Annotated in this window: 56 protein-coding genes and 1 tRNA gene (2 of these 57 running past the window's edge); 23 read left to right on the top strand and 34 right to left on the bottom strand. The window is 62.2% G+C overall.

The window, feature by feature from the left end; translation table 11 throughout:
- From ACFSM5_RS01115 to ACFSM5_RS01100, 4 genes are all read right to left on the bottom strand, one after another.
- Positions 1-469, bottom strand: the 5' portion of a protein-coding gene (locus ACFSM5_RS01115) for a ferritin-like domain-containing protein (RefSeq protein WP_379874289.1). It extends 341 nt beyond the left edge of the window; the window shows 469 of its 810 coding nt (coding positions 1-469); it begins with the start codon at positions 467-469; the stop codon falls past the left edge of the window.
- Complete coding sequence (locus tag ACFSM5_RS01110; protein ID WP_379874286.1) at positions 466-1,227, bottom strand: Hpt domain-containing protein; 762 nt, start codon at positions 1,225-1,227, stop codon at positions 466-468. Before ACFSM5_RS01110 ends, ACFSM5_RS01115 begins: the two co-directional genes overlap by 4 nt.
- A 94-nt stretch (positions 1,228-1,321) precedes the next feature.
- On the bottom strand, positions 1,322-1,789 hold the full coding sequence (bcp, locus tag ACFSM5_RS01105; protein WP_379874283.1) for a thioredoxin-dependent thiol peroxidase: 468 nt from the start codon (positions 1,787-1,789) through the stop codon (positions 1,322-1,324).
- Between the two features lies 1 nt (position 1,790).
- Positions 1,791-4,754 (bottom strand): bifunctional [glutamine synthetase] adenylyltransferase/[glutamine synthetase]-adenylyl-L-tyrosine phosphorylase, encoded by a 2,964-nt coding sequence (locus ACFSM5_RS01100; protein WP_379874280.1) that lies wholly within the window; start codon positions 4,752-4,754, stop codon positions 1,791-1,793.
- A 107-nt stretch (positions 4,755-4,861) separates the two neighbouring features.
- Here ACFSM5_RS01100 and ACFSM5_RS01095 point away from each other — a divergent pair, with 107 nt between their 5' ends.
- Positions 4,862-8,014 (top strand): YhdP family protein, encoded by a 3,153-nt coding sequence (locus ACFSM5_RS01095; protein WP_379874278.1) that lies wholly within the window; start codon positions 4,862-4,864, stop codon positions 8,012-8,014.
- 16 nt (positions 8,015-8,030) lie between these two features.
- On the opposite strand, the gene ACFSM5_RS01090 is transcribed toward ACFSM5_RS01095, so the two are convergent.
- The gene (locus tag ACFSM5_RS01090; RefSeq protein WP_379874276.1) at positions 8,031-8,690 is read right to left on the bottom strand and encodes an alpha/beta hydrolase; all 660 of its coding nucleotides are present in this window, start codon (positions 8,688-8,690) and stop codon (positions 8,031-8,033) included.
- 196 nt (positions 8,691-8,886) lie between these two features.
- On the opposite strand from ACFSM5_RS01090, the gene cysE reads away from it, so the two are divergent.
- The 6 genes from cysE (at position 8,887) to mnmA (ending at position 13,121) form a co-directional block, all read left to right on the top strand.
- Positions 8,887-9,618: a serine O-acetyltransferase gene (gene cysE, locus ACFSM5_RS01085; RefSeq protein WP_379874274.1), complete on the top strand. Its 732-nt coding sequence runs from the start codon at positions 8,887-8,889 to the stop codon at positions 9,616-9,618.
- Positions 9,615-10,076, top strand: coding sequence for an Rrf2 family transcriptional regulator (locus tag ACFSM5_RS01080; protein WP_379874272.1), 462 nt, complete (start codon positions 9,615-9,617; stop codon positions 10,074-10,076). Before cysE ends, ACFSM5_RS01080 begins: the two co-directional genes overlap by 4 nt.
- Positions 10,076-11,152: a cysteine desulfurase family protein gene (locus ACFSM5_RS01075; protein ID WP_379874269.1), complete on the top strand. Its 1,077-nt coding sequence runs from the start codon at positions 10,076-10,078 to the stop codon at positions 11,150-11,152. Before ACFSM5_RS01080 ends, ACFSM5_RS01075 begins: the two co-directional genes overlap by 1 nt.
- Positions 11,153-11,184: 32 nt before the next feature.
- Positions 11,185-11,556, top strand: coding sequence for a HesB/IscA family protein (locus tag ACFSM5_RS01070; protein WP_379874266.1), 372 nt, complete (start codon positions 11,185-11,187; stop codon positions 11,554-11,556).
- A 96-nt stretch (positions 11,557-11,652) separates the two neighbouring features.
- Positions 11,653-11,982: a ferredoxin family 2Fe-2S iron-sulfur cluster binding protein gene (locus ACFSM5_RS01065; protein WP_379874263.1), complete on the top strand. Its 330-nt coding sequence runs from the start codon at positions 11,653-11,655 to the stop codon at positions 11,980-11,982.
- Between the two features lie 14 nt (positions 11,983-11,996).
- On the top strand, positions 11,997-13,121 hold the full coding sequence (gene mnmA, locus ACFSM5_RS01060) for a tRNA 2-thiouridine(34) synthase MnmA (protein ID WP_379874260.1): 1,125 nt from the start codon (positions 11,997-11,999) through the stop codon (positions 13,119-13,121).
- On the opposite strand, the gene ACFSM5_RS01055 is transcribed toward mnmA, so the two are convergent.
- The 3 genes from ACFSM5_RS01055 to ACFSM5_RS01045 all read right to left on the bottom strand — a co-directional run bounded on the left by ACFSM5_RS01055 (position 13,118) and on the right by ACFSM5_RS01045 (position 16,021).
- Positions 13,118-13,534: a hypothetical protein gene (locus tag ACFSM5_RS01055; protein WP_379874257.1), complete on the bottom strand. Its 417-nt coding sequence runs from the start codon at positions 13,532-13,534 to the stop codon at positions 13,118-13,120. The two genes, mnmA and ACFSM5_RS01055, sit on opposite strands and share 4 nt — an antisense overlap.
- A 195-nt stretch (positions 13,535-13,729) precedes the next feature.
- Entirely contained in the window at positions 13,730-15,406 is a 1,677-nt protein-coding gene (locus ACFSM5_RS01050; RefSeq protein WP_379874254.1) for a methyl-accepting chemotaxis protein, read from the bottom strand.
- A gap of 111 nt (positions 15,407-15,517) precedes the next feature.
- Positions 15,518-16,021 (bottom strand): Lrp/AsnC family transcriptional regulator, encoded by a 504-nt coding sequence (locus ACFSM5_RS01045; protein ID WP_379874251.1) that lies wholly within the window; start codon positions 16,019-16,021, stop codon positions 15,518-15,520.
- A gap of 139 nt (positions 16,022-16,160) precedes the next feature.
- Between ACFSM5_RS01045 and ACFSM5_RS01040 the strand changes: the two genes are divergently transcribed.
- Both ACFSM5_RS01040 and ACFSM5_RS01035 read left to right on the top strand, forming a co-directional pair.
- A complete protein-coding gene (locus ACFSM5_RS01040) occupies positions 16,161-17,099 on the top strand; it encodes a DMT family transporter (protein ID WP_379874248.1) in 939 nt (312 codons plus the stop codon).
- Between the two features lie 16 nt (positions 17,100-17,115).
- Positions 17,116-17,192 (top strand) — tRNA-Met (locus ACFSM5_RS01035).
- A gap of 72 nt (positions 17,193-17,264) precedes the next feature.
- Here ACFSM5_RS01035 and ACFSM5_RS01030 read toward each other — a convergent pair.
- A complete protein-coding gene (locus ACFSM5_RS01030; protein WP_379874245.1) occupies positions 17,265-17,801 on the bottom strand; it encodes a hypothetical protein in 537 nt (178 codons plus the stop codon).
- A gap of 181 nt (positions 17,802-17,982) precedes the next feature.
- Positions 17,983-18,258 (bottom strand): hypothetical protein, encoded by a 276-nt coding sequence (locus tag ACFSM5_RS01025; RefSeq protein ID WP_379874242.1) that lies wholly within the window; start codon positions 18,256-18,258, stop codon positions 17,983-17,985.
- Positions 18,259-18,578: 320 nt separating this feature from the next.
- Here ACFSM5_RS01025 and ACFSM5_RS01020 point away from each other — a divergent pair, with 320 nt between their 5' ends.
- From ACFSM5_RS01020 to ACFSM5_RS00990, 7 genes are all read left to right on the top strand, one after another.
- Positions 18,579-19,508, top strand: coding sequence for an aldose 1-epimerase (locus ACFSM5_RS01020; protein ID WP_379874239.1), 930 nt, complete (start codon positions 18,579-18,581; stop codon positions 19,506-19,508).
- A gap of 71 nt (positions 19,509-19,579) precedes the next feature.
- Positions 19,580-21,541 (top strand): ABC transporter substrate-binding protein, encoded by a 1,962-nt coding sequence (locus ACFSM5_RS01015; RefSeq protein ID WP_379874236.1) that lies wholly within the window; start codon positions 19,580-19,582, stop codon positions 21,539-21,541.
- 67 nt (positions 21,542-21,608) lie between these two features.
- Positions 21,609-22,595: an ABC transporter permease gene (locus ACFSM5_RS01010; protein WP_379874233.1), complete on the top strand. Its 987-nt coding sequence runs from the start codon at positions 21,609-21,611 to the stop codon at positions 22,593-22,595.
- A 6-nt stretch (positions 22,596-22,601) separates the two neighbouring features.
- Positions 22,602-23,726, top strand: coding sequence for an ABC transporter permease (locus ACFSM5_RS01005; RefSeq protein ID WP_379874230.1), 1,125 nt, complete (start codon positions 22,602-22,604; stop codon positions 23,724-23,726).
- A 14-nt stretch (positions 23,727-23,740) separates the two neighbouring features.
- Complete coding sequence (locus ACFSM5_RS01000; RefSeq protein WP_379874227.1) at positions 23,741-25,444, top strand: ABC transporter ATP-binding protein; 1,704 nt, start codon at positions 23,741-23,743, stop codon at positions 25,442-25,444.
- A gap of 17 nt (positions 25,445-25,461) precedes the next feature.
- Positions 25,462-26,664 (top strand): mandelate racemase/muconate lactonizing enzyme family protein, encoded by a 1,203-nt coding sequence (locus ACFSM5_RS00995; protein ID WP_379874224.1) that lies wholly within the window; start codon positions 25,462-25,464, stop codon positions 26,662-26,664.
- A gap of 119 nt (positions 26,665-26,783) precedes the next feature.
- Positions 26,784-27,644, top strand: a complete 861-nt coding sequence (locus tag ACFSM5_RS00990; protein ID WP_379874221.1) for a CatB-related O-acetyltransferase — start codon at positions 26,784-26,786, stop codon at positions 27,642-27,644.
- An 88-nt stretch (positions 27,645-27,732) separates the two neighbouring features.
- Here the strand turns inward: ACFSM5_RS00990 and ACFSM5_RS00985 are convergent, their stop codons facing one another.
- Both ACFSM5_RS00985 and ACFSM5_RS00980 read right to left on the bottom strand, forming a co-directional pair.
- Complete coding sequence (locus ACFSM5_RS00985) at positions 27,733-28,731, bottom strand: mannonate dehydratase (RefSeq protein ID WP_379874218.1); 999 nt, start codon at positions 28,729-28,731, stop codon at positions 27,733-27,735.
- Between the two features lie 138 nt (positions 28,732-28,869).
- Entirely contained in the window at positions 28,870-29,760 is an 891-nt protein-coding gene (locus ACFSM5_RS00980; RefSeq protein WP_379874215.1) for a hypothetical protein, read from the bottom strand.
- Between the two features lie 227 nt (positions 29,761-29,987).
- Between ACFSM5_RS00980 and ACFSM5_RS00975 the strand changes: the two genes are divergently transcribed.
- Positions 29,988-31,697: a methyl-accepting chemotaxis protein gene (locus ACFSM5_RS00975; protein ID WP_379874212.1), complete on the top strand. Its 1,710-nt coding sequence runs from the start codon at positions 29,988-29,990 to the stop codon at positions 31,695-31,697.
- A 29-nt stretch (positions 31,698-31,726) separates the two neighbouring features.
- Here the strand turns inward: ACFSM5_RS00975 and ACFSM5_RS00970 are convergent, their stop codons facing one another.
- The 16 genes from ACFSM5_RS00970 to ACFSM5_RS00895 form a co-directional block, all read right to left on the bottom strand.
- Positions 31,727-32,683, bottom strand: a complete 957-nt coding sequence (locus ACFSM5_RS00970) for an alpha/beta hydrolase (RefSeq protein ID WP_379874209.1) — start codon at positions 32,681-32,683, stop codon at positions 31,727-31,729.
- A 91-nt stretch (positions 32,684-32,774) separates the two neighbouring features.
- Positions 32,775-33,971 (bottom strand): 4-hydroxybenzoate 3-monooxygenase, encoded by a 1,197-nt coding sequence (locus ACFSM5_RS00965; protein ID WP_379874206.1) that lies wholly within the window; start codon positions 33,969-33,971, stop codon positions 32,775-32,777.
- Positions 33,972-34,326: 355 nt separating this feature from the next.
- Positions 34,327-35,028, bottom strand: coding sequence for an ABC transporter ATP-binding protein (locus ACFSM5_RS00960; protein ID WP_379874203.1), 702 nt, complete (start codon positions 35,026-35,028; stop codon positions 34,327-34,329).
- On the bottom strand, positions 35,021-35,770 hold the full coding sequence (locus tag ACFSM5_RS00955; RefSeq protein WP_379874199.1) for an ABC transporter ATP-binding protein: 750 nt from the start codon (positions 35,768-35,770) through the stop codon (positions 35,021-35,023). The genes ACFSM5_RS00960 and ACFSM5_RS00955 overlap by 8 nt, the downstream gene beginning before the upstream one ends.
- Positions 35,767-36,783: a branched-chain amino acid ABC transporter permease gene (locus ACFSM5_RS00950; RefSeq protein WP_379874196.1), complete on the bottom strand. Its 1,017-nt coding sequence runs from the start codon at positions 36,781-36,783 to the stop codon at positions 35,767-35,769. The genes ACFSM5_RS00955 and ACFSM5_RS00950 overlap by 4 nt, the downstream gene beginning before the upstream one ends.
- The gene (locus tag ACFSM5_RS00945; protein WP_379874193.1) at positions 36,780-37,640 is read right to left on the bottom strand and encodes a branched-chain amino acid ABC transporter permease; all 861 of its coding nucleotides are present in this window, start codon (positions 37,638-37,640) and stop codon (positions 36,780-36,782) included. The genes ACFSM5_RS00950 and ACFSM5_RS00945 overlap by 4 nt, the downstream gene beginning before the upstream one ends.
- Before the next feature lie 157 nt (positions 37,641-37,797).
- On the bottom strand, positions 37,798-38,958 hold the full coding sequence (locus tag ACFSM5_RS00940; RefSeq protein WP_379874190.1) for an ABC transporter substrate-binding protein: 1,161 nt from the start codon (positions 38,956-38,958) through the stop codon (positions 37,798-37,800).
- A gap of 147 nt (positions 38,959-39,105) precedes the next feature.
- A complete protein-coding gene (locus ACFSM5_RS00935) occupies positions 39,106-39,966 on the bottom strand; it encodes a helix-turn-helix domain-containing protein (RefSeq protein WP_379874187.1) in 861 nt (286 codons plus the stop codon).
- Positions 39,967-39,968: 2 nt separating this feature from the next.
- Positions 39,969-40,361 carry a 4-carboxymuconolactone decarboxylase gene (pcaC, locus tag ACFSM5_RS00930; protein ID WP_379874184.1) on the bottom strand — a complete coding sequence of 131 codons (393 nt, stop codon included), beginning with the start codon at positions 40,359-40,361 and terminating at the stop codon, positions 39,969-39,971.
- Complete coding sequence (gene pcaD / locus ACFSM5_RS00925; protein ID WP_379874181.1) at positions 40,362-41,144, bottom strand: 3-oxoadipate enol-lactonase; 783 nt, start codon at positions 41,142-41,144, stop codon at positions 40,362-40,364.
- Positions 41,137-42,450, bottom strand: a complete 1,314-nt coding sequence (gene pcaB / locus ACFSM5_RS00920; RefSeq protein WP_379874178.1) for a 3-carboxy-cis,cis-muconate cycloisomerase — start codon at positions 42,448-42,450, stop codon at positions 41,137-41,139. Before pcaB ends, pcaD begins: the two co-directional genes overlap by 8 nt.
- Positions 42,447-43,010, bottom strand: coding sequence for a protocatechuate 3,4-dioxygenase subunit alpha (gene pcaG, locus ACFSM5_RS00915; protein ID WP_379874176.1), 564 nt, complete (start codon positions 43,008-43,010; stop codon positions 42,447-42,449). Before pcaG ends, pcaB begins: the two co-directional genes overlap by 4 nt.
- Positions 43,011-43,016: 6 nt before the next feature.
- Positions 43,017-43,712, bottom strand: coding sequence for a protocatechuate 3,4-dioxygenase subunit beta (gene pcaH, locus ACFSM5_RS00910; RefSeq protein ID WP_379874173.1), 696 nt, complete (start codon positions 43,710-43,712; stop codon positions 43,017-43,019).
- A 52-nt stretch (positions 43,713-43,764) separates the two neighbouring features.
- Positions 43,765-44,967 (bottom strand): 3-oxoadipyl-CoA thiolase, encoded by a 1,203-nt coding sequence (pcaF, locus tag ACFSM5_RS00905; RefSeq protein ID WP_379874170.1) that lies wholly within the window; start codon positions 44,965-44,967, stop codon positions 43,765-43,767.
- The gene (locus tag ACFSM5_RS00900) at positions 44,964-45,758 is read right to left on the bottom strand and encodes a CoA-transferase subunit beta (RefSeq protein WP_465261222.1); all 795 of its coding nucleotides are present in this window, start codon (positions 45,756-45,758) and stop codon (positions 44,964-44,966) included. The genes pcaF and ACFSM5_RS00900 overlap by 4 nt, the downstream gene beginning before the upstream one ends.
- A 3-nt stretch (positions 45,759-45,761) precedes the next feature.
- Positions 45,762-46,610 (bottom strand): CoA transferase subunit A, encoded by an 849-nt coding sequence (locus ACFSM5_RS00895; RefSeq protein ID WP_379874167.1) that lies wholly within the window; start codon positions 46,608-46,610, stop codon positions 45,762-45,764.
- 166 nt (positions 46,611-46,776) lie between these two features.
- Here ACFSM5_RS00895 and ACFSM5_RS00890 point away from each other — a divergent pair, with 166 nt between their 5' ends.
- Positions 46,777-47,547, top strand: a complete 771-nt coding sequence (locus ACFSM5_RS00890) for an IclR family transcriptional regulator domain-containing protein (protein ID WP_379874164.1) — start codon at positions 46,777-46,779, stop codon at positions 47,545-47,547.
- Here ACFSM5_RS00890 and ACFSM5_RS00885 read toward each other — a convergent pair.
- From ACFSM5_RS00885 to ACFSM5_RS00870, 4 genes are read right to left on the bottom strand one after another with little or no spacing between them, the layout of a single operon-like run.
- A complete protein-coding gene (locus ACFSM5_RS00885) occupies positions 47,544-47,927 on the bottom strand; it encodes a DUF7831 domain-containing protein (protein WP_379874161.1) in 384 nt (127 codons plus the stop codon). The two genes, ACFSM5_RS00890 and ACFSM5_RS00885, sit on opposite strands and share 4 nt — an antisense overlap.
- A 22-nt stretch (positions 47,928-47,949) precedes the next feature.
- A complete protein-coding gene (locus ACFSM5_RS00880) occupies positions 47,950-48,417 on the bottom strand; it encodes a DUF2310 family Zn-ribbon-containing protein (protein WP_379874158.1) in 468 nt (155 codons plus the stop codon).
- Positions 48,418-48,470: 53 nt separating this feature from the next.
- Complete coding sequence (locus ACFSM5_RS00875) at positions 48,471-48,986, bottom strand: RNA polymerase sigma factor (protein ID WP_379874155.1); 516 nt, start codon at positions 48,984-48,986, stop codon at positions 48,471-48,473.
- Between the two features lie 2 nt (positions 48,987-48,988).
- The gene (locus ACFSM5_RS00870; RefSeq protein WP_379874152.1) at positions 48,989-49,213 is read right to left on the bottom strand and encodes a YgaP family membrane protein; all 225 of its coding nucleotides are present in this window, start codon (positions 49,211-49,213) and stop codon (positions 48,989-48,991) included.
- A gap of 305 nt (positions 49,214-49,518) precedes the next feature.
- On the opposite strand from ACFSM5_RS00870, the gene ACFSM5_RS00865 reads away from it, so the two are divergent.
- Positions 49,519-50,718 (top strand): RNA ligase RtcB family protein, encoded by a 1,200-nt coding sequence (locus ACFSM5_RS00865; protein ID WP_379874149.1) that lies wholly within the window; start codon positions 49,519-49,521, stop codon positions 50,716-50,718.
- Complete coding sequence (gene prfH / locus ACFSM5_RS00860; protein WP_379874146.1) at positions 50,715-51,332, top strand: peptide chain release factor H; 618 nt, start codon at positions 50,715-50,717, stop codon at positions 51,330-51,332. The genes ACFSM5_RS00865 and prfH overlap by 4 nt, the downstream gene beginning before the upstream one ends.
- On the opposite strand, the gene ACFSM5_RS00855 is transcribed toward prfH, so the two are convergent.
- Complete coding sequence (locus ACFSM5_RS00855; RefSeq protein ID WP_379874143.1) at positions 51,329-52,036, bottom strand: glutathione S-transferase family protein; 708 nt, start codon at positions 52,034-52,036, stop codon at positions 51,329-51,331. The two genes, prfH and ACFSM5_RS00855, sit on opposite strands and share 4 nt — an antisense overlap.
- Before the next feature lie 121 nt (positions 52,037-52,157).
- Between ACFSM5_RS00855 and ACFSM5_RS00850 the strand changes: the two genes are divergently transcribed.
- Together ACFSM5_RS00850 and ACFSM5_RS00845 are read left to right on the top strand one after the other, a co-directional pair.
- Positions 52,158-53,045, top strand: a complete 888-nt coding sequence (locus ACFSM5_RS00850) for a LysR substrate-binding domain-containing protein (RefSeq protein WP_379874140.1) — start codon at positions 52,158-52,160, stop codon at positions 53,043-53,045.
- Between the two features lie 39 nt (positions 53,046-53,084).
- Entirely contained in the window at positions 53,085-53,477 is a 393-nt protein-coding gene (locus ACFSM5_RS00845; RefSeq protein WP_379874138.1) for a GFA family protein, read from the top strand.
- On the opposite strand, the gene ACFSM5_RS00840 is transcribed toward ACFSM5_RS00845, so the two are convergent.
- Positions 53,474-54,184 (bottom strand): TetR/AcrR family transcriptional regulator, encoded by a 711-nt coding sequence (locus ACFSM5_RS00840; RefSeq protein ID WP_379874136.1) that lies wholly within the window; start codon positions 54,182-54,184, stop codon positions 53,474-53,476. The genes ACFSM5_RS00845 and ACFSM5_RS00840 overlap by 4 nt on opposite strands.
- Before the next feature lie 142 nt (positions 54,185-54,326).
- Between ACFSM5_RS00840 and ACFSM5_RS00835 the strand changes: the two genes are divergently transcribed.
- Positions 54,327-55,154: the 5' portion of an HlyD family secretion protein gene (locus ACFSM5_RS00835; RefSeq protein ID WP_379874134.1), read on the top strand. The gene runs 318 nt beyond the window's last position; the window shows 828 of its 1,146 coding nt (coding positions 1-828); the start codon lies at positions 54,327-54,329; its stop codon lies off the right edge, out of view.

The raw sequence follows: 55,154 nt of genomic DNA, 5'->3' as shown, positions 1-55,154 counted from the left end.
CGTCGCTGGTACGCTCAGCCGCTTGCCACAGCCCATCGTGGGCAGCCAGATCTCCGTAAGCGGCGCCTAATTCAGCCAGACGGTCGGCGAGCAGCAGAAAATGAATCGCCTCTTCGTCCGCCACCGTCAGCCAGTCGGCATAGAAGCCCTCGGGCATGGGAACGGCGGTGAAGCGGGCCAGAATGTCCCAGGCCAGATCGATGGCATTGAGTTCGATATGGGCCAGGGCATGCAGCAACGCCACGCGCCCCTGCGTTCCGCGCGACAGGCGTCGACGGGGCACTGCATTGGGCGGCAGGAGTTCCGGGCGGTCGGGCCGTGCCGGGCGAGGGCCCGGCAGGCTATCCCCGAGGGGCGGCTTTTCAGCGCGGGCCCAGGAAACGACAACCCGCGAGAGATTGGCTTTCTCGCGGGCGTCGGATGTAGCCAGGACGGCGCAGGCGCCAGCGCTGAGGCTGGCCCAGCTCACGTGATCTGGAAGCGCGACAGCGCGTCGGCCAGATCGTCACCGAACTGTGCGCCCTTGCGGATCAAGGCCGCGCGCGGCGGCAGCCCGTCGAGGGAACTGTCACCCCAGCCAAAGGAGGTCAGCAGGGCAAAGGGGATCGCCTGGGTGGCGGGCATGGCGTTGATCGCGCAGGCCAGATCGATGCCCGACAGATCGTCCAGCACGGCGCTGGCGATGATCAGATCCGGCTTGATGCGCACGGCAAGCTCGATGGCTTCGAAGCTCTTGCTGGCGTTCATCACGCGATAGCCGCAGGCGCGCAGCTCACGCTCGACGAACATGGCGGCGGCCCGCTGCGGGCTGACCAGCAGCACGACGATATCCAGCAGCTGGATGTCATTGACGTCGAAGTTCGAATGAATCGGAAGCTGGCGGACGACCTGGCGGATTTCATTGACGCTGACTTCGCCATCCAGGGCGCCGCGCAGCTTGTCGGTGAAGGCCTGCAGATCGTCGAGCTGCTTATCGCCCAGCTTCTCGATCTGGGTGCAGTAATCAACCATCTGATGGGCAATGACGTCGACGGCGGGCAGGCCGGCGGCCCTGGCGCCCAGACGCAGATTATGGAAGTGGCGGCGCATCGCGCTCAACGCTTCTGCCGCATCGATCGACCGCGAACGCAGATTGCCGATCATGACGTCGATTTCGTTGCAGGTATCGTGGGATTCTTCCTGGAATTCAGTTACCAGGCGGTCTTCATTCAGATCGACGTCGCTCATGTTCTTTGGCGTTTCTTGACTACAAGGATGAGGATTTGAGGGCGACTATATCAGCCACCCTGTCGTTATACCACGACCCTAGGGCTGTGGATGCTCACAGTCCTTTCGCGGCGGCGAGCACGGCTTCGACGTGGCCCGCCACCTTCACCTTGCGCCAGACCTGCCGCATGATGCCGTCCTTGTCGATCAGGAAAGTGGCGCGCTCGATCCCCATATAGGTCCGGCCATACATGCTTTTTTCAACCCAGGTGCCGTATGCGGCGCAGACGCCGGTCTCGTCGGTGTCGCCGGCCAAAGTAAAGGGCAGGCTGTATTTGGCCTTGAACTTATCGTGGCTCTTGATGCTGTCGCGGGAGATGCCGATCACTGTCGCATTGACGCCGGAGAAGTCGGGCATGGCGTCGCGGAAGCCGCAAGCCTCGGCTGTGCAGCCGGTGGTGTCATCCTTGGGATAGAAATAGAGCACGACCGCTTTGCCCTTCAGGGCCGAAAGCGTGACCGTGCCGCCGCCATCGGTCGGCAGGGTGAAGTCGGGAGCGGGGCTGCCGGTTTCGATGCTCATGTCAGTCCTCTTTGGCTTCGGCGGCCAGGAAGGCAGCCGGCTGTTCGATGAGATGGTCCCAGATCGCCCGCACGGTGGCGGCGGTATCGGCCATATCCTTTTGCAGGGCGGCAAAGTCGCTGTGCTGGGCGCCCCTGGCAAGTGCTCTTTTCAGATCCGCCGGGGCGGTGTCGGGATCGAAGCGGCCGGGCAGGGACATGAGGCGCAGCATCGACTGGACCGCCTGCCACAGGCGCGAGCCTCTGGCCAGCCGTTCCGCCTTGTCGAGCGGCAGAATACCCGCCGCGCCCAGCTTCTCGAAGGCCTCCGACGTATGGCCGCTCAGCAAGCCGGGGTGTTTGCGGGCGTGGGAGAGCATCAGGAACTGGGCGATGAACTCCACATCCACCAGCCCGCCGGGGCGATCCTTGATGTCGAAAGGATCGTTGCCGGGGCGCTCCCTTGCTACCCGTCGCCGCATGTCGGCAATATCCAGCAGCAATTTGGAGGTATCGCGCGGGGCGGTCAGCAGGGACTGACGTACCGTTTCGATCTCGCTCTGAAGGTCCGCATCGCCCGCCACTGGCCGGGCGCGGGTGAGGGCCATATGTTCCCAGGTCCAGGCTTCCTCGCGCTGATAGCGGATGAAGCCCGCGAATTCGGACGCGACCGGACCTTTGTTGCCGGACGGGCGCAGCCGCATATCGACCTGATAAAGCTCGCCTTCCGCCGTCAGGGCGGTCAGGGCGGAGATCAGCCGCTGGCCCAGGCGCTGGAAATAGAGCGAGGGCGGTAGCGGCTTGGTGCCGTTCGACTGTTCCGCGCCCTCTGCGAAGTCATAGAGGAAGACAAGGTCGAGGTCGGAGGTGGGGGATAGCTCCCGCGCGCCCAGCTTGCCATAGGCAATGACGGCAAAGCGCCCGCCCGGCACTTCGCCATGCACCTGCTGGAAGGCAGCCTCGACGGGGGCCAGCAGGGCCGCGATGACCACTTCGGCGACATTGGAAAGGTGAATGCCCCCAGCCTCGGGCGTCATGGTGCCGCGCAGGAGCGCGAGTCCGGCCTGGAAACGCCGGTCACCGGTCCAGCGCCGCACGAGATCCAGCGCTTCCTCATAGCTGTTGGCTTCATCGAGCTGGCGGGTGAGATCATTGGCCAAGCCATCGCGTCCAACGGCGGTGGTATCGGCCAACAACCCATCCAGCAGGCGCGGGTGGCGGCCCAGATAATCGGCGAGCGCGGGCGCTGCGCCCATCACCTCAGCCAGGGTGTCGAGCAGCTGGGGGTTGCTGTAGAGCAGCGAGAAAAGCTGCACCCCCGCCGGCAGATTGCTCAGAAACGTATCGAAGCGACCGAAGGCACCATCGGGGTCCGGGGTCTTGCCGAAGGCCGCGAGCAGGGCGGGCATCAGTTCGGTCAGCAGTTCGCGCGCCCGGGTGGAGCGGGTGGCGCGGATACGGCCATGGTGCCAGCCGCGCACGGTTTCGGAGACGCGCGGCCCATCCCTGTAGCCCATGCCGGAGAGGGTCGCGATGGTGTCGGGATCGTTTTCGATACCCGTGAAGACGAGACTGCCGGAAGCGGACAGGGTGGGCGCTTCCTCGAACAGGTCGGCATAGATGTCCTGCACCCGGCCGAAGGTCTTCATGAGATGCGCCTCGAACGCCTCCGCGGAGCCCTCATCCAGGAAAGCTGCGATCCTCTCCAGCCCGTCGCGGTCGTTCGGCAGGCTATGGGTCTGCTGATCCTCCACCATCTGCAGGCGATGCTCGACCTTGCGCAGGTAGCGGTAGATCGCCGCCAGCTCGTCGGCGGTGGCCTTCTGCACCCGTCCGGCATTCACCAGGGCATAGAGGGCCGGGATGGTGCCGGAGACGCGCACGGCGGGATCACGCCCGCCCCAGATCAGCTGCTGGGTCTGGGCGAAGAATTCGATCTCGCGGATGCCGCCGCGCCCGACCTTGACGTTATGGCCATAGACCGCGATATCGCCGCCGCCCTTATGGGCGTGGATCTGGCGCTTGATCGAATGGATATCCTGGATGGCTGCGAAATCTAGGTGCTTGCGCCAGATGTAGGGGCGCAGGTTTTTCAGGAACAATAAGCCCGCATCGATGTCGCCCGCCACCGGCCGCGCCTTGATCATGGCGGCGCGTTCCCAGTTTTGGCCGACGGTCTCGTAATAGGTTTCGGCGGACAGCACACTCATGGCCAGCGGGGTGGAGGCGGGGTCCGGGCGCAGGCGCAGGTCGGTGCGGAAGACATAGCCGTCGGCGTCACGCTCATGCAGCAGCTTCACCAGCGTCCGCGTCGCCTTCACATAGACTTCGGTCAGGGAATATTCCATCAGCGCCATGATCTGCGGAACCACGCGATCCGCGTCATAGAGCACGATGATATCGATGTCGGAGGAATAGTTGAGCTCGCGGGCGCCAAGCTTGCCCATGCCCAGGATCACCAACCCCCGGCGGCTGGTCTCGATCAACTCAGGCGACATCTCCTCGCCTTTGCGGACCCGCAGCAGGGCGAGCGCATGACCCGCCGCGCAATCGAGGGCGCGGGAGGCCAGATCGGACAGGATTTCCGTCACCTGTTCCAGCGACCAGACGCCGCCGATATCGGCAATCGCGGTGACCAGCGCCGCCTGCCGTTTGGCCCGGCGCAGCTCGCGCGCGACAATCATGGTGTCCTGAGCCGCAAGCCCGTCATTGATGGCGCCGAGAATCTCCGCCATGGTGCGGTCAGGACCGGTGTCGATCAGCCGGAAGATGGTTTCGCTTTCCGCCAGCCAACTTTCGGTCAGATAGGGGCTGTTCCCGAAAATAGCCGTTATTAGGGCATAACCCGTTGGATCGGCGATAAGGCTCGCGGCGCGTTCGGCCCAGGGCGTGTCGGCGATACGATCCTGCCAGCGTTCGATGGCGACGGCGACCCGGTCGGGGCGCCCGGCAGGGGGCAGCGAAGAAAGTGACGCAAGGAATGACAAGGCTGTTTACCCCGGAACCACACGAAGACGTACGACACGAAGACCAGAGCCTTGCGTATCGGATCATCTGAGGTCAAGCGGTGCGGTTGACACGATCTGTCAGGTGGTTGCTGCAAACGGTCTTCGCCCTTACGATTCTCGTGGTCGTGGGCGTTGGTGCCGCCGTTTGGCGTCTTGCCCAGGGGCCCTGGGCGCTGGACCAGTTCCTGCCGGTTATCGAAAACGCTCTTTCCAGCGCGGCAGCGGGTCAGAAGGTGCAGCTGACGGGTGTTGAGCTGATCTGGGACGCCGAAACGCGCGCCATCGGTCTGCATGCCCGCGGGCTGCGAGTCCTGGAGGGCGAAAAGGTCATCCTGGCCGCCCCGCGTCTCGCGCTGTTTGTCGATGCAGCCAAGCTTGCCGCTGGACGTCTATCGCCTACCGAAGTGCGGATCGACGATCTCTCTCTGCGGGTGCAGCGCAATGCCGATGGCAATTATTCCATGGCCTTCCTGGGGGCTACTCAGAACCAGCCGGGTGACACCTCGGCGGTGGCGCCTCCGCCGCAGGCGGGTGTCGATCACGGACCGCGCGAATTCATCCTGCGAACCCTGGGGCCGAAACGCAAAGGCGGCGCGACGAGCGATCTGTCCGGTATCCGGCTGCGGAATGCCTCCCTGATCCTCGACGATCAGGTCGAGGGTTTGAATCTCAAGGTCCCCGATGTCGACCTGTGGCTGCACCGGGATGCCGAGGGACTCGTAACGGGGCGCATCGGTGCGCAGGTCGAGGTGGCGCCTCATACGCTCGCCCCGATTTCCGCAAATTTCCGCCTGCTGTTCAACGATCCCGATAAGCCCGATGACGATCTCCTGACGCTCGATGCGACCGCCGGACCTGTGAAACCTGCGCAGCTCGCCCGCCTCTGGCCATCCCTGAACGCCGTGTCCGGCCTCGATGTGCCCGCCCAGATCCGGGTGACGGCTGAAGTTGGCGGGTTGGAAAAACTGAATAAGGCAACCGTCGAAGCCAAGCTTGAGGCGGGGCCGGTTCATCATGCCCTGCTGCCGCAAGGGTTTTTGCCGGTCGAAAGCGGGATCATCCGCGCCCAGTTCGACAAGGCCGCCGATGCCGTGCGCATCGAAGAGGCACGCCTGCTGCTGACCGATGGCATCGAAGCCCAGGTCACGGGGCAGGCCAGTGTCTCGGAGCCTCAGAAGGGTAATCTGACCGCCCGGCTGTTGAATGTTCCTGTCGACAGTCTGCCCACCTATTGGCCCGCCAGCGTCGGGCCGAACGCGCGTAAATGGGTTCTGACCAACCTGACCAAAGGCAAGGTGCCGATGGCCGAGGCCAAGCTCGGTTTCTCCCATGGCGGGGATGGGGCGCTGGTGATCGACAGCCTTACCGCGGCCTTGGGGGTTGAGGGGCTGCAGGTCGCCTATCTCGGCAAGCTGCCGCCGGTCCAGGGCGTGGCGGGGGCCGTTACCTACGATCACGCCTCGGGCAAACTGGGGGTAACCACCACCGGCGGTACGGTTACCGGCACCAAGATCACGGCGGGTGCAGGCCAGATCGAGATTGGGGGCCTCAATCAACCCGATCAGACCATCAAGATCGATCTGCCGCTTAAGGGGCCAGTGTCGGATATTTTGGCAGCCATCGACCAGCAGCCATTGGGGTTTGCCAAGAAGCTGGGTGTCCTGCCGTCCAGTGCGGCCGGGGAGGCCGATGGGCGCCTCAAGATCTCCTTCCCGCTGTTCAATGATGTCAAAATCGAACAAATCGCCTTAAGCGTCGAAGCGGTCGCGCGAGATGGGGCATTGCCCGGCATCTCGAAAGGGTTCGATCTGTCCGAGGCGGATCTGAAGCTTAAGATTGACACCAAATCGCTGGTGGCGAGCGGAACCGGCAAGGTCAATGGCGTGCCGATGACTTTGGCGGTGACCGAACCCTTCCAGGCCAGAACCTATCGCAGCCTGAAGGCAACCGGCATCATCGACGATGCCGGGCGCACGGCCCTGCGTCTGCCGGGTGAGGGGCGGGTTTTCGGCCCGGTCGGCGCTACGCTGGATTATCAGGAAGCGCCCGGGGGCATTGCCCGCCTGACCGGCACGCTCGATTTCGCGGCTGCCCGTGCGACGGTCGATGAGTTTCAGTGGGAGAAACCTGCGGGCAGCATCGCCACAGGTCGTTATGACCTGACACTACAGAATGGCGATCTCAAGGATCTCAGCCTGTTCGAAGTGAATGGCGACAAGCTGACAGCCAAGCTGTCCGCACGCTTTAATGCGAGTGGCGACTTGAGCCAGGTGGATATCTCCCAGCTTAAGGTTCCGGGGAACGATGTCGGCGGGTTGTTCATCCGCCAGGGCAAGGGTTGGAATGCCACGGTGCGCGGCACGCGTCTCAGCCTTATCGGCTATCAGGCGCAAAGTAAGATCGAGGCAAAAAAGAACGCGGGCCAGCCTAAGACCGACCCAATGCCGCTGACCCTTAATGCCACCCTGGGCGCGGTGGAACTGGTGCCGGGGCGCGAGATCCGCAATCTGTCCCTCAAGCTGCGGACTGAAGGCCATGTCTGGCGCGAGTTTGACGCCCGGGGACTCGTCGGGGAGAAGGCCTTCTTTGCCGCCATCGGCACGAGCCCGGCTGGCAACCGCGCAGTGCAGGCCCAGGTGGCTGACCTGGGTGGGCTGCTGATGGCTGTCGATATGACGGACAAGGTCATCGGCGGCAGCGCGACCTTCGAGGGAGAGTTCAAGCCGGGCACCAGCGGCGTCACCGGCTCCCTCCAAGTATCTACCTATCGGCTACGTGATGTCCCGGTTCTGGCCCGTCTGCTGGCAATCGTGTCGATCACCGGCATCCCTGAAATGCTCGGCGGCGAGGGGCTGCCTTTCAACTCCACCGAAGCCAAACTTCGCATCGATGAAAAGACGATCGAGATTTCAGAGGCTTACAGCTCGGGTCTCTCGATCGGCCTGACGGTCAAAGGCAGCGTTAACCGCGATGCCGAGACGCTGGACCTGATGGGCGAAGTCGTACCGCTGGCCGGTGTTAACCGGGTCATAGGGTCAATTCCGATCCTGGGGGATATTCTGACCGGCGGCAAAGGCGGGGGTATTTTCGCCTGGACGTGGCGGGGGACCGGGACCATCGAAAATCCTGATGTCTCGGTCAATCCGATCAGCTTCCTTGCCCCCGGCATCCTGCGACGCCTGTTCCAGGGCGGCGGCGAAGCGGCTCCTCCGCCCGAACAGACGCCGTCCAACAAATAGGACGGCGTCTTCTTTCCTAGCGGGGCTTGGCGGCGTCGGCGGCCAAACCGGCGGCGATATAACCGTCGACAGCCGAAGCCAGCTGAGGGATCTGCTCGGCAAAGAAATGCCCGGCACCCGGAACCAGCTGATAGTCAATCTTGATATCGCGCTGGTTGGAGAGTTTGGTTACCAGTTTCTGGACCGAAGCCTCCGGCACGATCTCGTCCGAATCGCCCTGGATGACCTGGCCCGAAACCGGGCAGGGGGCAAGGAAGCTGAAATCATACATGTTGGCGGGCGGCGAGACCGAGATGAAGCTTGCCAGTTCCGGACGACGCATCAGCAATTGCATGCCGATCCAGGCCCCGAAGGAAAAGCCCGCGACCCAGGATGCCGAGGCATTCGGGTTGTAGGTCTGTAACCAATCGAGCGCCGACGCGGCATCGGCAAGCTCGCCTTCGCCCCGATCGAAGACGCCCTGGCTGCGACCGACACCACGGAAATTGAACCGCAGGACTGAAAAGCCGCGCTGAACGAACGTCTGATAGAGGGTATAGACGACCTTGTTGTTCATCGTGCCACCACCCCGAGGGTCGGGGTGAAGGACGAGCGCGATGGGCGCGTTAGGCACCTTGGAATGGAGATATCGGCCTTCCAGACGCCCATCTGGGCCGTTTATGAGCACTTCTGGCATGGGGGCTTCTGGACCTCGGTCGTGACCTGATGGGGTGTAGGCAAACGTTTATGCACCATGCTTGGCCCGAAGGCCAACTTCCGTCTACCCTATACTTGACCAGCGCGGTCGGACTTTTTATATCCCGTATGGGGTAAAGGTAGAAGCTTTCCCGACTTTCGCCGACAAGGCGCGCCATTGTTACATAGTGGACCTCATGTTCTTCAAGCAGTTCCGAGATGATATCGACGGTATCTTAGCGCGAGACCCCGCTGCGCGGTCGGCTTTGGAGGTCGCGCTCTGTTATCCGGGGCTGCATGCGGTGGTGATTTATCGGGCCTCGCACTTCCTCTGGCGACATGATCTGAAGCTTATCGCGCGCTTCATCTCCAACATCGGCCGCACCCTTACCGGCATCGAAATCCACCCCGGCGCCCGCGTCGGACGGCGGCTTTTCATTGATCACGGCATGGGCGTGGTGATCGGCGAGACGGCGGAGATTGGCGATAACGTCACGCTCTACCAGGGAGTGACCTTGGGCGGCACGGCGCTAGAGCAGGTGAAACGCCATCCGACACTGGAAGACGATGTCATCGTTGGGGCCGGTGCGCAGGTGCTTGGCCCCTTTACGGTGGGTAAGGGCGCGCGTGTCGGCGCCAATGCCGTTGTCGTGAAGCCGGTTCCTGCCGGGGCAACCGTTACCGGCATCCCGGCCAAGGTGGTGGGCGAGGTCAGTCTGGATCAGCGCAGCTTCTGCGCCTATGGCATCGGGCCGGGTGAATTGCCGGATCCGGTTGCCCGTGGCCTTGGCGGGTTGCTGGACGATCTGGAAGCCCTGCGAGACCGTGTGGCCGCGATGGAAGAGGCCCAGCAGGCGGACGAAAAGATCGTGAAGCTGCCGGTCGGCGACGTTGCAAAGGATGATCGCCGGATCGGGGGCGCAGCATGAGGCTCTCGACCAAAGGGCGCTATGCCGTGATGGCGATGGTGGATCTGGCCCATCATTCGCGCGGCAATCCGGTTGCCCTGGCGGAAATCGCCGAGCGTCAGGAAATCTCGCTCTCCTACTTGGAGCAGCTGTTTGCCAAGCTGCGGCGCCAACTGCTGGTCAAGAGCGTACGTGGCCCCGGCGGTGGTTATCTGCTGGCCCGCAGTGCGCGCGACACCTTGATCTCGGACATCGTGGTCGCGGTGGACGAGCCTTTGCGCGCCACCCGCTGCGCGCCGGGCTCGCCCCATGGCTGTACCCTGTCCAAGAGTCGCTGCCTCACCCATGACCTCTGGGAAGCCCTGTCCGATCAGATCGCGCTCTATCTCGAAAGCGTCAGTCTGGAGGATGTCTGCGAGCGTCGCGTTATCCCGCAATCGCGCCTGAAGGCGACCATCGCCAATTTCGCGGCCGAGTGATGATCTACCTCGATCATAACGCCACGACGCCGGTCAATCCCGCCGTCGCCAAGCTGGTTGGCGACGTGCTGATCGAAGGTGGCAATCCCTCGTCCGTCCATGGGGCGGGGCGGCTGGCCCGCCGTCGCCTGGAGGTCGCGCGCGAACAGGTGGCCCTGCTGGTCGGTGCCGATCCGCGCCATGTGCTGTTCACGGCGTCGGGGACCGAGGCGAATAATCAGGCGCTGCGCGGCTTTCCCGGCCATACGATCCTCACCAGCGCCATCGAACATGATGCGGTGCTGAAATCCAGCGAGGGGGCAGGGCGCATTCCGGTCGATAGCCTGGGGCGGATCGATCTTGAGGCGCTGGAAAAGCTGCTGGATGGTCTCAGCGGTCCGGTGCTGGTGTCGGTCATGCTGGCGAATAATGAAACCGGCGTGGTGCAGCCGGTGCGGGCCGTGGCGAATTTAGTCCATGCGCGGGGCGGTCTGCTCCATTGCGACGCCGTGCAGGGACCCGGGCGTCTGCCGATGGATATCCGCGTGCTGGGGGCCGATCTGCTGACCCTGTCGGCCCATAAGATGGGCGGCGCGCCGGGGGCGGCGGCCTTGATCTTCCGGGAAGGCGCCGAACCTGCGGCTCTGCTGCGTGGTGGCGGTCAGGAGCGGTCGCGCCGGGCGGGGACGGAGAATGTCCCTGCCATCGCGGGCTTCGGGCTGGCGGCGTCACTGGCGGGCGAAAGCCTGATCCTGATGACCCATGTGGAAGCCTTGCGCGATCAACTGGCCGAGGATCTGAAAGCCAGAGGCGGGGTGATCATCGCCGAGGAAGCCGAGCGGCTGCCGAATACCCTCTGTGTCGCGCTGCCGGGGAAACCAGCGGAAACCCAGGTGATGACGCTGGATCTCGCCGGGTTTGCGGTCAGCGCCGGGTCGGCCTGTTCGTCGGGCAAGGTCAAGCGCAGTCACGTGCTGGTGGCAATGGGATTGCCGGACGAGATCGCGGGGAGTGCGATCCGCCTGTCCTTGAGCCCCGCGACCAGCGCAGACGAGCTTGCCCGTTTCGTCGCAGCTTGGGCGCGTATGACGGGTTGAGGGACGGGGCGTTCATCCCCATAATAAAGGAAATGCCGTCTGTAGGGCGGCGGAGTAGGAGAGACAGAGTGGCCAAACAGGCGATTACAATCACTGCGGCAGCGGTTGACCGGGTGAAGTATCTTCTGGCGCAACGCAGCGAACCCGCCGTCGGGCTTCGTATCGGCGTAAAAGCGCGCGGCTGTTCAGGTTATTCCTATAATGTCGAATATGCTGACAAGAAGATGCAGTTCGACGAGGAAATTCAAGCGGACGGTGCGACGGTCTTCATCGATCCGGCGGCGGTCATGTTCTTGATCGGGTCCGAGATGGACTATGTTGAAAGCAAGTTCGAGACTGGCTTTACCTTCAAGAACCCGAACGAAAAGGGTCGCTGCGGTTGCGGCGAAAGCTTTACGGTCTAATTCACAGGCTAAAAGGACTGGTCTTGCCGCTGATGTTCCGGTAAACGAGGCCGGTTCAAAAGTTTGGCAGACAATAAAAGAGTAGGGTTCTAGCGAATGCCCAAGATGACCTTTATCGACCGTGATGGCTCCCGCAAGGAAGTCGAAGCTCCGGTCGGCCTGTCATTGCTGGAGATTGCCCACCGCAATTCCATCGACCTGGAAGGCGCCTGCGAAGGCTCGCTTGCCTGCTCCACTTGTCATGTGATCGTCGATCCCGAGGATCTCGACCGGCTGAATGACCCGACCGAAGATGAAGAGGATATGCTGGATCTGGCGTTCGGCCTGACCGCGACCTCGCGTCTCGGCTGCCAGATCATCATGACCGAAGAGCTGGACGGCCTGACCGTTTCTGTCCCCGGCGCCTCGCGCAATATGATGGGCTGAGGCCCGCGCATGGCATGAACTCGCTCGGCTTCGATAAGGCACCTTCGGCTACCCGCGTGGTGGTGGCGATGTCGGGCGGGGTGGACAGTTCGGTTGTCGCCGCGATGCTGGCCGAGCAGGGTTACGACGTTATCGGCGTAACGCTTCAGCTGTACGATCAGGGTGAAGTCGCGGCGCGCAAGGGCGCCTGCTGCGCGGGACAGGATATCTACGACGCCCGGACGGTCGCCGATAAGGTCGGCATTCCCCATTATGTGCTGGATTACGAAAGCAAGTTCCGCGACGCGGTGGTCGAGGAATTTGCCGACAGCTATGCCCGTGGCGAAACGCCGATCCCTTGCGTGATGTGCAACAAAACCGTGAAGTTCCGCGATCTGTTGGCGACGGCGCGGGAGCTTGGCGCCGATTGCCTAGCTACCGGCCACTATGTCCAGCGCGCGATGGGAACCGAAGGGGCCGAACTGCTGCGCGGTCGCGATCCGGGCCGCGATCAGAGCTATTTCCTCTTCTCCACCACCCGCGATCAGCTCGACTATCTGCGGTTTCCGCTGGGTCATCTGGACAAGGCCGCGACCCGGCGCGAGGCCGAGCGCCTGGGGCTGATCGTCAAGGATAAGCCGGACAGCCAGGATATCTGCTTCGTGCCCGATGGCGACTATGCGCGCATCGTCACCAAGCTGCGCCCCGATACCGCCCAGGCGGGTGAGATCGTCGATATCGACGGCACCGTCCTGGGTCGCCACGACGGCATCATCCATTATACAGTGGGACAGCGGCGCGGGCTGGGTATCGCTGCGGCCGAGCCGCTCTATGTGGTCCGGCTGGAGCCCAATCGGCGCCGCGTCGTCGTCGGCCCCAAGTCGGCTCTGGGGCGCGATCTGGTGCATCTGCGCGAAGTGAACTGGCTGACGGACCTGAAGGCGGGCGATAGCCGCCGTGTCTCGGTCAAGCTGCGGTCAGCTCAGATGCCAACACCCGCGACGGTGATCGCGGGTGTTGATGGGGCTGCCGTTGTGCAGCTCGACACCCCGCAGCCTGGTATTGCACCGGGGCAGGCGGGGGTTTTCTATGACGGGGACCGTCTGCTCGGCGGCGGTTGGATCGCCCGGACCGAATTGCAGCCGGAACTGGCCGCCTAGCGGCCGCGCCCGGCGGCCTGGATCAGGGCTGCGATCTGCAGACCGCGCAAAGCCTTTTCAATATCCTGCTGGGTCGCGAGCGTCTTCTTGGCTTCAGCCTTGATGCCGCGCAGAAGCTTGGCTGCCTGGATATGCGGCGAGGTGTTCGCCTGTTCCACTGCCGGACGCGTGAAAGAAACGGCACTCATGCTATTGATGGTTGCACAAACATTCTCGATTTGCGTAACCGCGAGATCAGCACGACCCAGACCCGCAACATTCTGATTAGCTTGCTGGCGCGCCAGCACTGCCAGGCGGATCGACGCAGCCGGACGTCGGCTTGTCGATGACTTGGTGACAAGCGTGCGCAGGATCTGGGCGCTGGCGGAGCAGGAGGAATGACGGGGGCTTTGGTTTACAGTGCGGATCGTCATGGAAGCGACTCTTGGAAGCGGGAGAAGCGGATGGCCTCTGTTTAACGCTTTGTTAGGAATTAATACATCCTTAACTTTTCAATCCTGTCAAAATTCCCAGGCTCAAGCTGTCCGGTTGGATGGGAATCAGCTTATTTTTGGCGGTAATCCTACGATTATTCTGCAAAAATTTTGCAGAAGTGCCGCTGGGCCGGTTTATGCGGCTCGGACGTCCGTTAAGAATGTCTGAACGATCTGCCGAAGATTAGACGACTGGGCGCTCAGTTCCTGGGACGCTTGTTTAACCGTGGTGGCGGACTGGCTGGTATCTTGAGCGGCCTGATTAACCCCCTGAATATTCTGGGTTACCTCTGAAGTGGCCTGGGCGACCTGGGCGACATTGATCGAGATTTCGCGCGTCGCTGCCCCTTGTTCCTCGACAGCTGCGGCAATCGTCGTGGCGATTTCATTAATGCGGCTTATGGTCTGCGCGATATTCCCGATGGCGTTAACGGCGGCGTTGGTGGTCGTCTGCACGCCGGTTACCTGCTGGGCGATATCCTCGGTCGCCTTGGCCGTCTGATTGGCAAGGCTTTTGACTTCCGAGGCGACCACGGCAAAGCCTTTGCCCGCTTCGCCAGCGCGCGCGGCCTCGATGGTGGCGTTCAGGGCCAGCAGGTTCGTCTGGTTCGCGATATCGGTGATGAGGGTTACCACCTGACTGATGCGCTGGGCGGTTTCCGACAGTTCCTGCATCGTCCCCGCGGCACGCTGGCTTTCGACATCCGCCTCGCCTGCGATGCTTTTGGCGACGGTCATCTGGCGCGAGATTTCGCCGATGGAAGAGTGAAGCTCTTCGGCGGCGGCCGACACTGTCTGAACGTTCATGGCCGCCTGTTCCGCCGCTGCCGAAACCGTGGTCGCCTGAACCGAAGCTTCTTCGGCACTGGCAGACAGGCTGGTGGCGGTGCTGTTCATCTCCTCGGCGGCATGGCTGACGGTGACGAGGACCCCGGTGACGCCGCTATCGAAGGTCTGGGTGATCATCTCGATACGCTGTGCGCGCTCCGCCCGCGTCTGCGCCGCTTTCATTTCCTCCTTCTGGAGGCGATCGCGCTCGATGGCATTATCTTTAAAGATCACCATGGCGATGGCCATATCGCCGATCTCGTCCTTATAGCGGCTCTGGGGAACTACGATATCGAGTTTCCCCGCCGACAGTTCCCGCATTGCCCCGGTCATGAGGCCAAGCGGCACGGTTATACCCCGTGTCAGCACATAGGCGGAGAGGGCGCCCAGGGCAACGGCAACGGCGATGGTGAGACCTACGACCCAGGTGAGGGTTCGGAACTCATCCGCGGCGGCATCGCTGTCACCCTTGGCGGCAACCAGCTGCAGATCAGAAAGTTTGGAGATGGTGCCGACCAGCGGGTCGATCTTGGCGTACATCGTTTTCTCGATGTATTCGGTCAGAGCGGCACTGTTTCCGGCGCTGATCAGTTGCTGGAGCTGCCGAATGGCTTCATCCGCCACCGGGAACTGTGTCTTGGCTTCCGCCGCCAGCCGCTTTTCCTCGGGGATCATGTCGCTCTCGGAATAAGCTTGCCAGCGGTCTTTAATGACGAGAGTTGCCTGGCGCATATTCTCGACGGCGGCGGCTGGAGTAATTGTTCCAGCGCGAAGCTTATGTGCCGTATCAACTACTGTCACGACGTAGGCGTCGGAGATCGCCTTCAGGTCGCGCATCGGCTCGATACGGTCGCTGTAGATCAGCGACATGGCCCGACCCATCGAGTTCATGCCGGAAAAGCCGGTCAAGCCGACGATCAGCATCAGAATGGACAGGAGGAGGGGGATGATGGCGATACGGTGACCGATGCGCAGCTTCGTCATGGCGGCTTCTTTCCCATGCAGCGATGTAGCGAGGAGGGGCCGCTACTACAGGGATCATTGCGCAAAATTGCCGCAGCGCGCACTGGAAGGATCGCCAGGAGGCGAGGTATGTCAGGGGGTATTGAGCAGCGGATCCAGAGAAAATTCGCGCTTTAACGCCTTCAAACCAAAGAGAGATTTGGTGTGCCGAACCCCGGGTAGGCGATAGAGCTTCTCGCGCAAAAATTGTTCGTATCCTGCCGTTCCATCGACGGCGACCCGGACCAGATAGTCGTAATCGCCGCTGACCAGATGCACCTCCAGAACTTCAGGCATGCGGATCAGCGTGTCGCCGAACAGCTTCAGGGCCTCCTGATCATGGCGGTCGCAGGTGATCTCGATAAAGACCGTATCGGCGGCGCCCAGCTTCTCCTGCGGCAGGATCGCGGCATATCCGGCGATGAAGCCCTCGGCCTCCAGCCGCCGCACCCGGTTCCAGCAGGGCGTAGCAGACAGCCCAACCCGTTCGGCCAGATCGGCGTTGCTGAGTCGGCCGTTTTCCCGCAAGGCCGCCAGGATACGCCGGTCGGTGGGATCCAGCTCATTTGGTAGGCTCTGCTGCCTATTTTTTGACATTCGAAATATCCTTCTTTTAAAAGATCGATCCGAAGATGATTCACCTTATTTCGAAGTCTGGATCCTCGTAAATAGGAAAGTCTGACTGACCTATTTGCCCTAGGCTTTCTCCATCGAATTTATGCGATGGAGTGGCGCCATGGGGCAGGTCTGGGTGATGCGCGGGATGGGCCTTGCGATGTTCTGCATCGCGCCGCTGCTTTTCTCCGGCAACATGATCATCGCGCGTCTGGTGGTCGATGATGTGCCGCCGGTCACCCTGGCCTTCGGACGCTGGCTGGTGGCGGCCCTGGTGCTGGCGCCGTTCGCCTGGAGCGAGCTGCGCGCCCATTGGCCCCGTATCCGCGCTCAGGCGCCGCTGCTGGGGCTGCTGGCGTTTCTGGGGGCCGGTGTCGCCATCGCTCCGCAATATATGGCGGTTCACCACACGAGTGCCGGGAATGTCGCCCTTATCTTCGCGGCGACACCCGTCCTGGTGCTGCTGCTGGAGCGGATCGGCTGGGGCGTCGCCATCCAGCGCCGGGCGCTGATCGGTATCGCCATTGCCGTTCTGGGGTTGGCGGTCGCGGTCTTCCGCGGCGACCTGACGGCGGTGGGGCGTTTCACCCTCAATCCGGGCGATCTGCTGGTGCTGGCCGCTGCTACAGGCTGGGCGGGCTATACGGCGCTGCTGAAGCATCATCCGGTGGCGCTGCCCTGGAAAGCCTATCTGCTGGTGCTGGCGGGCGGCGGAGCGCTTCTCTTGGCGCCCTTTGCCGTGCTGGAGGCCGGAAACCCGCTGGCCGTGCTGTCCGATGCAGGGGCGTTGTTGCCAGTAGTGGTTCTGGCACTTGTGGCCTCCATCGGCGCCTACCGGCTTTACAGCTGTGTGGTGGGGCGTTTTGGGGCCGCGCGGGCCTCGATGGCGATGTATCTGGTTCCCTTCTACACGCTTGGTTTGGCTGCCGTTTTCCTGGGAGAGGGGCTGGCGCCGTTCCATGCGACCTCCTTGGCGCTGACGCTTCTGGGGGTTCTTGTGGCGACGATGCCGATTCGCATATCCAAACCTCTTGACACCACCCCCGCCGGGGTCCTATAAGCCGCCCACCTTGCGAGACGGGGTAGCTCAGTTGGTCAGAGCAGGGGACTCATAAGCCCAAGGTCGGCGGTTCAAATCCGCCCCTCGTCACCAAGGTTTAGAATTCAAAAAGGCGCCCAAACGGGCGCCTTTTTTTGTTGGCGGTTAAAGGGAGATCGGGTGGAGCTACCGCTTTAACCGGGCGCTTTGCATCAGTTCTTCGGCCGTTAGCAGGTCGCCTGCCTCCATCGATCCGGCAATCGCGCGGGCCACCAGCACGGCCTGATCGGGCTGGAGTTTGATGACCGTGATGATATCTTTCGACAGCCAGGCCGTTATTAAGAACGCCGAACGGGACGTGTCGATCTGCAGGCCCATTGCCGCATGGAGTTCGCCATCGGCGCCTGTACCGCTCCAATCATTGGCTTCGATCTTCGGGCCATCATTCAGGAAGCGGCGGATCGCAGCGGGCATCTTCGATGCGTCGGGATTATATTTGTTCCGCCAGGAAAACCGCCGCATGCCGTCGCTCACGGTCGCGGCAATGTGTTTTGCCTGGTTGCCATTGAAGATCAGCGTCTGGGCCGTGCCGTCTTCCATCCCGAATTTCATCACGATCGCCAGCTTGTTGACGTCCAGGCCGTAGCTGAACGAGGTTGCCTGCCGCTTTTCGGCGAAGGCCTCCAGCTGCTTGGGAGGAATCGTGGTCCCTAAGGTGTACATGCCGATCTCTGTCCTTGGTTCTATCGCGGCGCCAAGATGATGATCGGCGTCGATTGTGTCTAGCAAAGCCTATTCGCGGCCTGCGGCCCGATCCACCACCCTGAAATCCTGTAGGTCTAAAATTCAAAAAAGGCGCCTATTCGGGCGCCTTTTTTGTTCTCTTGAGCCGGTGATGCTAGAGTCAGCAGCTCAGCATGCCGTTGAGGCAGCGCCCGGCCTTCAAGGCCGAATTGGTACCCTTATGCGGGCTGATCTGATTGGTGTAGGGATTGAGCCGCCCCGGCGTCGCGCCGGTCGTATTGATCGGATTCGCCTTTTTTTGGGGCACTACAACCGGCTTTTTCGACTGGCCCTGGCGTAGCAGCTGTTCGGCCTTGGCTTTTGACGATTGTGCCTGTGCCTCGACCACGGGAATGGCGAAGACGGTTAGGCACAGGATCGCGACAAGACGCTTCATCGAACAAGCTGCTCCAAAAAATAGGCGTCAAGGATCGCATGTCTGACCGGATCGGTCCAGTTACACCCGTGTCAGGCTTTATGTTGCAGGCTTATAGCGGTGTTTTTTTGACACCGAAGGGCCGCCGCACAAGGTTTCTTAAGGATTGCAGGCGCTGATTGATAAGGCCGGTTGCTTTGCACTTGTTTGTCAAATTGTAAGGCAAGTGCGGTTTGTGAGTTGACAACTTTGGTGACATTCCACAGGCTTCCATCACGGACCGCGACGTAAGATCGTGGCCGGGGGCGAACAGGCCCCGTGGGGAAACGACGAGGGGCGCCATGGCCTCAATGGTGGGAAATTCGCGGTCTGCCGGTGTCTTGTCGCCGGACCCTTCGCCCGAAATCAGTTCGGGGCGTCTGGGCCTGCGCGTTCAGCCTGCCGACGGCGGCAGGATCGCAGAGTTCTGGGTGCGCCATCCCGACGGCGGACGCACAGATATCCTGGTTCCCATGACTGTCGCGGGTTTCCCGACGCACCTATGGCCCAAGGCGGGTTGTTATCCGCTGTTTCCCTTTTCCAATCGAATTCGCGGCGGCGCTTTTGTCGCTGACGGCATGAACGTGCGCCTGCCTGCCCATCCGGGGGAGGAGCCGCATGCCCTGCATGGTTTCAGCCAGCAGCGTCCCTGGGCGATCGAGGATCATGCGGCCAATTGCGTCGCAATGATCTACGAGCATCGACCCGACAGCTGGCCCTGGGCGTTTACGGCGCGGCAACTTGTCAATCTGGACGAACAAGGCCTGTCGGTTGACATGTCCATCGTCAATCATTCGGCCAGCCCGATGCCGGTCGGTTTCGGTCTGCATCCCTATTTCGCGACCGACATCGGGGATGAGATGACGTTTGACGTGACGGGCGACTGGCGGTTCGATGCCGCCAATATCGCCGTCGACTGGCAGGAGCGGCCGGAAAGCGGCTTTACCCATATCCAGGACGGGACCAGCCTGTCGCATTATTTCACGGGATGGCAGGGCAGGGCGCTGTTGCAGCGTCGCAAAGCCGGTATCGCGGTCGCGATCAGTGCCCCGGCGCCGCTTGACCATTTCGTTTTTCATGTTCCGCCGGGTGGGGCCTATGCCTGCCTCGAACCGGTAAGCCATGTGGCGGATGCGTTTAATCTCGCAACCCAGGGAGCCGGTCATACCGGTCATCGTACCTTGGGCGCCGGGCAGACGCTGGCTGCCACCATTCGGATCGAGGTGACCTGACCCCGACCCAATAAGACTGCGCGTACAGACAAAAAAACGGTCCAAATCGATAATTCCCGTGGGAGGAAATAATGGCCAAGTCTGAGACCAATCAGTTAACCGCCGCCTGGTCAGTCGACCGTCGCGGCTTCCTCAAAGGGGTGGCAAGCGCCGCTGCTTTGACGGCGATCCCGAGCCATGTGTTCGCACAGGCCGGCGGAAAGGAATCTCCCGATCTCGCCAAGCTGGTCGCGGAAGGCAAGCTGCCGCCGCTCGCCCAGCGTCTGCCGGAAAACCCCGACGTCATTCAGGTGAAGGATATCGGCAAATACGGCGGCACCCTGCGTCGCGGCCTGCGCGGTTCGTCGGATCACAACGGCATCCTGAAGGTCATCGGCCCGCAGAACTTCGTGCGCTGGAACGTCGAATTCACCGGCGTCGTGCCGAACCTTGCCCATAAGTGGGACGTGAATGCCGACGCAACCGAATTCACCTTCTATCTGCGCAAGGGCCTGAAGTGGTCGGACGGCAAGCCGTTCACCGCCGATGACGTGCTCTTCTCGATCGAGGATTGCGCGAAGAACCCGGAACTCTTCAAGGCCACCCCGTCGGTCATCGTCATCGGCGGCAAGCCGGTCGAAGTGACCAAGGTCGATGAGACCACGGTGAAGTTCAAGTTCGCGGCGCCCTACGCGCTGTTCCTGGAAAATCTGGCAACCCCGCTCGGCCAGCACACCACGCTGTTCGCCAAGCATTACTGCAGCCAGTTCCATCCGAAGTACAATCCGAACGCCGAAGCCGCCGCCAAGGCCGCGGGTCAGTCGGATTGGGCTGCGGGCTTCCGCGCCAAGTGCGGCGATATCGAAATCCCGTCGCGCTGGGGCAACCCGGAACGTCCGACGATGGATCCCTGGATCATCAAGGAAGCCTATACCGGTGGTGCGACCCGCGTCGTTGCCGTCCGCAACCCCTACTTCTGGCAGGTCGATCAGCAGGGCAATCAGCTGCCCTATATCGATCAGGTGAATTATTCGATTTCGCAGGACGTCGAATCGCTGATGCTGGACGTCGTCGGCGGCAAGATCGACTACCAGGATCGTCACATCAACTCGCTGGCCAACAAGCCGACCCTGTCGCAGAACACCAAGCGCGGCGACTATCATCTGGTCGAACTGATCGCGGCGAACGCCCAGCAGGTCCAGATCCATCTGAATATCCTGCACAAGGATCCGAAGATGCGCGAAATGCTGGGCAACAAGGAGTTCCGCAAGGCGCTCTCGCTTGGCATCAACCGCCAGGAAATCATCGACCTCGTCTACCTCGGCCAATCGCAGCCCTACCAGACCAGCCCGCGTCCGGGTCACCCCTGGTATCACGAGAAACTGGCCAAGCAGTTCATCGAGCATAACCCGACCGAGGCCAACGCGATCCTCGACAAGCTGGGCTATAACAAGAAGGACGGCCAGGGCATGCGCCTGCGTCCCGATGGTCAGAAGGTCTTCTTCTCCATCGACGTGATCCCGACTCTCTATCCGGATCAGGTGGACGCCCTCGAACTGGTGAAGCGCCACTGGGCCGATATCGGCGTCGATATCAAGGTCAATACCATCGAACGCGCGCTCTATTACACGCGTGGCGATAACAACGACCATGATGCGGCGTCCTGGTCGGGTTCGGGCGGCCTGGACATGATGTTCGATCCGCGCGACTACTTCGCCTATCACCCGCAGGGCTCGCGTTATGCCATTCCCTGGGCGAACTGGCTCACTTCGGGCGGCAAGTCGGGCGAGGAACCGCCCGAAAGCCAGAAGAAGCGCATGGCTCTGTTCGATCAGGCCCGCGGCACAACCGACCTCGCCAAGCGCGCGGAATATGTGAAGCAGTTGCTCGATCTGACCTATGAAGCCTTTGAAACCGTGGGCGTCTGCCTCGGCGTCAACAGCTTCGGTGTCTGCAAGAACAACCTTATGAACGTGCCGGAGAAGATGCCGGACAGCTGGTCGTACCCGAACCCGGCGCCGACCCTGCCTGCCCAGTATTTCTTCAAGACCTGATAGCCAGCGACCCCCTGCCGGTTCCTTCTGGGACCGGCAGGGACCCTCGCGTTAGAGAGTAGGCCCCATGGCTCGTTTTATTCTTGTCCGCCTGATGTGGATGATCCCGTCGCTGATCGTGATCAGCTTCCTGGCGTTTGTCCTGATCCAGCTGCCGCCCGGCGATTTCGTGACGACCTATATCGCTACGCTCGCCTCCTCCAACGAAGTTGTCGACCAGGCCGCAGCTGCCGCTTTGCGTGAGCGTTTTGGCCTCGATCAGCCGATGTTGGTCCAATATTTCAAATGGATCTTCAACATCGTCACGTCCGGCGATTTCGGCATGAGCTTCGAATGGCAGCAGCCCGTCAGCGGCCTGATCTGGGAGCGTATGGCGCTGACCCTGATCCTGACCTTCTCGACCCTGATCGCCACCTGGGGCATCGCCCTGCCCATCGGCGTTTTCTCGGCGGTGAAGAAATATTCGGTCGGCGATTATATCGCGACCTTCTTCAGCTTCGTCGGCCTTGCCGTGCCGAGCTTCCTGCTGGCCCTGGTGCTGATGTATGTAGCTGTCGTCGAATTCGGCAGTGAAGTTGGCGGCCTGTTTTCTGAGGAATATGTCGCGGCGCCCTGGAGCTGGGGCCGTGTGATGGACCTCATCAATCACCTCTGGATCCCGGTCATCATCCTGGCCGTGTCCGGCACCGCCAGCCTGATCCGCGTCATGCGCGCCAATATGCTGGACGAGCTGAATAAGCCCTATGTCACGACCGCCCGTGCCAAGGGCCTGTCGGAATTCCGGCTGCTGCTGAAGTATCCGGTGCGCGTGGCACTCAATCCCTTCATCTCGACGCTGGCCTGGCTGCTGCCGAACCTGATTTCCGGTTCGATCATCGTCGCCATCGTGCTGAACCTGCCGACCGCCGGGCCGCTGCTGCTGCAGTCGCTGATGAGCCAGGACATGTATCTGGCCGGCGCCTTCGTTCTGCTGATCTGCACGCTCACCCTCTTCGGGTCGCTGATCAGCGATATCCTTCTCGCCCTCGCCGATCCCCGGATCCGGCTGGAGTAGGCCCCCATGACAGATGTCGCAATTGCGGTAGACCGCAAAAAATTCGTCGTCGCCTCGCAATGGCAGCTGATGTGGTGGGCCTTCCGCCGTCATCGCCTAGCGATGGTCGGTCTGGTCGTCACGAGCTTCCTGTATCTCGTGGCCTGCGCGCCCGGCTTCTTTGCCATCAATGAACCGGCCAAGCAGGACGCCCGCGCGGCTTTCCAGCCGCCCCAGAGCCTGCATTTCATCGATAATGCCGCCGATGGTAGCTGGTCGATCCGGCCCTATGTCTATCAGATGGTGATGAAGCGCGACCCCGTCACGCTGGCACCGATCTATGTCGAGGATGAGGGGAAGAAGACCTATCTCAAGTTCTTCGGCGAGGGGTATCAGTACAATATCCTGGGCCTGATCCCGACGAACATCCATCTGTTCGCCCCGGAAAACAGCCGCCAGCCGATCTTCCTGCTGGGCGCCGATCGCTTGGGCCGCTGCGTCTTCTCCCGCATGGTGGAGGGCACGCAGATCTCGCTGTCGGTCGGCCTCGTTGGCGTGTTCCTGTCGCTGACCATCGGTATCTTCCTAGGCGGCATCTCGGGCTATTACGGCGGCAAGACCGACTTCGTCGTGCAGCGCGCCATCGAGTTCGTGCTGGCCCTGCCGAGCATTCCCATCTGGCTCGCGCTCTCGGCGGCTCTGCCGCAGGATTGGCCCGCGACGCTCAACTACTTCATGATCACGGTCATCCTGTCGCTGACGGGCTGGGCGCAGTTGGCCCGCGTGGTGCGCGGTCGCTTCCTGTCGCTTCGTACCGAGGAGTTCGTGACCGCCGCCCGCCTGGATGGTGCCTCCGAAGGCCGTATCATCTTCCGTCATATGCTGCCGAGCTTCCTGTCGCACATCATCGCGTCGATCACCCTGGCGATCCCGGCGATGATCCTGGCCGAAACCTCGCTCAGCTTCCTGGGCCTGGGTCTGCAGCCGCCGACGATTTCCTGGGGCGTGCTGCTGCGTGAGGCGCAGAATATCCGCTCCATCGCGACGGCTCCCTGGCTGTTTGCCCCCGGCGTTGCCGTGGTGCTGGCCGTGGTTGCCCTGAACTTCTTAGGGGACGGGTTGCGCGATGCCGCCGATCCGTACAACAAATGAGAAAAGAGGCTCACTTGCGATTGGTTCATCCCAAACCAACCACCGGGACGCTTCTGGAAGTCCGTAACCTCCAGACCCAGTTCCCGACCCGCAGCGGCCTCGTCAAGGCAGTGGACGGCGTGTCCTTCACGCTGGAACGCGGCAAGACGCTTTGCATCGTCGGCGAATCCGGCTCGGGCAAAAGCGTCACCGCCCGCTCGATCCTGCAGATCGTCGATGCGCCGGGTAAGATCACTGGCGGCGAGATGATCTGGCATGCCGCCGACGGCACCACGGTCGATCTGGCCAAGCTCAATCCGCGCTCCAAGGATATCCGCAAGATCCGCGGGCGGGAGATCGCCATGATCTTTCAGGAGCCGATGTCCTCGCTGTCGCCGATCCATACGGTCGGCAACCAGATCATGGAGGTGCTGCAACTGCACCTCGGCATGAACAAGGCCGAGGCGCGGGAGCGCTGCATCGAGTTGCTGCGTCAGGTGGAAATCCCGAAACCCGACAAGGCCATCGACCGCTATACCTTCGAGTTTTCGGGCGGCATGCGTCAGCGCGTGATGATCGCCATGGCCCTGGCCTGCGATCCGGCGCTGCTGATTGCGGACGAACCGACGACCGCGCTGGATGTCACGACCCAGGCCGAAATCATCGACCTCATCCGCCGTCTCCAGAAGGATCACGGCATGGCGGTCATGTTCATCACCCACGACATGGGTGTGGTGGCCGAGATCGCCGATGACGTGCTGGTTATGTACCACGGCAAGGTGATGGAAGAGGGGCCGGTGGATACGATCTTCCACAACCCCCAGGACGACTACACCAAGATGCTGATCGGGTCGGTCCTGAAGCTCGAACAGAAGGCGGAAATCCGCCTGAAGCGCGAGCCCTTGAAGGACGATGCCCTGCCGGTGCTGGAGGTCAAGAACCTCTCGATGGAATTCGGCTCGGTTTCCGCCGGGGTGAAGGCAGTCGACAATGTCTCCCTGACCTTGCGTCCGGGCGAGACGCTCGGCGTCGTCGGCGAGTCCGGGTCAGGCAAGACCACGGTCGGCCGCTGCCTGCTGCGCGTCTATGACCCGACCGAAGGCTCGGCGATCTATCGCAAGGCGGACGGCTCGACTGTCGATCTGGTGACGGCGAACAAGGAGGAACTGAAGGCCGCACGGCGCGAAATCCGCATGATCTTCCAAGATCCTATCAGTTCGCTCAATCCGCGCATGACGATTTCCCAGGTCATTGCCGAACCGATGCTGGTCAATGGCATCGCCAAGGGCAAGGAACTGGACGACCGTGTCGCGCATCTGATGGAGCAGGTGGGCCTCAACCCGGATTGGCGCGAGCGGTATCCGCACGCCTTCTCCGGCGGTCAGCGTCAGCGTATCGGCGTCGCCCGTGCCATTTCGCTCAACCCGCGCATCATCATCGCGGACGAAGCGACCTCGGCCCTCGACGTGTCGATCCGCGCGCAAGTGCTTGATCTTATGATGGAATTGCAGGATCGCCTCGGGCTTTCCTACATCTTCATCAGCCATGACATCAGCGTCATCCGCTATATGTGCGACCGCGTGGCCGTCATGTATCGCGGCAAGCTGGTGGAGATCGGCGCGGCGGATCAGGTCTGCAATACGCCGACCCATCCCTATACCCAGGCGCTGTTGTCGGCGATCCCGCGTCCGGATCCCCGCACCCGCAGCATCCATCAACGTATGCGTTACACCGGCTAGAGCAGGGCTTTCAAAAGATGAAGATCGAACGTTTGCGCGCCTTCATGTCGCGCGACAAGGACCGCCCGCGCGTCCTTGTGGCTATCGATACCGACGACGGCATCACCGGTTGGGGCGAGTGCTACAACCATGGGCCGGACAAGGCCCTGTTCCCGCTGCTTGACTATCTCTTCCCCATGATCAAGGGCCATGATCCGACCCGGATCGAATATCTGATCATGATGCTGATGCAGCAGACGCGCTTTCCGCCGGGGGCTTTGGGGCTCGCTGCGATCTCGGCCATCGACCATTGCCTCTGGGACATCTCGGCCAAGGCGGTCGGCGTTCCGGTCTATAAGCTGCTGGGCGGCAATGCCCGCGACAAGGTGAAGGTCTATGCCGGTGTCTATACGGCACCGGATGCCGAAAAGGCGCGGGACGAGCTGGATGCCTTGAACGAGGGCTGGGGCTTCACCGCCTTCAAGCTGTCGCCCTATCGCATCAATATGCATGAGAACCGGTGGGGCGAGGTGGTACGTACCTCGGCGGAATATTTCCGCCAATTGCGCGAGACGGTGAAGTCGCACTACGACATCGCCTTCGACGCCCACGCCAAGATCTTCGAGCCGCAGCAAGCGGTGCAGCTTGCCAACGCCCTGGCACCCTACGATCCGCTCTTCTTCGAAGAACCGATCCGGCCGGAGAATTTCGAGGCCTGGGGGGATATGAAGCGGTCGATCAATTGCACGGTCGCGACGGGCGAATCGCTTTATAGCCGCTTCGAATTCCTGCGCCTGCTGCAGGTGCGCGGCGCCGACATCATCCAGCCGGATATCTGCGTCGTCGGTGGCCTGCTGGAAATGCGCAAGATCGCAGCGATTGCCGAGGCGCATTACGTGACCGTCGCGCCGCATAATCCCATGGGGCCGCTCGCAACTGCGGTGAACCTGCATTTCTCGGCCTCGCAGCCGAACTTCCGCATCCTGGAGTATCGCCTGCCGCAAGGCCCCGGCTATACCTTCCAGGGCGGCGGCGAAGCCCCGACCTCGACGGCTCCGGCCGGCGAAGGGGCCTATTACGTCAAGGATCCGTATCTGCCGAAAGACGGTTACCTCGAACTCCGCCCGGATCGTCCCGGTTGGGGGGTGGAGATCAACGAGGAGATCCTGGGCAAGGAGGACTATGTCCACTGGCAGCGCAAGGTGCCGGTGAAACCCGACGGTTCCACGGGCTACGTCTAAGGCAAAGGGCCGGGAGGAAACTCCCGGCCTTTTTGCTGGCCCAGCACGGCTCTATCTGCGGGCAACGGAGGATGCTATGACAGGGTAATAATCTGCGTTCTTTCAAGGTGTCTTGGACTATGTTTTGGCGAAAGAAAAAACAGACGCAAGTCCCTGCCGCATTTCAGTTGAATCCCGATGCTGCAAGCGTTGTGACAAAGAAACGTAAATCGGTAATTATTAGCCGCGCGTTGATCGAATATCTGGCAGAGCAGCGTATATTTCCAGACCCTGGTATTTCAGTTTCGGGATCGATGCGATCTTTGCATGTCGGGCAAATATATCCCTTGCCTAAAGAAGTATCGCTGGAGCCTTATTGTTCACCGCGCGGCGGCCCCCGGATTTGCAGCATGGGGGGGTTCAGCTATTCAAACACTGGATTTCCCGACAAGGTCGAGATCGGGCGTTATTGCGCCATCGCAGTGAATGTCGCGATCATGGGACCGAATCACCCCATGGATCGAGTTTCACCATCAGGGTTTGATTATGATGATCTGCCCCATTTTGTCGCTGCGCGCGAGGATTGGGGGCACCATCCCGCCTTGATACCTTGGGTGCGTAATCCCGTGACCCTCAAGATCTGCAACGATGTCTGGATTGGTCAGGATGTATTGCTGGCCCGAGGGATTACGATTGGCGATGGCGCTGTCATCGCTGCGGGCTCTGTTGTTACCAAGGATGTACCGCCTTACGCCGTCGTGGGGGGAGCCCCGGCCCGGATCCTGAAATACCGGATTGCCAGCGAAGGTCTGCGCCAAGAACTGCTAGATCTGAAGTGGTGGGATTACGCTTTCCCCGAATTCAAAGGGTTGGACACAATGGATGTCGCGGCCTTCGTGCGGGAACTACGCCAGCGTGTGAATGCGGGCGATATCCAGCGCTGGCGGCCTAAGCCTTTGAACCTGCGCCGCGCAATGCTCAAACACTGTGAATTTGCGTAACGGCGTCTTGGCAACAATGGCGGTAGCCGCACACGACCGATCTATCAGATAGATGGGTCGTGTGCGATTGATCTATCTGATAGATCAATCAAGGCGTAACGGCACCCGGATGGATGTGCTTGACCGCATCCAGCAAGCCTTGGATGTAGCCGAAGCAGAAGGAGAAGGCGACGCCTTCGGGATCGCGGCCGTCGATATGCGGCACATGGTCGGGCATCAGCATGTATTTGTAGCCGACTTCGGCGTAGGTCTTCAGCGACTCGAACATGTCCATGTCGCCATCGTCCGGGAAGACCTCCATGAAGGAGAGTTTGCAGCCGCGGATATTGCGGAAATGCACGTTGAAGATCTTGTCCCGGCTGCCGAACCAGCGGATGACGTCGTGGATCTCCTCACGCGGGTTATCCAGCATCTCGGCGACTGTGCCCTGGCAGAAGTTGAGGCCGTGATAGGGGCTTTCGTGCATCTGCACAAAACGCTTCATCCCATCGACGGTGCCGAGTACCCGCGTCACGCCCTTATAGCCGGGTGGGGTGTAGGGGTCATGGGGGTGGCAGGCGAGGCGGATCTGATTGGCTTCGGCCACCGGCACCACATGGGAGAGAAAATAGTCGATCCGCTCCCAGTTCTCGTCTTCCGAAACGACACCGGCGAGGCCCGGTTTCTCGTTCTGATCGATCTTGTCCCAGCGGAACGAAGAGTGCTTCGAGCCGCCGCGGCCCGTCTCATACTCGGTGCGCGGAATGCCGATGAGGTTGAGATTATATTTGGCGGCCGGAATACCTGCCTTCTTCAGGTTTTCGATCAGCCGGCAGATCACCTCAATCTGGCGGTCGCGGTTCGGGCCTGCCAGCAGGATGTCCGGACTATCCTGGAGTTCGATGGGGCGTGAACTCATCGGAAGTTGCACCATGTCGAGGCTCATGCCGAAGCTTTCGACCTTCTCGCGATGGCGCAACAGATCGTCCAGCGTCCATTCGGTGGCCTTTTTGCCCTGCGGATCGGCGCAGAGATGCTTTAGCCCCAGCTGGGCGAACACCTTGTAGTCATTGTCGTCGCGCGCAGCATTTTGCGTCCCGAGATGCATCTCGTTTCTTCCCCGATAACGCGGGTTTGTAAATATGCCCGCTTGTTAAGTTATCAGACATCCTACACCTCGAAGGAGGCGCGGCAAGGAGAAGATGCGCTAAAAGCCTCGCTTAAATCGACGCGGTAACCGGCGGCCTCAGTAGCTGAAGCGCCCCAGGAAATGCTGAGCCCTGTTCCTGATATTGGGAGCATCGAGGGCGGTCGGAAAGATCCTCGTTGCGGGTTCGAATAGGCAAAGATCCTTGCGTAACCAGGTCAGTTCGAGCAAGCGGGGCAGGGGGACGCCGCCGTGAACTTCAAAGGGCGAGGCATTATTGGCATGGACATGGACGACATAATGGGTCCTCGCCAGTTTTTGCAGACTGGCCTTGGCCTTGGCGAACCAAGCGGGATCGGTCAGCTTATGAAAGCGATGGAATTCGCCGATGATCATGTCGAATTTGCCAAGAAACGCCTGATCCATCTCAGAAAATACGTCCCACTCGGCGGACTCGATATCCATCTTCAGGATGAGATCGTTCAAGGCGCCATGGCCGTTGCCAGAAATCGCCTCCTCAAGGGAGATCATCTGCGGTTGACGGGTGCGGCTGCCGCAGATGCCCTTCTTTTCCCAATTGAAATGCTTATGCCGGGCGGGGAGCTTCTCGATGGTGTGATCGTATTGGAAAAGTCGATACCCGCGCTTGGCCATCTCCATGTCCCAAGAGACATCGCGATTGATCCCGAGGGAGTACGCGATCTTCGATACCGTATCGTGCACTGGCTGCACGTAGCCACCGTCGAACTCATTGCCGATCCGCTCGAAGCTTTTGCCAACGGGATCCATGGGGCGAATGAGAGATAGAAGCTCAAGCGCCAGAGAACTGACGGTGGGGTCGTTGCTCTGCTGTAGTTCCTTGGCGCTTTTTTTCTTGGTGTAGGGAAAAAGCTTCTGGAGAAGGGAGGACAGCGCGGATTTTCTGGACGGCATTGGGGGGGCTCGCTGGTGACGGATCGGCACGATAACAAAGCCCCTGGGCAGAGACATCCCCCAACCTTGAGGCTGCGCGTAAATATACTGTCGGAATTGTCAGGTGGCACGGAAATGGCGACTGATAGACTAGTCGCTTAGGCCAGTGGTTTAGGCGTCGCGCCGACTACATCTTTCAGTAGAATGGGCCGATACATAGACCCAGGCATGAGCCGCCGTTCCAAGGACGGTGACGATAGAGACGAATGTGCGTCTATCGTTCGAAATTGTGCGAGGGGCTGCAGATGATCAAGTTTCTGGACAAGCGGACTTACGACGATTCGATCGGTTTCAAGAAGTCCTTTGACGCGGCGATGATGTTCATCGAATTCGCGGTCGACGGAACGATCACCAGCGCCAATCCGAAGTTTCTGCAGGCCCTGGGCTATCGGCTGGACGAAGTCATCGGCCGTAACCGCAGCATGCTGCTGGCCCCTGAAGAGCGCGGCGGCGCCCAGGCTTTCTGGCAGCGCCTGAGCGGGGGTGAGCCCCAGTCCGCCCTGATCCGTCATGTGGGCAAAAATGGCGACAGCGTCTGGCTGCGCTCCGAGTTTGCCGCCATTCACTGCGGCGAAAGCAAGCTTGCGAAAGTCTCGATGTTCGCGACCAACGTCGATCAGATGGTAGAGCATGATGTCGAACTGGAAGGGCAGGTTGCCGCCATCAATCGTAGTCAGGCGGTGATCGAGTTCAGCCCGGCGGGTATCATCATCAAGGCGAACGAAAATTTCCTTGCCGCGACGGGCTATGCGCTGGAGGAGATCGTAGGTCAGCACCATTCGATGTTCGTCGATCCCGTTGAGCGCAGCAGCCGTGCCTACACGGGCTTCTGGCAGAGTTTGGCAAAAGGCGAGTTTCAGGCGGCCGAATACAAGCGGTTCGGTAAGGGCGGCAAGGAGATCTGGATCCAGGCGACCTATAATCCAGTTCTGGATCGCGACGGCTCGGTCGTGAAGATCGTCAAGTTCGCCACCGACATTACCGCCGCCAAGCTGCGCGCCCTCGATCAGGCCAGCCAGATCGACGCAATCCGCAAGAGTCAGGCGGTCATCGAATTCAATATGGATGGCACCGTCATCGATGCGAACGACAACTTCCTGGGCGCGCTCGGTTACTCGCTGAAGGAAATCGTGGGCGAGCATCATCGGATGTTCGTGCCGGTCGCCGATCGCGAATCGGCAGAATATCAGGAGTTCTGGGCGGCCCTGCGCCGGGGCGAATATCGTGTCGCCGAATATAAGCGTGTCGGCAAGGGCGGCCGCGAGGTCTGGATCCAAGCCTCCTACAATCCGATCCTCGATTTCAGCGGCCGTCCCTATAAGGTCGTCAAATATGCCGCCGATGTGACCCAGCAGGTCATGGCCCGCCAGCGCAACGAACAGGTCTGCGGGCTGATCGAAAGCGTCGCGACGGGTGCACAGCAGATGAATGCCTCGGTGCAGGAAATCGCTGTCTGCATGCAGAAATCCAAGGCCACGGCTGAGGTCGCCACGGCACGGGTCATGACCGCCGATCAGGCTGCCGAGCGCTTCACCCATGCGGCCCAGGCCATGGGCGGGATCGTCAATCTGATCGCCGGCATTGCCAATCAGATCAACCTTCTGGCGCTGAACGCGACGATTGAATCCTCGCGTGCTGGTGAGGCAGGTCGCGGCTTTGCTGTGGTCGCCAACGAAGTCAAACTGCTGGCCGCCCAGGCCAAGGATGCGACGACCAAAATCGGCGGGGAAATCGACGGGCTGCATGGTGTGCTGACCGATGTGGTCGGGTCGCTCAAGGGCATCCGCACCGCAATCAACAGCGTCGGCGAATATATGGTCTCAACCTCCGTGTCGGTCGAGCAGCAGAGCGCCGTCACCGCTGAAATGTCGTCCAGCATGAACCGGGCAGTGGAAATCCTGTCGCTGAACAGTGCGCGGACCGTGGTGCGCTCGCCCCGCGACTTGGTGAACTAGGGATACGCAGATAAACCCGGCGGAAGGGTTCAGCCCATCATCCGCCGGGTATCGCTGTCCCGCCAGGGAATCATGAAATCCGCCAGGATCGGTGGCAGGCTGGCTGAAATCGGCAGCGACGGCACATTGTAGCTCGCGAGATTGGCGTCCCGGTTTGTCGGCACCGTCCGCAAGATATGGTTCATCCCATGGACGACCGTCAGTTGCGCGTCACGCTGATGGGCAACAAGGCGGCGGGCATCGGTGATGGAAACCTGAAGGTCGCGGTCGCCCTGAATGACCATCGTCGGCACTTTCACCCGCGCCAGTTCTGTTGCGGGATCTACGGCCAGCCAGGATCGCAGATAGGGCTGAACGCTTGGACGGAAAAGGGCATTCAGTTCCGGCGGCACGCTATCGACGGTCTGCCCGCGTTCCATCGCCGACAGGATGACACCTGCGGCCCGTACGAGTGCCATCTCAATACCCGTGGACACCAACTGGCTGCGGATGACTTCACCCGCCGGTCGCCCGGCCCCTGCCAGCAGGGCCAGCCCATCACAGGGAATGCGCTGGGCGGCGATGGTGGCGATCAAAGCTCCTTCGCTATGGCCGATCAGATAGACGCGGCCGACTTCGGTCTGTTCGCGCAGCGCCGTGAGCCACCGGATCGCATCGGCGACATAGGTTTCGAGACGGAGTTCCTGTTCACTGGGCGCCGCTTCCCGGCTGGCACCGACACCGCGTTTATCGATCCGTAGGGAGGCTATGCCTTGATGAGCCAACTCGTGGGCGAGCGCCTTAATGCAGCCGGTTTCGGTTCCAGGAATATTGCCGTCGCGGTCAACAGGACCGGAGCCAGGGAGGATCAAGGCGGCTGGTACTTTTCCGCTGCCGCCTCTTGGAACTGTGTAGGTTCCAAACAGGGGCGCAGGCACCGCGTTCAGACGCAGGATTTCCTCGGTAAATCCGCTCTCCAGATGATGCTCGCGGTTCTTTTCGTCCATGATCCGGCACTGTTATGTGCATCCTTGGACTGTAAAGATACGCTAGTATCGCCCTCTCTGGGAATAGGCTGCGTTAAGAAATAAACAATAATTATTCAGAAAGTGTTTCCTCGTACGGCAGGCCGACATAGTTTTCGGCAAGCCCGGTGGCCGCTGCCCGCGAGTTCACGACATAATCAAGCAAAGCAGATTGGCGTTTGCGCTCGAACATGCTGTCTTCCTGGAAGCAGTGCAGCAACGAGGTCATCCATCCGGAAAACTGCTGAGCTTTCCATATTCTTTTCAGGCATTGAGGTGAGTATTCATCAATTCCTTGTTGCGAAGCGCGGCCGTAGAAGGCTTGAAGCGCCTGGGAAAGCCGCCGCACGTCGGCAATCGCGAGGTTCATGCCTTTGGCGCCGGTCGGGGGGACGATGTGGGCCGCGTCGCCTGCCAGTAGCAGACGCCCATGGCGCATCGGCTCGGCCACGAAGGAGCGCATGGCCGTCACGCCCTTCTGAATGATCTTGCCTTCATTGAGCCGCCAGCCGTCCCGGGTTTCCAGGCGCCGGTGCAGTTCCTCCCAGATCCGATCATCGGGCCAGTTCGCCGGATCCTCGTCTGGCTCTACCTGCAGATACAGCCGAGTGATGGTGGGGGAGCGCATGCTGAAGAGGGCAAAACCGCGTTCGTGCTGGGCATAGACCAGTTCCTCGCCCGCCGGGGGCGCTTCGGCCAGGATGCCCAGCCAGGCAAAAGGATAGGTCTTTTCGTAACCAGTGATCGCGCCCTTTGGAAAAGCGTCGCGGGAGATACCGTGGAAGCCGTCGCAGCCTGCGATGAAGTCGCAGGTGATCTCGTGCTCTACGCCGTCTTTGCGGTAGATGACCCGCGGCGCATCGCTTTCGATATCCAGCAGAAGCACGTTCTCCACTTCAAAATGAAGGGGGCGGGAGGTTGCGAGGCGCGCGGCGATCATGTCCTTTACAATCTCGTGCTGGCCGTAGACGGTGACGTATTTGCCGGTCAGCGCCTGAAAATCGATCCGATGGCGCTGGCCTTGGAACAGCAGTTCGATCCCGTGATGGATCAGGCCTTCGCGCTGCATCCGGGCGCCGACGCCAGCCTCGATCAGAGTCTGGGCGCTGCCATGTTCGATCACACCGGCGCGGATACGATTTTCGACGTAAACGCGGTCGCGCGCCTCCAGGATGATGCTGTCGATCCCGACGTTATGCAGCAACTGCCCCAGCAACAGCCCCGCCGGACCTGCACCGATGATGGCAACTTGCGTGCGCGTTTTCGCCATGGCTGCTTCCTCTTTTTCGGAAGGGCAGGATACGCTTCGGGCGGGGCAGGCTGAATGGACGGTTGAAGGGGGGAGTTGGACTTTTGGGATAAACTCCTCGCCACTCTGCCTGAGTTAAAAAGGAAAGGCTCCCGGAAGAGATCCCCCGATCAAGTCGGGGGATGACGACAGAATACAAAAGCCAGGAGATCCCCCGATCAAGTCGGGGCATGACGGCTTTTTGATTGGCTTTAGAAGCGAAAGCCAAATGGGCGAGATGCTAGGCGCCTGCGCGCGCAAGACCGGAGCGTACGTCTGTACGTGAGGATCTGAGCACACAGGCAACGACGCAGATCGCTCGTTTGGGTGAGCGCCCCTAAGCGGCCTGACCGACGCCGACCCAACGCTCCAGCGGCGCGGGATCGGCCAGGAGATCGGCGCTTTTGCCCTCATGCACCACCTGTCCGCGCTCCAGGATGATCGCGCGGTCGGTGATGGGGAGGATCTGGCGGGCGTGCTGATCGACCAGAATGACGCTCATGCCCTCGCCCTGGGTCATCTTGGAAATCGCGGCCAGCAGATCCTGGACGATGATCGGGGCCAGCCCCTCCAGTGGTTCATCCAGCAGCAGCAGGCGCGGATTAGTCATCATCGCCCGCGCCATGGCCAGCATCTGCTGCTCGCCGCCGGACAGTTGCTTGCCCATGTTGGCGCGGCGCTCGGCAAGACGGGGGAACATCTCATAGGCCTGTTTCAGCCCGAAGGGGCCGGGGCGGGCGACGGCGGTCATATTCTCCTCGACGGTCAGCGAGGGGAAGATGTCGCGTTCCTGGGGAACCCAGCCGATCCCCAGCTGAGCGCGGCGGTGGCTGGGCAGGGCGGTGATGTCCTGGCCATCGAAATGGAGACTGCCCGCAAAGCGTCGCGTCGCCCCGACCAGCGAGGTGATCAGCGTCGTCTTGCCCATGCCGTTGCGGCCCAGCAGGGCCAGCGATTGACCCGCCGCCAGGGTAAAGCCGATCTCCTGCAGCACTACGGCATCCTTGTAGCCCGCCGTCAGGCCCTTGACCTCAAGCATGGGCGGATTCTCCCAGATAGACCTCACGCACCTTGGGGTCGCGGGCGACTTCCTCCGGTGTGCCATCCACCAGGATCGCGCCGGAAACCAGCACGGAGATGCGGTCGGTGAAGCGGAAGACAAGTTCCATGTCATGCTCGATCAACAGGATGGTGACGTCGCTGGGCAGGCGGGCAATGGTGTCGAACAGCTCGCGGCTATCCTGGCGCGGCACGCCCGCCGCCGGTTCGTCCAGCAACAGCACACGCGGCTTCAGAGCCAGGGCCAGGGCGATCTCCAGCAGGCGCTGCTTGCCATAGGGGAGGGAGCGGGTCTCGATGGCTGCCACATCGAGCAAGCCCAGGCTTTCCAGCAACTCGGCCCCTTCATCGATCAGCTTGTGGTGCGCTGCGACCGGCTTCCACCAGCGGGCGGCGACGCCTTCGCGCTCGGCCAGGGCCAGACAGACCGATTCCAGGGCGGTCAGGCGGGCGAAAAGCTGATTGATCTGAAACGTGCGCACCAGCCCGCGTTTGACGCGTTTATTCTGGGGCAGGCGGGTGACATCTTCGCCGTCCAGCAGGATGCGCCCCTCGGTCGGGGTCAGGAACCCGGTCAGCAGGTTGATCAGCGTCGTCTTGCCTGCGCCATTGGGGCCGATGATGGCATGGCGGGCGCCGGGGCGGACGGATAGGCTGACGTTATCGGTGGCCAGGAACCCGCCGAAGGTACGGACAAGCCCATGAGTCTCAAGCGCGTTCATCGGCGGCGCTCCATCACTTGCTTGCCAAGGCCCAACAGGCCGCCACGCGCGAACAGCATCAGGATCACGAACATGCCGCCGATCCAGAACTGCCAATATTCCGGCGTCAGGTCGGACAGCAGGCGGTTGGCGACCATCAGAACCACGGCGCCGATCAAGCCGCCATAGAGATAACCGCTGCCCCCCAGGACCACCATCAGCAGCACCTCCGCCGATCGGTTGAAGGCCAGCACATCCAGGGAAACGAACTGTGTCGTCTGGGCCAGCAGCGCGCCCGCAATCCCGGCATAGGCGGCGGACACGGTATAGACGACGATCAGGCGGCGCTTGACCGGCGATCCGATGGCCAGCAGGCGGGTCGGATTATCGCGCAGTCCCCTTAACGTCAGGCCCAATGGCGCCTGGATCAGGCGGCGGGCCAGGAACATCAGGATCGCCAGCACGGCAAGGCTATAGGCATAGGCGACGGTGCCGAAGATATCGAACTCCCAGATGCCGAAGATCGGAGCGATGACCACCTCTGTCAGCCCGTCCGAGCCGCCGGTCAGCCAGGTCATCTTGTTCGCCATCTCATGCAGCACGGCAGCGACCCCGACCGTCACCATAATGCGGGTAAGGTCGGTGCCGCGCAGGACGAGGAAGCTGGTGGCAGTCCCCACGGCGCCCGCCAGCAGGCCCGACAGCAACAACCCGCTGATGGGCTCGTGCCAGCCATGTTTGCCCAGAAGACCAGCGGTATAGGCGCCCAAGCCGAAGAAGGCGGCATGGCCCAGACTGACGATCCCGGCAAACCCCAGGATCAGATCGAGCGAGACGGCGAAGAGGCCTGTGATGGCGATCTGGGACAGCAGCGGCATCTGGGTCGGGAAGAGGAAGAAGGCGGACAGCGCGATCACCCAGACCAACGCCTCCGGCCAGCGCGGGCGGGTGGCATTCAGGATATGGGCCTTGGGGTCGGTCGGATCGCTCATCGGCTTCAGACGCTTGAAGGGTAGGGAGAAGGCATCGCTCATCGCACCGTGACCCGTCCGAACAGGCCCTGGGGCCGCACGATCAGCACCACGACCATCACAAGATAGATCACGAAGGCCCCGATCTCATGGGCGTAATATTTCCCGGCGATATCGGCCACCCCCAGCAGCAGGGCCGCCGCCAGCGGTCCGGTCACGCTGCCCGTGCCGCCGACAGCGACCACGATCAGGAAATAGACCATATATTTGAAGGGAAAGCCTGGATCGAGGCCCAGGGTATTGATTGCCAGCGCCCCACCCAAACCGGCTAGCCCGGACCCGAGCGCAAAGGTGAAGGCAAAGATCCGGTCGACTGGAATGCCGAGGCCACGCGCGGCCCGGGGGTTATCGACGGCGGCCCGCAGCTGGCTGCCAAAGCGGGTGCGCTTCAACCCATATTGCAGGCCAAGGGCGATCAGAACCCCGATGGAGATCAGAAAGATCTGCGAGGTGCCGATGTCGGCGCCCGCGAAGGAGAAGCGCTGCCGCAGGAAGTCGGGCAGGGTGATGATCTGCTGCTGCGATCCCATCATGAAATGGGCGGTCGCCACGGCCATGAAGGTGAGGCCGATGGAGAACAGCACCTGATCGAGGTGCGGCGCGGCATAGAGGCGGCGATAGAGGGTTCGCTCCAGAACCACTCCGGCGACGGACGCAACCAGGAACGCTACCGGCAGGCACAGAAGGAACGGCACGCCCAGCTTCAGCATCAGGGCCGAGGCGACATAACCGCCCAGCATCGCGAAGGCGCCATGGGCAAGATTGATGAAATTCATCAGCCCCATGGTGACCGACAGGCCAACCGCCATCACGAAGAAGAGGCTGCCGGCAGCAATGCCGTCGACGAGCACGGTGAGCATGGGGTTCCTCTATAAAGTTGCTACGTCATCCCGGTGCTCGACACCGGGATCTCCTCCGGGCGTGTTTCCACGCTATCCCGGCAGAATTGGACGATCTCCCGGAGGGGATCCCGGGATCAAGTCCCGGGATGACGCGTGAAGGTGCGGGGAAACCGCCTTACTTCGCAGGATCCTTGAAGTTTTCGACCTTGTCGAACTCGACGTTCCAGAGGGCGCCGTCGACCCGTTCCACCTTGCGGATATAGACATTCTGGGTGATGTCGCGAGTTTCGGGATCGATGGAGACGGGGCCGCGCGGGCTGACCCAGCTCATGCCTTTGGCAGCGGTCATGAAGGTGTCGACATCGGCCTTGCCGCCGGTCTTCTCCAGCGTCTTATAGATCAACTGCATGCCGTCATAGCCGCCAACGGCCATGAAGTTCGGGCGCATCTTCGGCTCGATCTTGGCGAAGGCTTCCTTGAAAGCCTTGTTTTCCGGGCTGTCGTGGGCGGCCGAATAATGGTGCGAGGTGATGGTACCCAGCACCCAGTCGCCCATGTTGTTGATGACTTCGTCATCGGTGACGTCACCGGGGCCGATCAGCTTGATCCCTGCCTGCGGCAGGCCGCGGTCCGTGAACTGCTTCAGGAAGGAGGCGGTTTCACCCGAGGGGATGAAGGCGAAGACAGCATCCGGCTTCAGATCCTTGGCCTTCTGCAGGAACGGCGCATAGTCTGGGTTCTGCAGGGGCACGCGCACCTTGTCGACAATCTCATTGCCTGCATCGGTGAAGGCCTTGCCGAAGGCGCCTTCGGCATCGATGCCGGGACCATAGTCGGTCGCGAGGCTGAAGACTTTCTTGATGCCGTTCTTCGACGCCCAACCGGCCAGCGGCACGACGGCCTGGGGTAGGGCGAAGGAGGTGCGCAGGATATAGGGCGACTTGGTGGTGACCGAGGAGGTGGCGGCGGCCATCACGACCATCGGCTTCTTGGCCTGGGTCGCGACCAGGGCTCCGGCAAAGGCGGGCGGGGTCAGGCCGAAGCCAGCCAGGATATCGACCTTGTCGTTGATGGCGAGGTCGGTTGCCAGCTGCTTGGTCTTTTCCGGGGCGACGCCGGTATCGTCCTTGACGATGATCTCGATCTTCTTGCCCGCGACCTTGTCGCCATGCTGGGCGATATAGGCCCGGGCGCCGGTCTCGACTTCCTTACCGATGGAGGTGAAGGGGCCGGTCAGCGGCAGAATCAGGCCGATCTTGATAACTTCCTGGGCGCTGGCGGTACCGGCACTAATGGCCAGGAAGCTGGCGGCGCAAAGCAAACGCACTGCAGACATCTTGTGCATCAATATTCCTCCCAGTTTGTATCGGCCTAGCTGCCGTTTAGCAGACGGTTTGACCGATTTGTTTATTGATTACAACTCTACTCGCGCGACCATTATTCGCCAAACGAACAGCCGTCCGCATATCGAACAAAACGTTCGTCAGGCGCCCTGTCGGCGCTGTTTTCGCCAGAGACCTGGCGCACATCCGGCCTGCTTCTGGAAAAAGCGGGAAAAATAGGCGGGGTCTTCGAAGCCGCAGGCGATGCCCACATCGGCAATGCTGGCATCGGTATAGAGGAGCTGGCGTTTAGCCTCGGCCAAGCGATGGCGCTGGATCACCTCCAGCGGGCTGAGCCCGGCAACGTGACGGCAGAGGGCAGTGAGCCGCGCCTCCGTCAGCTTGAGGCGCGCGGCATAGAAGCCGATGGCGATGTTGTGGGCGGCATGCTGCTGTACCAGGGACAGATAGGCTCGGTAGAGCCTTTCTTCGGCCGATCCTTCGGAGGTTTCCGCCGGATGCAGGCGCACGACCTCCGCCCACAACCCCAGGATATGCCCGGCGATGGCGAGCGTGCGGGCCGGGCGGTCGCTGGCAATCTCTGCCGCCAGCCGCTCGAATCCTTCCGTCAGTGCCTGGGCATCGGGCAGAACCAGGGCGCGGTCCAGCAGCGTTTCGATTTCTCCGGTCAGTTTCACGCCCGCCAGATCGCGCACAAAATCCTCGGCCAGGGTCAGCACATGACCGTCGGTGCCGGGATCGAACAGGAACCCATGGACAAGAGCGGGCGGCAGCAGGATCAGACAGGGCGCATCGAAGCGGATCAGCCGCTCATCGCAGGCAAGCGTACCGCCGCCCGCCGTCACCAGCATCATATGGCGCAGGTCGGCATGGCGATGGGGTTCGATCCGCCAGCCATGCGGCGCAGCGCGGTCGGGGATCGTCTCGTGGTGGACGAAGTCACCCTCGGCAGGCGAAGCCGGCTCGCCATAAAGGCTGTAGCGCGGGATCGCCGGGCGCATCTCTATTCCCCTGCCGGTGGTTGCCGCGCGGCGAGGATTTCCTCGATCGCGTGAAAACCGGTATTAGCGGCCGGGACCCCGGCATAGACCGCGACCTGGAGCAGCAGTTCCTTCAGATCCTCAATCCCCATGCCGCCATCCAGGGCGGCGCGCACATGCAGGCGGAACTCCTCCCACCGGCCCATGGAGGCGGTGATCGCCAGGACCAGCAGGCGGCGGGTGCGATGATCGAAGCCGGGCCGGGTCCAGATCTCGCCCCAGGCATAGCGCGTGATCAGATCCTGAAACTCGCGGTTCAGGTCATTGATCTTGGACAGAGATTTATCGACATGGGCATCGCCGAGGATCTTGCGGCGCACCTGCATTCCGGCGTCGTAGCGTTCCTTCTCGTCCAACTAGGCCTCCAACGCGGCAAGGATGGCGGTGGCGAGTGCATCCGGCACTTCCACATGGGCGAAATGAGAGGTCTTGAGCACGGTCAGCCTGGCATCGGGAATGGCGGCGGCTATGGCTTCGCCCATGGCAGGCGGTGTTGCCGGATCGGCATCGCCGACGATCACGCTTGTCCGGGCCTTGATGTGACCCAGCAGGGGGCGAAGATCCATGTCGCGGATGGCAGCGCAGCAGCCGCTGTAGCCATCGGGGTTCTGGCGTCCGACCATGGCCTGGACGGCGGCGACAGTCTCTGGTGCCTTGGCGATGAAGCCCTCCGTGAACCAGCGGCCGGGTAGGCCGGGCAGGATCGCGGCCATGCCCTCCTTCTGCACTGTGGCGATGCGCTGCGCCCAGGGGGTCGGATCGCCGTAGTAGGCGGTGGTGCAGACCGGAATGAAATGGACAATCCGCGTCGGCACGCTGCCCGCCAGCCATTGGCCGATCATCCCGCCAAGCGACACGCCGCAATAGGCGACCCGCACCAACTGCAGCGCATTGATCAGCGCCAAGGCATCGCGGCCCAGACGCTCGATGGCATAATCCCCCGCCGGACTGTCGGAGGCACCATGGCCGCGGGTATCGAACCGCAGCGTCCGCACCTTGCCCTTCAGCAACGGCAGCACGGGATCCCATAGGGTATGATCCGTGCCGATGGGATTGCCGAGCATGAGCACCGGCGCGCCCTCCGGCCCATCCCAGCGATAAAAGATCCGGCAGCCGTCGTCGGTCGTAATCTCAGACATGGCGTTTCCTTGCGGCGAGCTGGTCGGCGACGAAGCGGGGCGCCGAGCCGAGATAGCGGCGGGGGGCGAACAGAGCATCGAGATCCAGGCCCGACGTCTCCGGCATCATCTCCAGGACCGAGCGTAACGACATGTTTTCGCTCAAAGATCGTTTGGCGGCAGTCTCCAGCGTCCGATGTGCCTCCGCTTTGCCGATCTTCTGCGCCAGGGCCAGGGAGACCGCTTCCGCCATGACGAGGCCGCCGGTCATCTCCAGATTGCCGACCATGCGGATGGTGTCGAAGCGACCATGGTCGGCCAGCGTCCTGGCCGCCTCCAGCGAGGCTGCGGCCAGGGCGAACAGATCCGGCAGCACCTCCCATTCGGCATGCCAGCCGCCGAGCGCCCGCTCGTGTTCCTGATCCATCGCGGCGATCAGGGTTGCGCTCAAGTTCGGGGCGCGGGCGTGGCAGGCGAGGATGCGGGCGCAGGAGACCGGATTGGCCTTATGGGGCATGGCGCTCGACCCACCCGCATCGCCTTCGAAGGCTTCTGCGATCTCGGTTTGAGCCATCAGGGCAAAATCCCGCGCCATCTTGGCTAGGGAGCCGATCAGAAGTGCCAGCAGGCTGCCCGCTTCGGCAATCCGGTCGCGGGTCCCGTGCCAGGGCAGGGGCGGGTTGGAGAGTTCAAGGTTGGCGGCCATGGCGTCGGCGACCGGCGGCCCCTTGTCACCAAGGGACGCCAGCGTTCCCGCGGCGCCTCCTAACTGGAGCGTCAGCAGGCGAGGGCGGGCGTCATCGAGACGCGCGGCATCCCGGTCGAGGGCGGCGAGCCAGCCCGCGATCTTAAGGCCCAGCGTCGTCGGCACCGCCTGTTGCAGCAGGGTGCGTCCGACCATCGGATCGCGCACGTGGCTATCGGCCAGCACCGCCAGCCGGTCGCGCAGCAGATGCAGTTCAGCTTCGATCAGATGCAGCGCCTCGGCCATCTGCAACACCAAGGCCGTGTCGATGATGTCCTGGCTGGTGGCGCCCCAATGGACGAAACGGGCAGCATCGGCGGGCAGCTTTTCCTGCAGCTGCTTCACAAGCGGGATCGCCAGATTGCCGCCGCGCATCAGTCCGGCGGTCAAAGCGGCGTGGTCGATGGCACTGGGGCCGAGTTTCGATATCTCCGCCGCCACCCCTGGCGGGATGACACCGCAGGCCTCCTGTGCCTTCGCCAGCGCCGCCTCTACCCGCAGCAGAGCCGCAAGCTGGGCGTCGGCGGCGAAGATCGCAGCCATGGCGCTGGTGGTGAAGAAGGGGGCGGCTAAGGTGCTCATAGCTCGAAGAAGACGGTTTCCTCTGGGCCTTGCAGGATGATGTCGAAACGATAGGCCGCCCCGTCCTTCCCTGCAATCAAGGTCGGGCGGCGTTCGGGCGGCACCAGGGAGAGCACGGGATCGCTGGCATTGGCGCTTTCACCCGCGAAATAGATCCGGGTGACGAGCCGCTTGAGGATCCCGCGCCCCATGACGCTGACGTTGATGTGCGGGGCCTGCCATTCGTTACCGCTATAGGGGACGGCACCGGGCTTGATGGTCTGGAAGGCGAAGCGGCCGTCGCCGTCCGTCTCGGTCCGGCCCCAGCCGTGGAAGGCGGGGTCGAGCGGCTTGTCCTGGGTATCTTCAGGATGGTGATAGCGACCGGCGGCATTGGCCTGCCAGATCTCGATCATCGCATCGATCACGGGCGCGCCGTCGCCATCGATGACACGGCCTTCGATGGTGATGCGCTCGCCCTGGGTGGCGTCACTCACCAGAGTCTCACCGCCCTTGACCGGCAGAGCATAGTGGAAGAAGGGACCGACGGTCGCCCAGGGGGTCTGAACCAGTTCCGTCATGAGCCTCTAGGCCTCCATCGGCGTGGCGTCGCGGCCGCGCAGCACGATATCGAAACGATAGCCGAGCGCCCATTCGGGCTTGGTGATGTCCAGGTCGAACTTCGCGACCATGCGCTGGGCCGCGACCGGGTCGGTCACCGTGTGAAAGATTGGATCATATTTGATCAGCGGATCGGCTTCGAAATACATCTGGGTGACGAGGCGCGTCACAAAGCTCGGCCCGAACAGCGAGAAATGGATATGCGCCGGGCGCCAGGCATTGGCGTGATTGCGCCAGGGATAGGCACCCGGCTTGATCGAGGTGAAGCTGTAGTTGCCGTTCTCGTCCGTCACCACCCGGCCCGAGCCGGTGAAGTTGGGGTCAAGCGGTGCGTCATGCTGGTCGCGGGCGTGGATATAGCGACCGGCGGCATTGCACTGCCAGATCTCCACCAGCGTATTGGGCACCGGGCGGCCATCCTCGTCCAGCACCCGGCCTGCGACGATGATGCGCTCGCCCTGGGGTTCGCCCGCATGCTGGCGGGTCAGGTCACCATCGACGGCCGCGATCTTGGTGTGGCCATAGACCGGTCCCGTCAGTTCGGAGATCGTGTTGGGCAGCAACACCAGCGGCTGGCTCGGCGCGCGCTTGACGGTCGATCCATAGGCAGGCGACAGCAGGTTCGGCTGGCTGCCGGGCTGTTCGCGCCGATAGGCATTCATGGCTTCCTCCTTTGGGCGGCCCCCGGTCTTGCTGCCGGGTGGCCGCAGTTTATCAAACCCGTTCGAGGGCCAGGGCGATCCCCTGCCCAACACCGATACACATGGTGGCAAGCGCGCGGCGCCCGCCGGTGACTTCCAGGCCCCGCATGGCGGTGCCGACAATCCGCGCGCCCGTCATGCCCAGCGGGTGACCCAGCGAGATGGCGCCGCCATGGGGATTGACCTGGGGGGCATCATCGGCGAGCCCGAGTTGACGCAGGCTCGCAAGTCCTTGAGAGGCAAAGGCTTCGTTCAGCTCGATCAGATCGAAATCACTGATCTTAAGGCCCAGGCGCGCCAGCAGCTTCTGCGTCGCAGGAACAGGACCGATCCCCATGATGCGCGGCGCCACACCGGCGGTGGCGAGGCCCAGCACGCGAGCGCGGGGCGTCAGGCCATGGGCCTTGGCGGCGGCCTCGGACGCCAGGATCAGGGCTGCGGCGCCGTCATTGATACCGGCCGCATTGCCTGCGGTGATGGTGCCTCCCGCCCGCACGATGGGTTTCAGCTTGGCCAGCCCGTCGAGCGTGGTGTCAGGCCGGGGATGTTCGTCGGCATTGACGACCGTCTCGCCCTTGCGCGATGCGATGGTGACAGGGACGATCTCGCCCGCGAAATAACCGGCCTCGATAGCCTTGCCCGCCTTTTGCTGGCTGCGCAGGGCGAAGGCATCCTGATCTTCGCGGCTGATCTTGAAGTCGTCGGCGACATTCTCGCCGGTTTCCGGCATGGAATCAGTGCCATAGGCCGCCTTCATCGCCGGATTGATAAAACGCCAGCCGATGGTGGTGTCATGAATATCGGCAGTGCGGGCAAAGGCGGTTTCCGCCTTGCCCATGACCAGCGGTGCACGGGTCATGCTTTCGACACCGCCCGCCAGCGCCAGCGCCATCTCGCCCGACCGGATCGCGCGGGCGGCGGTGCCGACGGCATCCATGCCCGATCCGCACAGGCGGTTCATCGTGGTGCCCGGAACGTCCTGGGGAATGCCCGCCAGCAGGCCCGCCATACGGGCGACATTGCGGTTATCTTCGCCCGCCTGATTGGCGCAGCCGAAGATAATCTCCTCGATCTCTGCCGGATCCAGTCCAGTATTGCGGGTGACCAGAGCCTTCAGGGCGATGGCAGCCAGATCGTCCGGCCGCACGCTCGCCAGACTGCCGCCGTAACGGCCGATGGGGGTGCGGGCATAGTCGCAGATGAAGACTTCGCTCATGCGGCCGCTCCAGCCCCGGAAGATCCGGAATGAGCGGCTTTGGTCCGGGCATGCAAGGCGCGCAAAACGTCCAACTCCTGATGTGTCGGTACCGGCGTTTCGGCCACATTGTCCGCAAAGCGGATGGGCCAGCCGGTTGCTTCACTAACCTGAGCGCGAGTGACACCCGGATGCAAGCTTACGACCGTCAGTTCGTTCGTTTCAGGGGCCGGTTCCAGGATCGCAAGATCGGTGAAAACCCGGCTTGGACCCTTGGTGGTGACCCCTAAGCGCTGGCGATGGTCGCCGCCCTCGCCAAAGCCAAGCGAGGTGACGAAATCGACCTTATCCACGAAGGCACGCGGGCTCTGCGCCATGATGATGAAGATCTCGCCGCATTGGGTCGCGATCTCCGGCGCGCCGCCACCGCCCGGCAGCCGGGTCTTGGGCGCGTCATAGGGGCCGATGACGGTCGTATTGATATTGGCGAACCTATCGAGCTGCGCGCCCCCTAAGAAGCCGACGGAGATACGCCCGCCCTGGAGCCAATAGCGGAACATCTCCGGCACCGACACGGTCGAGAGCGCGGTCTGGCAGAGTTCGGGGTCGCCGATGGACAGCGGCAGCACGTCCGGCTGGGTCGCGATGGTGCCGCTTTCATAGATCAGCGTCAGGCCGGGGGCATGGGTCAGGCGGGCGAGATTGCAGGCGGCGCTGGGCATGCCGATACCGACAAAAACCACATCCTCGTTGCGCAGGGCACGGGCGGCCACCACGGTCATCATTTCTGTCGGTGTGTAATTCATATCCATGGTTTAGGCCGCCTTCTTCGCATGGATCGCGAAGGCTTCCGGTCCTTTGTCGAGGACGTTTTCTTTCATCCAGGCGAGGAAGCTGCCGCGGTCGCGGGCGATGGCATCCCAGGTCTTGTAGAAGCCATTGTCGCGCCCGTAGTAGCCGTGGGCATAGGAGGGATAGGCTCCCCCCGGCACCAGGCTGATGGTGCCGATGGTCCAGTGCGGCAGGATCACCGAATTGGGGCTGCCTGCCTGCAAGTCATCCACCACTTCCTCGACCGTCACGAGGCTGCGTTTGGAGGCCAGCACGACTTCCTTCTGCACGCCCACGATCCCTTCGATCAGCACATTGCCCTCGCGGTCCGCGCGCTGGGCATGGACGATGCCGACATCGGGCCGATGGGCGGGAACGGCGGACAGAACTTCGCCGGTGAAGGGGCAGGTGACCTCGCGGATATTCGGATTGACGCGCGGCAGTTCGGCCCCGCGATAGCCCCGGAAGACGGCCATCGGCAGACCGGCGGCACCGGCTTCATAGGCATTGGCCATGGCGGCGTGGCTATGTTCCTCGATCGCCAGCGGGCAGGGCCAAGAGGCCTGGATGGCCTCGCGCAGCCGATGCAGCGAGCCGACACCGGGATTGCCGCCCCAGGAGAAGACGGCCTTTTTCGCGCAGCCCATGCCGATCATCTGATCGTAGATCAGATCCGGCGTCATGCGGATGAGGGTCAGGTCGCGGCGACCCTGGCGGATGATCTCATGCCCAGCGGCGAAGGGAATCAGATGGGTGAAACCCTCCATCGCCACCGTATCGCCATCGCGCACAAGCGTGCTGATCGCCTCGGACAAAGCGAGGAAACGCGCCATTCCGGCAACCTCCCCAAAGGTGTTTTTTCCGATATCGTGAACCCGATATCGCTTTCCTCCGATCTTCGCCAAGCAGCCTCTTGCGTCAATCCGCGAGTTCGCATAGTGATCGTTTGTTCGGATCCCGCACAGAACCCGGACCAAAATGATCGCCCTGGGAGGCCGCATGACCAAGAAGGAAACCGGTGATTTCGTCGCCTCTTTCGCGCGGGGCCTGTCGGTCATCCGCAGCTTTGGCGCCGATCATCGTCGGCAGACATTGTCCGATGTGGCCGACCGCACCGGCCTGACGCGGGCCACCGCCCGCCGGTTCCTGATCACGCTCAGCGAACTCGGGCTGGCGCGCAGCGACGGCAAACATTTCGAGCTGACCCCGGCGGTGCTGGAGCTTGGGTACGCCTATCTCTCGTCGCTCGATGTCTGGGAGGCGGTGCAGCCGTCGCTGGATGCCGTGTCGCGCGATCTGGATGAAAGCTGCTCGGCGGCGGTGCTGGAGGAGGCGGAGATCGTCTATATTGCCCGTGCTGCCTCGCGCCATCGCATCCTGTCCATCGGACTGCGGGTCGGCACCCGGCTGCCCGCCCATGCAACCTCCATGGGGCAGGTGCTGCTGGCAGGGCTGGAGCCTGCCCATCTGGCGCGTTACCTGCGGGGCGTGACCCTGGCGGGCTATACCCCGCGCACCCTGACCCGCAAGGCCGATCTCGAAGCGCGATTGGAAAAGGTGCGGGCCGAGGGATTTGCGCTGTGCGATCAGGAGCTTGAGCACGGCCTGCTGTCGCTGGCGGTACCGGTGCGCAATCGCCGGGGCGCCGTGGTAGCCGCCATCAATGTCTCGACCCAATCCGGGCGGACTTCGGTCGATCAGGTGATGGCGAAGTTCCTACCGCGCCTCAAGACGGCGGCGGTCGAAGTGGCGCAGGCGGTCAGGGCTTAGAGCGCGGCCAATTCTTTCAGCCGCTTTTGCAGATGGGCCAGAATCCGCGGCGCCCGTTCGGATAACTGCGCCAAGCCGGTACCAAGGCCCGCCTCGGGACAGATGATTGTGCCGCCGTTTCGGGCGTGGGCAAATACCGGATCGAAATCCGCATCGACGATAGCGATGCAACGGTCGTAATCATCATCTGACCAGAAGGAAGTTTCCTTCAGGCGCGGCTCGATCTTGGTGGCAATCCCGACTGCGTTAGGTTCGCCCCGAAACTCAATCGCCTGACCGCCCATGCCTTTTCGCTGTTCATTATCCCCGAAAATATAAAGCTTATCGGGGTTGGCCTGAATGTCGGCGCGGGTGATGAACGTCTGGAATATCAGGGGCATGAGCTCGCGGTTTTCTCGCTCGTTACTCGATACCCTGCAACAAGCTCGCGAGGCTGGCGGGTTTGGTCGATAGCAGGCGGCAGGGGTCACACTTGAAGTCGATCAGGCGGAAAAAGCGATGGGGCAGGCGCCACTGGCGCCCGCAGGACGGGCAGGGGCGGTTGCCGTCGGCGGCTTTCGGATCGTCGAGCGCGATGGTCAGGTAATAGTAGGTCAGCTTGCCGGTCTTGCGTTCGATGGCGCTGCCAAGCTCCCGCCCCATCGCGGAAAGATCGCTTTCGACGCTAGAGGTCTGCTCGTACCCGAAATCGCGGTCCTTGCCGGTCATCACCAGCTTGTCGCAGGCCTTGTAGAGTTCTTCCCAACGGCGGAGATCGTCGGCGAGGTCGGGGCCAAGCTGGTCGATGGACTGCGGGGAGAAATCATCGCCGGAGCGTAAGGGGCTGTCTTCTTCGACGACGCCGGTGAACAGAATGAAGAAACTCGACAAGGTACCCTCGGAAACGCTCAGCTTTTGACAAGCTTAGCATGGGAATGGCCTCTCTAAGCCAGCAGATATTCCCGCGCCATGGTCCGGGCCCGGTGCAGGCGGCTTTTGACGCTTGCTGGAGTTTCCCCCAGGCGGACGGCAATTTCGGCGATCGACAGTTCCTCGAAGTCGCGTAACAGGATGACATCCCGATAATGGGCGGGCAGCGACTGCAGGGCGGCGGCGAGTTCCAGGCGCAGGCTATCGGCGGTCTGCCTGTCTGCCCAGCGGTCAACCGCCGCTTCATCGAAGGGATCATAGTTCAGCGCCTTGCGCCCCAGGCGGCGACATTCGCGCTGCACGACCTTGAACAGCCAGCCGGAGAAGGCGGCGAGCGAGCGCACAAAGGTCAGTTTGCGGGCCAGCACCAGCATTGCCTCCTGCACAGCGTCATCGACATCGCTGATCAGGCAATGGCGCAGGGCATAGCGCCGGATGTCCGGGCGGGCGACACGCAACAACGCGTCAAGCGCGTCGCGGTCGCCGCCGTGGGCGGCCAGCAGCAGGGGATCGTCTGCGGCCAGGGCCATGGTTATTTACTCCTGTCGAGGCGTCGGCCGACCAAAGCGCAGGCCGGGCAGAAACCGATCAGGCCGGACAGCAGCATTCCAAAGGCGCCCGCCGCGATGACCCAGCCCCAGGGCGCAGGAGCCAGCAGCGGAGCGCCCAGGATAGCGGCGCCCCCCAGCAGAACCCGCAGCAGCCGCTCCCAACCGGGGAGATTCTTTGCATAAAAGGCGCTCTTCACAAAAGACATGCTTCTTCCTCCAGAAAGCGGGACAAGCCCCGCAGAAAGGAAGAGGCGGCGATTTCGAAAAAGGGTTCGCGGAGGCCGTGAAATTTTCAGCGACTTGTCAGACCATCGCAAGTTGTGTATCACACGGCCACCATTTCTCTTTGCCAGGAGGCACCGATGCGCTGCATTGCGATCACTGCCGCCTCCCGTTTTTCGGAAGGCAACTGACGCCCTTCTGCCGTTAGGCACAAGCGCGGTCGGATTATGACGAAGCAAGCCTGCTGGCTGCTTCGATCGTATTTTTCTGCCTTGGAATTAAAGAAGAAATGGGCAATCCCATTATTGTTGAGCGGGGACCGGGTGTCCGCGTGGTGGCGTCGCCGTCGACCTGGATCGAGGGCGAGGCTTTGCGCCAATTGGATCAGACCGCAACCCTGCCCGGCATGCGGCAGACGGTCGGCATGCCGGACCTCCATCCCGGCAAGGGCAATCCGGTGGGGGCGGCGTTCCTGTCGGAGGGGCTGTTCTATCCCGCGCTGGTGGGCAGCGATATCGGCTGCGGCATGTCGCTATGGCAGAGCGATCTGCCGGTCAAAAAGGCTCGGCCCGATAAGCTGGCCGCGCGCCTGGAGGGGCTTGATACCCCTTGGGAGGGGGATATCGCCGCTTGGTTGGCAGAACGTGATCTGCCGAGCGGCGAGTTCGACGACAGCCTGGGCACCCCTGGTTTCGGCAATCATTTTGCCGAGATCCAGGCGGTGCACAGCATTGAGGATGCCGGGCGTTTCGCCGCCAGTGGCCTCGATGCCGATAGCCTCTGCGTGCTGGTTCATACCGGCTCGCGCGGGTTGGGGGAGGCAATTCTGCGCCGCCATCTGACGGCTCATGGCGCTGGGGGCGTTGCTGAGGGAAGCGAGGCCGCGTCTGCCTATCTTACTGCCCATGATCAGGCGGTGCGGTGGGCGGAGGCCAATCGCGATCTGGTGGCGCATCGTGTGCTGACCGCCATCGGGGCCAAGGGGCGCCGTCTGCTGGATGTCTGTCACAATGGCGTGACAGCGTCCTGTGGCTGCTGGCTGCATCGCAAGGGGGCGGCGCCGTCGGACAAGGGACTGGTGGTGATCCCCGGATCGCGCGGGGCCTTGAGCTACCTCGTCGATCCCGTTCGCGAGCGGGAGGAGGCACTCTGGTCGCTCGCCCATGGTGCCGGTCGCAAGATGGCGCGCCATGAAGCCAAGGGCAAACTCCGCAACCTCTATCGCCGCGAGGATCTGGACCGCAACGCCTATGGCGGCCGGATCGTCTGCGGCAGCGAGCAACTCCTGTGGGAGGAGGCACCGGAGGCTTACAAGGACGTCGATCAGGTGGTCGGGGATCTGGCGGATGCCGGATTATTGACCATCGTCGCGGCCTTCCGCCCGCTGGTCACCTTCAAGGCGTCCAGCCAGCAGTCGAGCGGCCGGGAAAAGGCCGCCGAGCATCGCAATCGTCGGGAACACCGCAAGCTGAAGGAGCAGTCGCGATGACATGGCTGCTTTTTACGGCCGGGCGCGGTCCGGGCGAGTGTGAGGTGGCGGTCGTTGGCCTGCTGCGGGCGATGGAGAGGGAGGCCAAGGCTGCCGATATTGCCGTCACTATGCTGGAGGAGGAGGGTGGTCCGCATGGTCTGCTCTCCGCCCTCGTCAGCCTGGACGGGGAACAGGTGGACGCTTTTGCGCATTCCTGGGAGGGGAGCGTGCTGTGGATATGCCCCAGTGCTTTGCGGCCGAGCCACCGGCGCAAGAACTGGTTCGTGGGCGTAACCCGGCTCGCTCCGCCGCCGCCCGCCCAGGCGATGCGGACGGAGGATCTGGTGTTTGAAGCCTGTCGCGCCTCGGGTCCGGGCGGTCAGCATGTCAACAAGACCAACTCCGCCGTGCGTCTGACCCACCGGCCCAGCGGCGTGAGTGTGCTGGCACAGGAGGAGAGGTCGCAGCATCGCAACCGTGCGCTGGCAACCGCCCGGCTCTGGGCCCTGCTCAGTGAACGGGAGGCACAGACACGGCAGGATGCCGCGACCGAGCGTTGGCGCAATCACGCCGACCTCGAACGCGGCAATCCCATCCGCACCTACAAGGGGCCTGACTTCGTCAGAGCCTAGGCCGCCTGTCGGCTTGCCAGGATCTCCGCAAGGCTGACGTGCCCCTTGAACTGACCGACACTCGTCGCTGCTTCTTCATGCTCGATGGCCTGAGCGAAGCGGACGGCGGGGTCGGCTTCCAGCTTGGTCCGCAGGCGATCCAGTCCCGGATAGTCGCGGCGGTCGATGGCCTGATGGAAATCGGCCCAGCGGGCGATCCCGATGAAATAGGCATCCGCCTGCGAGCGTTGCTTGCCCAAAAGCCACTCGTTATCGCCGAGCATCTTTTCCAGCATCGCGTGGGTCTTGGCGACCTTGCCTTTGCCATAGGCGGTCAGGATCTTCTTCTCGACGCTACCTTCGGTGGTATGTTCGAACGCATACCAAAGCGGGGCAAAGGCGTTGAAGAAGCTGGTGTTGAGATAGGCCAGCATGGCGTTCTGCCGGTCGAACTCCGCCGTCCCTTGCGCAAATCCCCGCCCATCCGCGACGCTCAAGCCGTTGATGTGATTGAGGATTGCCATGCTCTCGTTCAGCAGGTCGCCGCGTGCCGTCAAAAGCGTGGGCGTCTCGCCGACCGGATTGATTGCGCGGTAAACCTCGCCCGACACTTCCTCGGGCATGCCGATGCGGCTGAGGCGGTAGGGAATGCCCGACCATTCGAGGGCGACGATGGTGCCAAAGGAACAGCCTTCCGGCACGCCGTAGAAAAGGATCGGATCCATGAGTGATCTCCTGTGGACGACAGCGGGATGCCGTCGTGTTGAGGAATATTTAAAATCATGGACTTTGGTCCGGTAGTCGCCGATTTTACGACTTATCGTCCACATATATGGACATTGAGCGATGCTGAATCTGAACGACCTGCAGTATTTTGTCCGCGCGGTGGAGCAGGGCGGGTTTGCCGCTGCCGGGCGCCTGTTGCGGCTGCCGAAGTCCACCCTGTCGAAGCGGGTGGCGGAACTGGAGGCGAGCCTCGGCGCGCGATTGATCGAGCGGAGTTCGCGCAGCTTCGTGCTGACCGACGTGGGCCGCGATTTCTATGACCATGCCCGCGCGGCTCTGATCGAGGCGGAAAGTGCGGAGGCTGCCGTTCGCTCGCGTCTGGCTGAACCCAGCGGGACTGTCCGGCTGACGGCGTCGGTGCCGACCACGCAATATTATCTGGCCGATCATCTGCCGGATCTGGCCCGCGCCTATCCCCGGCTGCGCCTGGAGGTCCATGCGACAGACCGTTTTGTCGACCTGGTGCAGGAAGGCTTCGATATCGCCCTGCGCGCCCATTTCGCGCCACTACCCGATTCGTCGCTGCTGCAACGGGTACTGGGGACTGATCCCATCTGGCTGGTGGCATCGCCGGACTATCTGGTGGCACGCGGGACGCCGACGGAACCGGGGCAGCTGGCAGAGCATGATGGCATTCTGACGGCCCCGGCCAATACGCAATGGCGCCTGTCGGGGCAGCTCGGTGAAACCACGGTGACACCGCAGGTCAGGATGGTGGCGGATGAGTCGCGGGTTCTGATGGAGGCAGCGGCAGGGGGGCTGGGGATTACTTGCCTGCCCAAAAGCATTTGCCGCGCCCATCTCCAGCAGGGGCGGCTGGTCCAGGTTCTGCCGGAGTGGCAGGTGGGAGGGGTCACGACCAGTTTGCTGATGCCGCAGAAGCGTCACCAATTGCCGGGCGTGCGGGCGGTGGCGGACTTCCTCTATCAGCGGCTTGGCGGGAACTAGAGGGCCTGTCCGCTTTAGATAGGCTGAAGGAGAGGCGCGATGGAAAAGGTTACAGGCGGTTGCCAATGCGGGAACGTCCGGCTTGTCGCGACAGGGCGGCCCTACCGGGTGGGGATGTGCCACTGCCTCGATTGCCGCAAGCACCATGGGGCGCTGTTCAATGCCTCGGCGATTTTCCCCGAAGAGGCGGTGACGATTGACGGCGAAACCCGCGATTATGAGGGGCGCCATTTCTGCCCGCGCTGCGGCTCGTCGGTTTTTGCCCGCTCGGGTGATGAGGTCGAGGTGAATCTGGGGTCGCTGGATGCGGCCGATCAGTTCGTGCCGACCTATGAGGGCTGGATCGTGCGCCGGGAATCCTGGCTGCCGCGTTTCCCCTTAAAGCATCGCTATTTCCATGACCGCGAGGAAAGCGACCGCTTCGAGGATTAAGCCCGGTAGGCGGCGAGGAAAACCCGGACGGCGCCATCGGCATAGGCGTGCAGGGTCTCTTCGGAAACCTTGCTGTCGATGCCAAGCATCAGGCGGCGCAGATTGCGGGCCTGGACCAGTTCGAAGAACTGATAGGCCGCCATCTCGGTGTCCTCGATCTTCAGGCGCCCGTTGGTGACTTCAGCGTCGAAATAGGCCGTCATGAACTCGATGCCGCGCCCAAGACCGCTCTGAAACACCATCAGGCCGATCTCCGGGAACTTCTCGGCCGCGCTGAAGACGAGGCGGATCAGCGAGATATGTTCGGGATTGACCAGCTTGCGCAGAATGCTGCGCGCGAAGGTCCGCAAGGTTTCATCGATATCGGGATGACTGGGGTCGGGGGGCAGAATGCGTTCGGCCTGGCGCATCTTCAACTCGTCCACCATCGCGGCGAACAGGCCTTCCTTGCTCTCAAAATAGACGTAGAGCGTGGGTTTGGAAACCTTCGCGGCATCGGCGATGTCGTTCATGCTGGCGCCGTCATAGCCCAGGCGTTTGAACACTTTCCAGGCGGCATCCAGGATCTTGGTGCGTTTAGCTGCCTGCGCAGTTTCCCGCTTGCTCGGCGCTGCTCCAAGGCAGACCGGCAGCTCAGGATGATCGAAGAACTTCGTGTCGTTCATGCCGCAGCGCACCAGAAAAAATTTACCGAACGGTTTAGTCATCTTGACCTTACCTGAAAACGGGTATATGTCAAATATGAAACCGAACGGTTTAGTAAATTTACTGTCCTGACGACGCCCATCCCCTCTGCCCAGAACCCGACAGAGTGCCTAGACGTCGCTTCGTGCTAGAGAAAGATCTGTCATGAGCGAGACTCAGACCCTGCGTCAGCCTGTCACCGGCGAACCCAAGCCTCAAAGCCCCGCAGCAACTTCCGCGCCGCCCAAGAAGCGCAAGATCGTCCTGCCGATTCTGCTGCTGGCGGGCCTGGGTGTCGGTGGCACCCTGGGCTGGAACTGGTGGAGCCATGGGCGCTTCATGCTGTCGACCGACGATGCCTATGTGCGCGCCGACATAACCCAGATCGCGGCCAAGGTTTCGGGCTATGTGACCGAACTTCCGGTGGGGGAGAATGCCTTCGTGAAGGCCGGGACGCTGCTCGCCCGGATCGACAATGGCGACTATAAGCTGGCGCGCGAGGCGGTACTGGGCAAGATCGCGACCCAGCAGGCGACTGTCGATCGGCTGGAATCGCAAAAGGCTGTGCAGCAGGCGACCATCGCCCAGGCGCAGGCGCAGATCTCGTCGGCCATGGCGGAAACCCGCCGCACCTCGGCCGATTATCAGCGCTATTTCCAACTTGCCAAGCAGGGCACCATTTCGCAGCAGCGCGCCGATACCGCCCTGTCGGATCGCGACCGCGCAACGGCAACTCTGCGATCGGCCCAGGCGGCGCTGGTGTCGGCGGAAGCGGCCATCGGGGTGCTGGATGCCCAGAAGCTGGAGGCGATCCGCCAGCTCGAACAGATGTCGACGGATGTCGCTAAGGCCGACCGCGATATCGGCTTCACCGAGATCCGGGCGCCGGTCGACGGCATTGTCGGCAATCGCGGTGTGGAACTGGGCGGCTTTGTGAATGCCGGTGGCCGGATCGCGGCGCTGGTCGCGACCCAGAGCCTGCATGTGGAAGCC

Source organism: Lacibacterium aquatile, assembly GCF_042683105.1.
Taxonomy (GTDB): domain Bacteria; phylum Pseudomonadota; class Alphaproteobacteria; order Elsterales; family Elsteraceae; genus Lacibacterium; species Lacibacterium aquatile.
Note: the sequence above shows the minus strand (reverse complement) of the source record. Positions and strands in the feature narration are given on the sequence as shown.

What these genes read in the sequence shown, in the direction of transcription:
- ACFSM5_RS01110 (WP_379874286.1), bottom strand. Translation starts at nt 1,227, where the DNA reads ATGAGCGACGTCGATCTGAATGAAGACCGCCTGGTAACTGAATTCCAG.
- bcp (WP_379874283.1), bottom strand. Translation starts at nt 1,789, where the DNA reads ATGAGCATCGAAACCGGCAGCCCCGCTCCCGACTTCACCCTGCCGACC.
- ACFSM5_RS01090 (WP_379874276.1), bottom strand. Translation starts at nt 8,690, where the DNA reads ATGCCAGAAGTGCTCATAAACGGCCCAGATGGGCGTCTGGAAGGCCGA.
- cysE (WP_379874274.1), top strand. Translation starts at nt 8,887, where the DNA reads ATGTTCTTCAAGCAGTTCCGAGATGATATCGACGGTATCTTAGCGCGA.
- ACFSM5_RS01080 (WP_379874272.1), top strand. Translation starts at nt 9,615, where the DNA reads ATGAGGCTCTCGACCAAAGGGCGCTATGCCGTGATGGCGATGGTGGAT.
- ACFSM5_RS01075 (WP_379874269.1), top strand. Translation starts at nt 10,076, where the DNA reads ATGATCTACCTCGATCATAACGCCACGACGCCGGTCAATCCCGCCGTC.
- ACFSM5_RS01070 (WP_379874266.1), top strand. Translation starts at nt 11,185, where the DNA reads ATGCCGTCTGTAGGGCGGCGGAGTAGGAGAGACAGAGTGGCCAAACAG.
- ACFSM5_RS01065 (WP_379874263.1), top strand. Translation starts at nt 11,653, where the DNA reads ATGCCCAAGATGACCTTTATCGACCGTGATGGCTCCCGCAAGGAAGTC.
- mnmA (WP_379874260.1), top strand. Translation starts at nt 11,997, where the DNA reads ATGAACTCGCTCGGCTTCGATAAGGCACCTTCGGCTACCCGCGTGGTG.
- ACFSM5_RS01055 (WP_379874257.1), bottom strand. Translation starts at nt 13,534, where the DNA reads ATGACGATCCGCACTGTAAACCAAAGCCCCCGTCATTCCTCCTGCTCC.
- ACFSM5_RS01050 (WP_379874254.1), bottom strand. Translation starts at nt 15,406, where the DNA reads ATGACGAAGCTGCGCATCGGTCACCGTATCGCCATCATCCCCCTCCTC.
- ACFSM5_RS01045 (WP_379874251.1), bottom strand. Translation starts at nt 16,021, where the DNA reads ATGTCAAAAAATAGGCAGCAGAGCCTACCAAATGAGCTGGATCCCACC.
- ACFSM5_RS01040 (WP_379874248.1), top strand. Translation starts at nt 16,161, where the DNA reads ATGGGGCAGGTCTGGGTGATGCGCGGGATGGGCCTTGCGATGTTCTGC.
- ACFSM5_RS01030 (WP_379874245.1), bottom strand. Translation starts at nt 17,801, where the DNA reads ATGTACACCTTAGGGACCACGATTCCTCCCAAGCAGCTGGAGGCCTTC.
- ACFSM5_RS01025 (WP_379874242.1), bottom strand. Translation starts at nt 18,258, where the DNA reads ATGAAGCGTCTTGTCGCGATCCTGTGCCTAACCGTCTTCGCCATTCCC.
- ACFSM5_RS01020 (WP_379874239.1), top strand. Translation starts at nt 18,579, where the DNA reads ATGGCCTCAATGGTGGGAAATTCGCGGTCTGCCGGTGTCTTGTCGCCG.
- ACFSM5_RS01015 (WP_379874236.1), top strand. Translation starts at nt 19,580, where the DNA reads ATGGCCAAGTCTGAGACCAATCAGTTAACCGCCGCCTGGTCAGTCGAC.
- ACFSM5_RS01010 (WP_379874233.1), top strand. Translation starts at nt 21,609, where the DNA reads ATGGCTCGTTTTATTCTTGTCCGCCTGATGTGGATGATCCCGTCGCTG.
- ACFSM5_RS01005 (WP_379874230.1), top strand. Translation starts at nt 22,602, where the DNA reads ATGACAGATGTCGCAATTGCGGTAGACCGCAAAAAATTCGTCGTCGCC.
- ACFSM5_RS00995 (WP_379874224.1), top strand. Translation starts at nt 25,462, where the DNA reads ATGAAGATCGAACGTTTGCGCGCCTTCATGTCGCGCGACAAGGACCGC.
- ACFSM5_RS00990 (WP_379874221.1), top strand. Translation starts at nt 26,784, where the DNA reads ATGTTTTGGCGAAAGAAAAAACAGACGCAAGTCCCTGCCGCATTTCAG.
- ACFSM5_RS00985 (WP_379874218.1), bottom strand. Translation starts at nt 28,731, where the DNA reads ATGCATCTCGGGACGCAAAATGCTGCGCGCGACGACAATGACTACAAG.
- ACFSM5_RS00980 (WP_379874215.1), bottom strand. Translation starts at nt 29,760, where the DNA reads ATGTCTCTGCCCAGGGGCTTTGTTATCGTGCCGATCCGTCACCAGCGA.
- ACFSM5_RS00975 (WP_379874212.1), top strand. Translation starts at nt 29,988, where the DNA reads ATGATCAAGTTTCTGGACAAGCGGACTTACGACGATTCGATCGGTTTC.
- ACFSM5_RS00970 (WP_379874209.1), bottom strand. Translation starts at nt 32,683, where the DNA reads ATGGACGAAAAGAACCGCGAGCATCATCTGGAGAGCGGATTTACCGAG.
- ACFSM5_RS00965 (WP_379874206.1), bottom strand. Translation starts at nt 33,971, where the DNA reads ATGGCGAAAACGCGCACGCAAGTTGCCATCATCGGTGCAGGTCCGGCG.
- ACFSM5_RS00960 (WP_379874203.1), bottom strand. Translation starts at nt 35,028, where the DNA reads ATGCTTGAGGTCAAGGGCCTGACGGCGGGCTACAAGGATGCCGTAGTG.
- ACFSM5_RS00955 (WP_379874199.1), bottom strand. Translation starts at nt 35,770, where the DNA reads ATGAACGCGCTTGAGACTCATGGGCTTGTCCGTACCTTCGGCGGGTTC.
- ACFSM5_RS00950 (WP_379874196.1), bottom strand. Translation starts at nt 36,783, where the DNA reads ATGAGCGATGCCTTCTCCCTACCCTTCAAGCGTCTGAAGCCGATGAGC.
- ACFSM5_RS00945 (WP_379874193.1), bottom strand. Translation starts at nt 37,640, where the DNA reads ATGCTCACCGTGCTCGTCGACGGCATTGCTGCCGGCAGCCTCTTCTTC.
- ACFSM5_RS00940 (WP_379874190.1), bottom strand. Translation starts at nt 38,958, where the DNA reads ATGTCTGCAGTGCGTTTGCTTTGCGCCGCCAGCTTCCTGGCCATTAGT.
- ACFSM5_RS00935 (WP_379874187.1), bottom strand. Translation starts at nt 39,966, where the DNA reads ATGCGCCCGGCGATCCCGCGCTACAGCCTTTATGGCGAGCCGGCTTCG.
- pcaD (WP_379874181.1), bottom strand. Translation starts at nt 41,144, where the DNA reads ATGTCTGAGATTACGACCGACGACGGCTGCCGGATCTTTTATCGCTGG.
- pcaB (WP_379874178.1), bottom strand. Translation starts at nt 42,450, where the DNA reads ATGAGCACCTTAGCCGCCCCCTTCTTCACCACCAGCGCCATGGCTGCG.
- pcaG (WP_379874176.1), bottom strand. Translation starts at nt 43,010, where the DNA reads ATGACGGAACTGGTTCAGACCCCCTGGGCGACCGTCGGTCCCTTCTTC.
- pcaH (WP_379874173.1), bottom strand. Translation starts at nt 43,712, where the DNA reads ATGAATGCCTATCGGCGCGAACAGCCCGGCAGCCAGCCGAACCTGCTG.
- pcaF (WP_379874170.1), bottom strand. Translation starts at nt 44,967, where the DNA reads ATGAGCGAAGTCTTCATCTGCGACTATGCCCGCACCCCCATCGGCCGT.
- ACFSM5_RS00900 (WP_465261222.1), bottom strand. Translation starts at nt 45,758, where the DNA reads ATGGATATGAATTACACACCGACAGAAATGATGACCGTGGTGGCCGCC.
- ACFSM5_RS00895 (WP_379874167.1), bottom strand. Translation starts at nt 46,610, where the DNA reads ATGGCGCGTTTCCTCGCTTTGTCCGAGGCGATCAGCACGCTTGTGCGC.
- ACFSM5_RS00890 (WP_379874164.1), top strand. Translation starts at nt 46,777, where the DNA reads ATGACCAAGAAGGAAACCGGTGATTTCGTCGCCTCTTTCGCGCGGGGC.
- ACFSM5_RS00885 (WP_379874161.1), bottom strand. Translation starts at nt 47,927, where the DNA reads ATGCCCCTGATATTCCAGACGTTCATCACCCGCGCCGACATTCAGGCC.
- ACFSM5_RS00875 (WP_379874155.1), bottom strand. Translation starts at nt 48,986, where the DNA reads ATGGCCCTGGCCGCAGACGATCCCCTGCTGCTGGCCGCCCACGGCGGC.
- ACFSM5_RS00870 (WP_379874152.1), bottom strand. Translation starts at nt 49,213, where the DNA reads ATGTCTTTTGTGAAGAGCGCCTTTTATGCAAAGAATCTCCCCGGTTGG.
- ACFSM5_RS00865 (WP_379874149.1), top strand. Translation starts at nt 49,519, where the DNA reads ATGGGCAATCCCATTATTGTTGAGCGGGGACCGGGTGTCCGCGTGGTG.
- prfH (WP_379874146.1), top strand. Translation starts at nt 50,715, where the DNA reads ATGACATGGCTGCTTTTTACGGCCGGGCGCGGTCCGGGCGAGTGTGAG.
- ACFSM5_RS00855 (WP_379874143.1), bottom strand. Translation starts at nt 52,036, where the DNA reads ATGGATCCGATCCTTTTCTACGGCGTGCCGGAAGGCTGTTCCTTTGGC.
- ACFSM5_RS00850 (WP_379874140.1), top strand. Translation starts at nt 52,158, where the DNA reads ATGCTGAATCTGAACGACCTGCAGTATTTTGTCCGCGCGGTGGAGCAG.
- ACFSM5_RS00845 (WP_379874138.1), top strand. Translation starts at nt 53,085, where the DNA reads ATGGAAAAGGTTACAGGCGGTTGCCAATGCGGGAACGTCCGGCTTGTC.
- ACFSM5_RS00840 (WP_379874136.1), bottom strand. Translation starts at nt 54,184, where the DNA reads ATGACTAAACCGTTCGGTAAATTTTTTCTGGTGCGCTGCGGCATGAAC.